Source organism: Rhizobium sp. AN80A, from assembly GCF_030053015.1.
In the GTDB taxonomy this organism is placed as follows: Bacteria; Pseudomonadota; Alphaproteobacteria; order Rhizobiales; family Rhizobiaceae; genus Rhizobium; species Rhizobium metallidurans.
Window position 1 is genome coordinate 228,616 of the sequence record NZ_JASJPX010000003.1, and the last position, 55,039, is coordinate 283,654.

General features: G+C 63.2%; 54 protein-coding genes and 3 pseudogenes (2 of these 57 running past the window's edge). 25 read left to right on the forward strand and 32 right to left on the reverse strand.

Annotated elements, in window-relative coordinates; translation table 11 throughout:
* Both P3R82_RS12690 and P3R82_RS12695 read right to left on the reverse strand, forming a co-directional pair.
* Positions 1-959 (reverse strand): annotated as a pseudogene (locus P3R82_RS12690) (alpha-hydroxy acid oxidase) (it extends 183 nt beyond the left edge of the window).
* A gap of 91 nt (positions 960-1,050) precedes the next feature.
* A complete protein-coding gene (locus P3R82_RS12695; protein WP_283194088.1) occupies positions 1,051-2,019 on the reverse strand; it encodes a quinone oxidoreductase in 969 nt (322 codons plus the stop codon).
* Positions 2,020-2,082: 63 nt separating this feature from the next.
* On the opposite strand from P3R82_RS12695, the gene P3R82_RS12700 reads away from it, so the two are divergent.
* Together P3R82_RS12700 and P3R82_RS12705 are read left to right on the forward strand one after the other, a co-directional pair.
* Positions 2,083-2,952 carry a LysR family transcriptional regulator gene (locus P3R82_RS12700; protein ID WP_283194089.1) on the forward strand — a complete coding sequence of 290 codons (870 nt, stop codon included), beginning with the start codon at positions 2,083-2,085 and terminating at the stop codon, positions 2,950-2,952.
* Positions 2,953-3,047: 95 nt separating this feature from the next.
* Positions 3,048-3,644: a dihydrofolate reductase family protein gene (locus P3R82_RS12705; RefSeq protein ID WP_283194090.1), complete on the forward strand. Its 597-nt coding sequence runs from the start codon at positions 3,048-3,050 to the stop codon at positions 3,642-3,644.
* On the opposite strand, the gene guaD is transcribed toward P3R82_RS12705, so the two are convergent.
* The 5 genes from guaD to P3R82_RS12730 form a co-directional block, all read right to left on the reverse strand.
* Entirely contained in the window at positions 3,641-4,948 is a 1,308-nt protein-coding gene (gene guaD, locus P3R82_RS12710; RefSeq protein WP_283194091.1) for a guanine deaminase, read from the reverse strand. The genes P3R82_RS12705 and guaD overlap by 4 nt on opposite strands.
* Before the next feature lie 43 nt (positions 4,949-4,991).
* The gene (locus tag P3R82_RS12715) at positions 4,992-5,483 is read right to left on the reverse strand and encodes a hypothetical protein (RefSeq protein WP_283194092.1); all 492 of its coding nucleotides are present in this window, start codon (positions 5,481-5,483) and stop codon (positions 4,992-4,994) included.
* A complete protein-coding gene (locus tag P3R82_RS12720) occupies positions 5,480-6,724 on the reverse strand; it encodes a urate hydroxylase PuuD (protein WP_283194093.1) in 1,245 nt (414 codons plus the stop codon). Before P3R82_RS12720 ends, P3R82_RS12715 begins: the two co-directional genes overlap by 4 nt.
* A 98-nt stretch (positions 6,725-6,822) precedes the next feature.
* Positions 6,823-7,461, reverse strand: a complete 639-nt coding sequence (locus tag P3R82_RS12725; RefSeq protein ID WP_283194094.1) for a hypothetical protein — start codon at positions 7,459-7,461, stop codon at positions 6,823-6,825.
* Positions 7,461-7,802: a type II toxin-antitoxin system prevent-host-death family antitoxin gene (locus P3R82_RS12730; RefSeq protein WP_283194095.1), complete on the reverse strand. Its 342-nt coding sequence runs from the start codon at positions 7,800-7,802 to the stop codon at positions 7,461-7,463. Before P3R82_RS12730 ends, P3R82_RS12725 begins: the two co-directional genes overlap by 1 nt.
* A 225-nt stretch (positions 7,803-8,027) precedes the next feature.
* Here P3R82_RS12730 and P3R82_RS12735 point away from each other — a divergent pair, with 225 nt between their 5' ends.
* Positions 8,028-8,375, forward strand: a complete 348-nt coding sequence (locus P3R82_RS12735; protein WP_283194096.1) for a hypothetical protein — start codon at positions 8,028-8,030, stop codon at positions 8,373-8,375.
* Here P3R82_RS12735 and P3R82_RS12740 read toward each other — a convergent pair.
* On the reverse strand, positions 8,369-9,274 hold the full coding sequence (locus P3R82_RS12740; protein ID WP_183902273.1) for a LysR substrate-binding domain-containing protein: 906 nt from the start codon (positions 9,272-9,274) through the stop codon (positions 8,369-8,371). The genes P3R82_RS12735 and P3R82_RS12740 overlap by 7 nt on opposite strands.
* A gap of 101 nt (positions 9,275-9,375) precedes the next feature.
* Between P3R82_RS12740 and P3R82_RS12745 the strand changes: the two genes are divergently transcribed.
* A complete protein-coding gene (locus tag P3R82_RS12745) occupies positions 9,376-9,603 on the forward strand; it encodes a hypothetical protein (protein ID WP_283194097.1) in 228 nt (75 codons plus the stop codon).
* On the opposite strand, the gene xdhC is transcribed toward P3R82_RS12745, so the two are convergent.
* The 4 genes from xdhC to P3R82_RS12765 form a co-directional block, all read right to left on the reverse strand.
* Positions 9,576-10,394, reverse strand: a complete 819-nt coding sequence (xdhC, locus tag P3R82_RS12750) for a xanthine dehydrogenase accessory protein XdhC (RefSeq protein WP_283194098.1) — start codon at positions 10,392-10,394, stop codon at positions 9,576-9,578. The genes P3R82_RS12745 and xdhC overlap by 28 nt on opposite strands.
* 308 nt (positions 10,395-10,702) lie before the next feature.
* Positions 10,703-13,042, reverse strand: coding sequence for a xanthine dehydrogenase molybdopterin binding subunit (gene xdhB, locus P3R82_RS12755; RefSeq protein WP_283194099.1), 2,340 nt, complete (start codon positions 13,040-13,042; stop codon positions 10,703-10,705).
* Positions 13,043-13,259: 217 nt separating this feature from the next.
* Positions 13,260-14,726: a xanthine dehydrogenase small subunit gene (gene xdhA, locus P3R82_RS12760; protein ID WP_283194100.1), complete on the reverse strand. Its 1,467-nt coding sequence runs from the start codon at positions 14,724-14,726 to the stop codon at positions 13,260-13,262.
* Positions 14,727-14,759: 33 nt separating this feature from the next.
* Positions 14,760-15,536, reverse strand: coding sequence for a 3-hydroxybutyrate dehydrogenase (locus P3R82_RS12765; protein WP_283194101.1), 777 nt, complete (start codon positions 15,534-15,536; stop codon positions 14,760-14,762).
* Positions 15,537-15,810: 274 nt separating this feature from the next.
* On the opposite strand from P3R82_RS12765, the gene glpK reads away from it, so the two are divergent.
* On the forward strand, positions 15,811-17,304 hold the full coding sequence (glpK, locus tag P3R82_RS12770; RefSeq protein ID WP_283194102.1) for a glycerol kinase GlpK: 1,494 nt from the start codon (positions 15,811-15,813) through the stop codon (positions 17,302-17,304).
* A gap of 77 nt (positions 17,305-17,381) precedes the next feature.
* Here glpK and P3R82_RS12775 read toward each other — a convergent pair whose 3' ends face one another.
* On the reverse strand, positions 17,382-17,807 hold the full coding sequence (locus tag P3R82_RS12775) for a type II toxin-antitoxin system VapC family toxin (RefSeq protein ID WP_283194103.1): 426 nt from the start codon (positions 17,805-17,807) through the stop codon (positions 17,382-17,384).
* On the reverse strand, positions 17,808-17,987 hold the full coding sequence (locus tag P3R82_RS12780) for a hypothetical protein (RefSeq protein ID WP_283194104.1): 180 nt from the start codon (positions 17,985-17,987) through the stop codon (positions 17,808-17,810).
* 170 nt (positions 17,988-18,157) lie between these two features.
* On the opposite strand from P3R82_RS12780, the gene P3R82_RS12785 reads away from it, so the two are divergent.
* The 3 genes from P3R82_RS12785 to P3R82_RS12795 all read left to right on the forward strand — a co-directional run bounded on the left by P3R82_RS12785 (position 18,158) and on the right by P3R82_RS12795 (position 20,373).
* Positions 18,158-18,532, forward strand: a complete 375-nt coding sequence (locus P3R82_RS12785; RefSeq protein ID WP_018897284.1) for a YciI family protein — start codon at positions 18,158-18,160, stop codon at positions 18,530-18,532.
* A complete protein-coding gene (locus P3R82_RS12790) occupies positions 18,529-19,788 on the forward strand; it encodes an RNA polymerase sigma factor (protein WP_283194105.1) in 1,260 nt (419 codons plus the stop codon). The genes P3R82_RS12785 and P3R82_RS12790 overlap by 4 nt, the downstream gene beginning before the upstream one ends.
* A 117-nt stretch (positions 19,789-19,905) precedes the next feature.
* Entirely contained in the window at positions 19,906-20,373 is a 468-nt protein-coding gene (locus P3R82_RS12795) for an SRPBCC family protein (RefSeq protein ID WP_283194106.1), read from the forward strand.
* 264 nt (positions 20,374-20,637) lie between these two features.
* Here the strand turns inward: P3R82_RS12795 and P3R82_RS12800 are convergent, their stop codons facing one another.
* Positions 20,638-21,015 carry a hypothetical protein gene (locus P3R82_RS12800; protein WP_283194107.1) on the reverse strand — a complete coding sequence of 126 codons (378 nt, stop codon included), beginning with the start codon at positions 21,013-21,015 and terminating at the stop codon, positions 20,638-20,640.
* A 175-nt stretch (positions 21,016-21,190) separates the two neighbouring features.
* On the opposite strand from P3R82_RS12800, the gene P3R82_RS12805 reads away from it, so the two are divergent.
* Entirely contained in the window at positions 21,191-22,252 is a 1,062-nt protein-coding gene (locus P3R82_RS12805; RefSeq protein ID WP_283194108.1) for an LLM class flavin-dependent oxidoreductase, read from the forward strand.
* A 113-nt stretch (positions 22,253-22,365) separates the two neighbouring features.
* Complete coding sequence (gene map, locus P3R82_RS12810; protein WP_283194109.1) at positions 22,366-23,124, forward strand: type I methionyl aminopeptidase; 759 nt, start codon at positions 22,366-22,368, stop codon at positions 23,122-23,124.
* 100 nt (positions 23,125-23,224) lie between these two features.
* Here map and P3R82_RS12815 read toward each other — a convergent pair whose 3' ends face one another.
* Complete coding sequence (locus P3R82_RS12815) at positions 23,225-23,806, reverse strand: PadR family transcriptional regulator (protein ID WP_283194110.1); 582 nt, start codon at positions 23,804-23,806, stop codon at positions 23,225-23,227.
* Between the two features lie 151 nt (positions 23,807-23,957).
* Between P3R82_RS12815 and P3R82_RS12820 the strand changes: the two genes are divergently transcribed.
* Both P3R82_RS12820 and sbmA read left to right on the forward strand, forming a co-directional pair.
* Positions 23,958-25,154: a YbfB/YjiJ family MFS transporter gene (locus tag P3R82_RS12820; RefSeq protein WP_283194111.1), complete on the forward strand. Its 1,197-nt coding sequence runs from the start codon at positions 23,958-23,960 to the stop codon at positions 25,152-25,154.
* Between the two features lie 123 nt (positions 25,155-25,277).
* Positions 25,278-26,550 (forward strand): annotated as a pseudogene (sbmA, locus tag P3R82_RS12825) (peptide antibiotic transporter SbmA).
* A gap of 915 nt (positions 26,551-27,465) precedes the next feature.
* On the opposite strand, the gene P3R82_RS12830 reads toward sbmA, so the two are convergent.
* Positions 27,466-28,512 carry a polysaccharide deacetylase gene (locus P3R82_RS12830; protein ID WP_283194112.1) on the reverse strand — a complete coding sequence of 349 codons (1,047 nt, stop codon included), beginning with the start codon at positions 28,510-28,512 and terminating at the stop codon, positions 27,466-27,468.
* Positions 28,513-28,835: 323 nt separating this feature from the next.
* Between P3R82_RS12830 and P3R82_RS12835 the strand changes: the two genes are divergently transcribed.
* The 3 genes and pseudogenes from P3R82_RS12835 (at position 28,836) to der (ending at position 31,661) form a co-directional block, all read left to right on the forward strand.
* Complete coding sequence (locus P3R82_RS12835; RefSeq protein WP_183902380.1) at positions 28,836-29,420, forward strand: NnrU family protein; 585 nt, start codon at positions 28,836-28,838, stop codon at positions 29,418-29,420.
* Between the two features lie 103 nt (positions 29,421-29,523).
* Positions 29,524-30,207, forward strand: a complete 684-nt coding sequence (locus P3R82_RS12840) for a tetratricopeptide repeat protein (protein ID WP_183902379.1) — start codon at positions 29,524-29,526, stop codon at positions 30,205-30,207.
* Between the two features lie 15 nt (positions 30,208-30,222).
* Positions 30,223-31,661 (forward strand): annotated as a pseudogene (gene der, locus P3R82_RS12845) (ribosome biogenesis GTPase Der).
* Positions 31,662-31,724: 63 nt separating this feature from the next.
* On the opposite strand, the gene P3R82_RS12850 reads toward der, so the two are convergent.
* A complete protein-coding gene (locus tag P3R82_RS12850; protein WP_183902377.1) occupies positions 31,725-31,958 on the reverse strand; it encodes a hypothetical protein in 234 nt (77 codons plus the stop codon).
* Between the two features lie 278 nt (positions 31,959-32,236).
* On the opposite strand from P3R82_RS12850, the gene P3R82_RS12855 reads away from it, so the two are divergent.
* Positions 32,237-33,493 carry an MFS transporter gene (locus P3R82_RS12855; protein ID WP_283194113.1) on the forward strand — a complete coding sequence of 419 codons (1,257 nt, stop codon included), beginning with the start codon at positions 32,237-32,239 and terminating at the stop codon, positions 33,491-33,493.
* 6 nt (positions 33,494-33,499) lie between these two features.
* Here the strand turns inward: P3R82_RS12855 and P3R82_RS12860 are convergent, their stop codons facing one another.
* Entirely contained in the window at positions 33,500-34,669 is a 1,170-nt protein-coding gene (locus P3R82_RS12860; RefSeq protein ID WP_283194114.1) for a glycosyltransferase family 1 protein, read from the reverse strand.
* 214 nt (positions 34,670-34,883) lie between these two features.
* Here P3R82_RS12860 and P3R82_RS12865 point away from each other — a divergent pair, with 214 nt between their 5' ends.
* Positions 34,884-35,768 carry a hypothetical protein gene (locus P3R82_RS12865; protein WP_283194115.1) on the forward strand — a complete coding sequence of 295 codons (885 nt, stop codon included), beginning with the start codon at positions 34,884-34,886 and terminating at the stop codon, positions 35,766-35,768.
* 9 nt (positions 35,769-35,777) lie between these two features.
* Positions 35,778-36,068, forward strand: a complete 291-nt coding sequence (locus P3R82_RS12870) for a hypothetical protein (protein ID WP_283194116.1) — start codon at positions 35,778-35,780, stop codon at positions 36,066-36,068.
* Positions 36,069-36,075: 7 nt separating this feature from the next.
* Here P3R82_RS12870 and P3R82_RS12875 read toward each other — a convergent pair whose 3' ends face one another.
* Entirely contained in the window at positions 36,076-36,987 is a 912-nt protein-coding gene (locus P3R82_RS12875) for a sugar kinase (RefSeq protein WP_283194117.1), read from the reverse strand.
* A gap of 215 nt (positions 36,988-37,202) precedes the next feature.
* Here P3R82_RS12875 and P3R82_RS12880 point away from each other — a divergent pair, with 215 nt between their 5' ends.
* The 3 genes from P3R82_RS12880 to P3R82_RS12890 are packed head-to-tail and all read left to right on the forward strand — an operon-like array spanning position 37,203 to position 39,579.
* Positions 37,203-38,852 carry an alpha-glucosidase family protein gene (locus P3R82_RS12880; protein ID WP_283194118.1) on the forward strand — a complete coding sequence of 550 codons (1,650 nt, stop codon included), beginning with the start codon at positions 37,203-37,205 and terminating at the stop codon, positions 38,850-38,852.
* 50 nt (positions 38,853-38,902) lie between these two features.
* Complete coding sequence (locus P3R82_RS12885; RefSeq protein WP_283194119.1) at positions 38,903-39,328, forward strand: putative toxin-antitoxin system toxin component, PIN family; 426 nt, start codon at positions 38,903-38,905, stop codon at positions 39,326-39,328.
* Positions 39,325-39,579, forward strand: a complete 255-nt coding sequence (locus P3R82_RS12890; protein ID WP_283194120.1) for a toxin-antitoxin system HicB family antitoxin — start codon at positions 39,325-39,327, stop codon at positions 39,577-39,579. Before P3R82_RS12885 ends, P3R82_RS12890 begins: the two co-directional genes overlap by 4 nt.
* A 41-nt stretch (positions 39,580-39,620) precedes the next feature.
* On the opposite strand, the gene P3R82_RS12895 is transcribed toward P3R82_RS12890, so the two are convergent.
* The 3 genes from P3R82_RS12895 to P3R82_RS12905 form a co-directional block, all read right to left on the reverse strand.
* The gene (locus P3R82_RS12895) at positions 39,621-39,821 is read right to left on the reverse strand and encodes a hypothetical protein (protein WP_283194121.1); all 201 of its coding nucleotides are present in this window, start codon (positions 39,819-39,821) and stop codon (positions 39,621-39,623) included.
* A 58-nt stretch (positions 39,822-39,879) separates the two neighbouring features.
* Positions 39,880-41,577 (reverse strand): adenine deaminase, encoded by a 1,698-nt coding sequence (gene ade / locus P3R82_RS12900; protein WP_283194122.1) that lies wholly within the window; start codon positions 41,575-41,577, stop codon positions 39,880-39,882.
* Positions 41,578-41,711: 134 nt separating this feature from the next.
* The gene (locus P3R82_RS12905) at positions 41,712-42,185 is read right to left on the reverse strand and encodes a MarR family transcriptional regulator (protein ID WP_283194123.1); all 474 of its coding nucleotides are present in this window, start codon (positions 42,183-42,185) and stop codon (positions 41,712-41,714) included.
* A 312-nt stretch (positions 42,186-42,497) separates the two neighbouring features.
* Between P3R82_RS12905 and P3R82_RS12910 the strand changes: the two genes are divergently transcribed.
* Positions 42,498-43,331, forward strand: a complete 834-nt coding sequence (locus P3R82_RS12910) for an alpha/beta hydrolase (protein ID WP_283196334.1) — start codon at positions 42,498-42,500, stop codon at positions 43,329-43,331.
* Positions 43,332-43,433: 102 nt separating this feature from the next.
* On the opposite strand, the gene P3R82_RS12915 is transcribed toward P3R82_RS12910, so the two are convergent.
* The 7 genes from P3R82_RS12915 to P3R82_RS12945 form a co-directional block, all read right to left on the reverse strand.
* The gene (locus P3R82_RS12915) at positions 43,434-44,537 is read right to left on the reverse strand and encodes a branched-chain amino acid ABC transporter substrate-binding protein (protein WP_283194124.1); all 1,104 of its coding nucleotides are present in this window, start codon (positions 44,535-44,537) and stop codon (positions 43,434-43,436) included.
* A gap of 296 nt (positions 44,538-44,833) precedes the next feature.
* Positions 44,834-45,895 carry an alpha/beta fold hydrolase gene (locus tag P3R82_RS12920; protein ID WP_283194125.1) on the reverse strand — a complete coding sequence of 354 codons (1,062 nt, stop codon included), beginning with the start codon at positions 45,893-45,895 and terminating at the stop codon, positions 44,834-44,836.
* 233 nt (positions 45,896-46,128) lie between these two features.
* The gene (locus P3R82_RS12925) at positions 46,129-46,446 is read right to left on the reverse strand and encodes a metalloregulator ArsR/SmtB family transcription factor (protein ID WP_018897310.1); all 318 of its coding nucleotides are present in this window, start codon (positions 46,444-46,446) and stop codon (positions 46,129-46,131) included.
* 93 nt (positions 46,447-46,539) lie between these two features.
* Positions 46,540-47,295: a pyridoxamine 5'-phosphate oxidase family protein gene (locus tag P3R82_RS12930; RefSeq protein WP_283194126.1), complete on the reverse strand. Its 756-nt coding sequence runs from the start codon at positions 47,293-47,295 to the stop codon at positions 46,540-46,542.
* Positions 47,296-47,326: 31 nt separating this feature from the next.
* Complete coding sequence (choV, locus tag P3R82_RS12935; protein WP_283194127.1) at positions 47,327-48,379, reverse strand: choline ABC transporter ATP-binding protein; 1,053 nt, start codon at positions 48,377-48,379, stop codon at positions 47,327-47,329.
* On the reverse strand, positions 48,376-49,221 hold the full coding sequence (choW, locus tag P3R82_RS12940; RefSeq protein ID WP_283194128.1) for a choline ABC transporter permease subunit: 846 nt from the start codon (positions 49,219-49,221) through the stop codon (positions 48,376-48,378). Before choW ends, choV begins: the two co-directional genes overlap by 4 nt.
* An 80-nt stretch (positions 49,222-49,301) precedes the next feature.
* Positions 49,302-50,258 carry a choline ABC transporter substrate-binding protein gene (locus tag P3R82_RS12945; RefSeq protein ID WP_183899385.1) on the reverse strand — a complete coding sequence of 319 codons (957 nt, stop codon included), beginning with the start codon at positions 50,256-50,258 and terminating at the stop codon, positions 49,302-49,304.
* Positions 50,259-50,493: 235 nt separating this feature from the next.
* On the opposite strand from P3R82_RS12945, the gene P3R82_RS12950 reads away from it, so the two are divergent.
* From P3R82_RS12950 to P3R82_RS12960, 3 genes are all read left to right on the forward strand, one after another.
* Complete coding sequence (locus P3R82_RS12950) at positions 50,494-51,096, forward strand: thymidine kinase (protein ID WP_283194129.1); 603 nt, start codon at positions 50,494-50,496, stop codon at positions 51,094-51,096.
* 70 nt (positions 51,097-51,166) lie between these two features.
* Entirely contained in the window at positions 51,167-52,240 is a 1,074-nt protein-coding gene (locus P3R82_RS12955; protein ID WP_283194130.1) for a hypothetical protein, read from the forward strand.
* A 124-nt stretch (positions 52,241-52,364) separates the two neighbouring features.
* A complete protein-coding gene (locus tag P3R82_RS12960) occupies positions 52,365-53,495 on the forward strand; it encodes a DUF2333 family protein (protein ID WP_283194131.1) in 1,131 nt (376 codons plus the stop codon).
* 37 nt (positions 53,496-53,532) lie between these two features.
* On the opposite strand, the gene P3R82_RS12965 is transcribed toward P3R82_RS12960, so the two are convergent.
* A complete protein-coding gene (locus P3R82_RS12965) occupies positions 53,533-54,252 on the reverse strand; it encodes a LuxR family transcriptional regulator (RefSeq protein ID WP_283194132.1) in 720 nt (239 codons plus the stop codon).
* A 276-nt stretch (positions 54,253-54,528) separates the two neighbouring features.
* Positions 54,529-55,039: the 3' portion of a TIGR00645 family protein gene (locus P3R82_RS12970; RefSeq protein ID WP_283194133.1), read on the reverse strand. Its footprint extends 2 nt past the window's final position; only the last 511 of its 513 coding nucleotides appear in the window; the start codon is cut by the window's right edge — 1 of its three bases falls inside, at position 55,039; its stop codon occupies positions 54,529-54,531.

Below are 55,039 nucleotides of genomic sequence, written 5' to 3' on the forward strand. Positions count from 1 at the left end.
CACGGCCTTCAGCACGTCCTGGCCGGAGCGGATACCGCCGTCGAGGTGCACTTCGATCCTGTCGCCGACGGCGTCGACGATCGAGGGAAGCACGCTGATCGAGGAGGGGGCGCCGTCGAGCTGGCGGCCGCCGTGGTTGGAGACGATGATGGCGTCGGCGCCGGTCTCGGCGGCCGCCTTCGCGTCCTCGACGTCGCAGATGCCCTTGATGATCAGCGGGCCGCCCCACTGCTCCTTGATCCATGAAACATCGGCCCAGGAAAGCTGCGGGTCGAACTGCTCCGCCGTCCAGGAAGACAGCGAGGAGAGGTCGGAGACGTTCTTGGCGTGGCCGACGATGTTGCCGAAGGAGCGGCGCTTGGTCTGCAACATGTCGAGGCACCAGAAGGGCCGCGTCGCCATCTGCCAGATGTGCTTGGGGGTGAACTTCGGCGGCGCGGAGAGGCCGTTGCGCAGGTCCTTGTGACGCTGCCCGAGGATCTGCAGGTCGGCGGTCAGGACCAGCGCGGAGCACCTGGCGGCCTTGGCGCGGTTGATCAGGTTCAGCACGAAGTCCTTGTCCCTCATGACATAAAGCTGGAACCAGAAGGGCTTGGTGGTAACCGAGGCGACGTCCTCGATCGAGCAGATGCTCATGGTCGACAGCGTGAAGGGAACGCCGGCCTCCTCGGCCGCCTGCGCCGCCAGCATCTCGCCGTCGGCGTGCTGCATGCCGGTAAGACCGGTCGGCGCAAGAGCGACGGGCATCGATACCTTCTGGCCCACCATCGTCGTCTCCAGCGTGCGGTTCGTCATGTCGACGAGCACGCGCTGGCGCAGGCCGATCTTGGCGAAATCGCTCTCGTTGGCCCGGTAGGTCTGTTCCGTCCAGGCGCCGGATCGGCGTAGTCGAAGAACATCTTGGGGACGCGGCGCTGGGCGAGAGATTTCAGATCGGCAATGGTGAGAGGTTTGGCCATGGATAAGACTTTCACATCTGAATAATGCAACGGCCATATCACATATAATTTACATCCGAAACGGTATCTTTCTCGCCCACGCGGAAGCCGGTTACGGGATGAGCAACAGGCTGCCGCTGCTCAGTCCGGCCTCCAGTTCGGTGTGGGCTGCGGCGGCATCGGAAAGGGCGAATTCGCGGGTGGGAAGCGTGAGAATGCCGAGCCTTATAGCCTCGATCGCCGCCGTGGCCGCCTCCAGGTAGAAGGCCGGATCGCCGCTCGCCGCCATGATGCTCGGGTGCGACAGAGACTTGTTCGGGCGCAGCGCCTCGATCGTCACCGGCGGTATCGGCCCCGCCGCCTGGCCGAAGCTCGCGGCCATGCCGAAGGGGCGGATGCAGTGGATGGTCTTCGCCAGCATCGCGCCGCCGATGCCGTCATAGCCGACATCGACGCCGCGCCCTGATGTCAGCGCCATGACGTCTGCGACCAGATCGGCATCGCGGCCGATCACCAGATGGTCGGCGCCGTTGGCGGTCGCGAGTGCCGCCTTCTCCGCGTTGCTGACGGTGCCGATCACGGTGGCGCCGAGGTGCTTGGCCCAGCGCACCAGAAGCGTGCCGAGGCCGCCGGCGGCGGCGTGCACCAGGATGGTGCTTTCAGGCGTGACTGTGTGGATGCGGTGGAGCAGCATATAGGCCGTCATGCCCTTGAGCATCATGGCGGCGGCATGGCTTGAACTGACATCATCGGGCAGACGGATGGCGCGGTGCGCCGGTAGCAGGCGGGTCGAGGCATAGGCGCCGACGGGTGCGCCCATATAGACGACGCGGTCGCCGGGAGAGACCGTCGTCACCTCGGAGCCGACCGCCTCGATCACGCCAGCACCTTCGGCGCCGATGACGGCGGGGTAGGCGGGCAACGGATAGAGGCCCTTGCGATGATAGATATCCAGGAAGTTCACGCCGATGGCGTCGTGTCGGATGCGGATCTCGTTCGGTCCCGGCGCCTGCGGTTCTCGCGGGGTAATCTTCAACTGTTCGATGCCGCCGGGGGCGGCGAGGGTGATTGCGATATCCATTGTCCGGTCTCCTGATTGCTTGCGGCCGAAGATGGAGGATGGTTGCGTGATTGAAAATTCCCTATGCTTTCACAGGCAATGGGAAAAAATGATCAATGCTGGACTGGGGAGGATCTGCGCCATCTGCTGGCGCTGTCGCAACTCGGAAGCTTGTCGGGTGCGGCGCGGGCGCTCGGGGTCGAGCACGCGACGGTATCGCGGCGGGTAGCGCATCTGGAGCGCGAGATCGGCGCGAAGCTGGTCGATCGGCGCGGGCGGCGAATCCTTTTGACGGCAGAGGGCGTGCGGGTTGCCGCGATCGCCGAGCGCATGAGCGCCGATGCCATGACGATCGGGCGGGGCGGTATCGGCGCCGATCAGACGCATGTCGGCGAGGTCCGCATCAGCGCGCCGCCGGCCTATGCGGGCGCGGTTCTGGCGCCGCCGCTGGTGCGGCTAAGACAGCGCCATCCCGGTATCCGCGTCACGCTCATCGGCGAAACGCGCTATGCCTCGCTCGGGCGGCGGGAAGCCGATATCGCCGTGCGGCTCAATCGGCCTGAGAGTGGCGACCTGACCGTCTCGAAGATCGGCGAGGTGGGTTTCCATGCCTATGCGGCATCAGGTTACGCCGAGACGGTCGATCAGCGTGACTGGACGTTCATCGGTTATGACGAGGGGATGGCGTCGTCACCGCAGGAGGAGCGGCTGGCGGAGATCGCCGCCGGTCGGCCGATCGCGATCCGCGCCTCGACGCTGGAGTTCCAGCTGGCGGCGGTCAAGGCCGGCGGCGGCGTGGCGCTGCTGCCCGATTTCATCGCGGAGGGCCAAGGGCTGGCGCGGCTTGATCTTGAGGGCGCCGATATCACGCGTGATTTGTGGCTTGTCGTCCATAGCGACATCAAGGATGTGCCGCTGGTGCGGGCGGTGATGGGTGCGTTGCGCGAGCGTTGATGGCGATCGTTGGCTGACGATGTATTTCCGGTTCGGCGGATGTCGGAATAGGTCGGGCCACCGCGTCCTTGAAGAGAACATAAAAGGAGGAAGCGATGCGAGAGTTGATCCTGGCCATGGCGATGACGCTCGACGGGTTTGTCAGCGGCCCCGAGGGGGAGACCGAGTGGATTTTCACCGGCGACGAGGAGGCGATCGCCTGGAAGGTCGAGAACGCCTCGAACGCCAGCCTGCACATCATGGGCAGCCGCACATTCGAAGGGATGGCGCGCTTCTGGCCGACATCGACCAACGTCTTCGCACCGGCGATGAATGAGATCCCCAAGGCGGTGTTCTCGAAAAAGGGCGCGGCGATCCTGCCGCGGGAGATCGAGGCAGCTGTAGCGGGCGAGCCGCAGCCCGGCGCCGACAGCTGGCGCAAGGCCTATGTAGCGAGCGGCGATCTGACCGAGGAAATCGCCAGATTGAAGGCTCAGGACGGCAAGCCGATCATCGCCCATGGCGGCGCCAGCTTCGCGCGCAGCCTCATCGCCCATGATCTTGTCGATCAGTACATGCTGATGGTCTATCCGCTGGCGCTCGGGCGCGGCCAGCCGATCTTTTCCGATCTCGCGCAGCCGAGGAAGCTGCAACTGATCAGCACGCGGGTGTTTCCCAAGGGCGCCATCGCGCAGGTCTATCGGCGCGGCTAAAGCGCACCCTTCGCCGCCGCGCCCGCGACATAGGTCTCGACGATGGCGCGGTCGTCGCCCATGGTCTGCAGCAGGAAGAGCTCTTCGGGAAGCGTTTTCACCACTTCCATCTTCAGCGCCATGGCTGGTGTCGCGGCGGCGTCGAGCACGACCACGTCGGCGTCTGTGCCTTTGTCGAGCGTGCCGATGTGGTCGGCGAGCGAGAGCGAGAGCGCGTTGCCAAGCGTCATCAGGTAGTAGCTTTCCAGCGGGTTCAGGCGTTCCGCGAGCAGTTGCTGGATCTTGTAGGCCTCGTCCATGGTGCGCAGCATCGAGTAGCTCGAGCCGCCGCCGATGTCGGTGGCGACGCCGATCCTGACCGGCTTGTCGCGGCGCATCAGCGCCTTCAGCGGGAAGAGGCCCGAGCCGAGGAAGAGGTTGGAGGTCGGGCAGTGGACGGCGATGGCGCCGGCTTCGCTCATCGCGTCCGCCTCGCGCTCAGACAGGTGGATGCAGTGGCCGAAGAGCGTCTTGTCCCCGAGCAGGCCGTAGCGGGCGTAGATGTCGGTGTAGTCGATCGCGTCGGGATAGAGCTCGCAGGTGAACTTGATCTCGTCGTGGTTCTCGGAGAGATGCGTCTGGATGTGCAGGTCGGGAAATTCGCGGGCGAGCGCCTGCGTCGCTTCCATCTGCTCAGGGGTCGAGGTGATGGCGAAGCGCGGGGTGATGGCGACGTGGTTGCGGCCCTTGCCGTGCCAGTCGGCGATGATCTCTCGGGTCTCGTCGTAGCCCATCTGGGGCGTGTCGAGCAGGCCCTGCGGGGCGTTGCGGTCCATCATCACCTTGCCGCCGACCATGCGCATGTTGCGCCTCATGGCTTCCGCGAAGAACGCGTCGGCGGAGGTCTTGTGGACGGAGCAGTAGGCGACCGCCGTCGTCGTGCCGTGGCGGATGAGCTCGTCGTAGAAATGCGTGGCGATACGTTGGGCATGTGCGCTTTCGACGAAGCGGCATTCCTCGGGAAAGGTGTAGGTGTTCAGCCACTCGAGAAGATTGGCGGCGTAGGAGGCGATCACCTGCATCTGCGGGAAGTGCAGGTGCATGTCGATGAACCCCGGCATGATCAGATGCGGGCGGTGATCGATCTCGACCACGCCTGCCTCGGCCTTCGCCTTGACCTCGGAATAGGGGCCGCTTTCGACGATCAGGCCCTTGTCCATCAACAGGCCGCCATCAGTCTCGTAGCGATAGCTTTCGCTGTCGGTCAGGCTCTGGGGTGTCCTGACGAAGGAGAGCAAGCGGCCGCGGAGGAGGGTCTGGGTCATGGGCGTTCGCCTCTATCGATTGCGTGTCGTGGTCAGAGTGGGCTCAGGGCGCCGGCTTGGCGGGGATGGCAGCCACCGACGCGGCGCAGCCGTATAATGTCCTTCCCTGAAATACCAGCTTTGCCGCGAGATCGTAACGCTTCGCGGATGCGCCGTCGACGCAGGCCTGCCTGGTCAGCGTCAGCGTGTAGCGCGAAGGCGCGTGGTTGATGGTCCATGTCGCGCTGTTTTCAGTCGTCGCCGTCGGACCGGGATTGACGGTGATGACGTCGTTCTTGCCAGCGCGGCTGAAGGTAATCTGATCCTCGCGGATGCGCAGCGCCCAGAAGGGGCCGGTGCCGAGCGCATTGACCTCGCCCCAGAGGCCGGCGGGGGCACCCGGCGGCTGATCGGCGGGGATATCTTTCGGCACGGTGCCCGTCGTCCTCACGTCCTCCTGTTTGGCGATGGCCTCCTCCGCCACGGCTTCCGTCCACGTCTGCCCCGGGAGGGCGAGAAGGCTGGCCAGAAGCAGGGGGCGGAGGCCTCTCGTCATTCGCGCTTGCCCTGGACAGCGCTCTCGAACCAGGCGACGAGGAGCTTGCGCTCGTCCGGCGTGATAGCGGTGACGTTGCCCGGCGGCATGGCGTGGCTGCGGCCGGCCTGGATGTAGATGTCGCGGGCCCGGGCGGCGATCTCGGCGTCGTTTTCGAGGATCACGTTCTTCGGCGGCCGCGCCAGCCCCTCATAGACGGGCGTGGCGGTATGGCACATGGAACAGCGGGTGCCGATCAGCTGCTTGACGGCGGGGAAGCGCGGATCGCCGGCGAATTGCTGGAAGGCCGGAGCGACCGGCCTGGCGGCCGCGTCCTTCTCGCCGGTCAGCACCTTGGGAACGGTGGAAAGCCACATGATCAGGATGAACAGGATGACGGTGGCAAGCCAGGTCCAGGTGGGGCGGCCCTTGCGCGCATGCGTGGTGTTGAACCAGTGGCGGATGGTGACGCCCATCAGGAAGACCAGCGCCGCGATCACCCAGTTATAGGCGGTGCCGAAGGCCAGCGGATAGTGGTTCGACAGCATGAAGAAGATGACGGGTAGGGTCAGGTAGTTGTTGTGCAGCGAGCGCTGCTTGGCGATGGCGCCATATTTCGCATCCGGCGTGCGGCCGGCGATCAAGTCGGCGACGACGATCTTCTGGTTGGGGATGATGATCATGAAGACGTTGGCCGACATGATGGTGGCGGTAAACGCACCAAGATGCAGGAAGGCGGCGCGGCCGGTGAAGAGCTGCGTATAGCCCCAGGCCATGAACACCAGGACGGCATAGAGCACCAGCATGAGGCCCCAGGTGTTCTTGCCGATCGGCGACTTGCAGAGCAGGTCGTAGACGAGCCAGCCGCCGGCCAGCGAGGCGAGCGAGATGGCGATGGCGACGGGCGCGCTGATATCGAGAACATCGCGATCGATCAGGAACAGATCGGCGCCGCCGTAATAGACGATGGCGAGCATCAGGAAGCCGGAAAGCCAGGTGAAATAGCTCTCGTATTTGAACCAGGTCAGGTGCTCGGGCATCTGCGCCGGCGCCACCAGATATTTCTGGATATGGTAGAAGCCGCCGCCATGCACCTGCCACTCCTCGCCATAGGCGCCGACGGGAAGATGCGGGCGCTTCACCAGGCCGAGATCGAGCGCGATGAAATAGAAGGACGAGCCGATCCAGGCAATCGCGGTGATGACGTGGAACCAGCGGGCGGCGAAGGCCAGCCATTCCCACGCTATGGCGTATTCATACATTCAGTTCCCCTGTGCTCTCTCCGATTCAGCAGTGTGCAGAATGTTGGGCCGGGAGAAAAGGGGGATTAGGAGACACCGCCACGTTGTCGGCGCGGAAATCATGGCTTTCTTACGTAGAGCGGGTCTTCGGGCAGCGGATCGGGCACTTTCGACTTTCCCTGCTCGTTCACGCCGGCTGCGATCTCGATGATCGTCCAGATATCGGTCGCGTTCTCAACACCGAACTCGGTTTCCAGCATGGCGATGAAAGATCTGGTCGAGAGGATGTCCAGATTGAGGTTTTCGGTCTGTCTCAGCGCCGCCCGCGCCCTGCGGTCATCGACCAGCAGGACGACGGCCTCGCTGTCTTCGACAACGGTTTCGGCGGCCGCGAGAACGTCGAGAAGGCTGTAGTCGCCGCGTCCCGTCCAGCTGGGTTTCAGGTCCGGAGTGCCGCCTCCCATGCGCCAGTTCGCCATGGCCTTTTCGTATTCGCGGCCGACGGCGGTCTCCATGACCTTGACCCGGTGGCGGTTGTCTCTAAACCACGCGGCGAGCAGCTTTCGCTGTTCGGTACGGGGGTCGTCGTCAGGATCGGGATCGCGCGTTGCCTCGATCGCTACCATATCCGTGATCCAGACCTCGATCCGCGGCACGAACAGGTAATCCAGCGCATCGCGGCCGGCCATCGACAGCAGGGAGAGGGGCGACGTATCGGGGATGAGCAGGCGAGGCGCGCGCGCGATGTCCCCGTCCATCAGCGCAGTCTCCATCGGCGCATCGCCTTGTCGATTTCTCGGGCGATCTCGTCGGCATGCTTTCCGTCAAGGGCGTCGCTCGCCGTCTGTTCGACGTAGCCGGGATCGCGTGTGTCGTAGCCCAGCGGGTCGGCGATCCGGCGATGCAGCGTCGGGCTGGATTTGCGCACCTCGTTCGGCACCGGCTCGCCGGCCGCCGTCTTCAGCCGAATGAACTCCTCCGCCGACATGACGACGGCGCGCGGCTGATCCCTGTTGGTTACCAGAACCGTTTCCACATCGGCCGTTCTCAAGACGTCGCCGAGATTTTTCTGCAGGTTGATCGAGCGAATGGTCTGCATCGGGGCGCTTTCGTTGTTTTACGTAAATTTACATAATATCGGGTTCGGGCGCAAATATTTCGCGGCGTCACAGGGGCGCGCGCGCCGCCGACCTTCGGCCTTCCCATCCCGCCAGGCCGCCCGCCATTGACATGCCGGGACTTGATTACAGTTTTATTCAAGGCCGCCGGGACGAGTGGAAACCGCATCGGCGCGGCGGCGCATTCATCGACGGAGAAGATGCCGATGCGCAGTATTCTTGTGGTTGTGATGATTGCCTTCGCGTCCTGTGTCCTGGTCTCGCGTGCCGTCGCCCATGACGCGCCTTCCGGGTGGAGCTACGAGCCCTATTGCTGCAACGGCGACAACGAGACGGGTGATTGCCAGATGATCCCGCCGAAGAGCGTCACGATCACGCCGAACGGCTATCGGGTGACGCTTCTGCCGGGTGACCATCGGCTCGTCACCCGCGCCCATGTGTTCCTGCTGCCGATGGGCCGCGCGATGAAATCGGGTGACGGCGAGTATCATCTCTGCCTGTTTCCCAACGAGGATACGCCGCGCTGCTTCTACGCGCCCGAAATGGGCTACTGAGCGCTTTCCCTGTCGCGGGCGATCTCCTCCAGGATCCAGTTGCGGAAGGCCTTGATCTTCGGGACGTTGCGGCGGTTTTCGGCATAGACCAGCCAGTAGCTGCGATGGTCGCGGCAGGTCATCTCGAAGGGCTGGTAGAGGCGCCCCTGGGCGATCTCGTCGCCGTAGAAGGCGGGCGTCAGGATGGCGACGCCCTGGCCGGCCATCGCCGCGCTCGCCTCGAAGCTCTGCGCGCCGTACTGGCTGCGCGGGCGCGATTCCAGCCCAAGATCGCTCAGGCCCGATGCCGTGAACCAGATCCGCCACCAGGGGTCGGTGGGGCTGATGATCGGCAGTTTCATCAGATCCTCGGGCTTGTGAATGCCGCCGACGCTCTCGGCGAGCTTCGGGCTCAGCATCGGGCTGAAATCCGCCTGGATGAGCTTGTCCGACATCAGCCCGCGCCAGTTGCCGGCGCCGGAGCGGATGGCGACATCGACGGGCTCGCGGGTGAAGTCGATCAGCGTATCCGAAGCCGACAGCCGCACGGCGATCGACGGATGCCTGAGCTGGAAGGCTCCCAGGCGCCGCGCCAGCCAGTGCGAGGCGAAGGTGGCGATGGTGTTGATCAGAAGCGTCGATTCGATCTCGCCGCGCGCCTCGGCCATCGCCTCGTTCAGGAGCACGAAGGCGTCCGACACTTTCGGCAGCACCCGTTCGCCGGTATCGGTGAGGCTGATCTGGCGCGGACGGCGCAAAAACAGCGGCTCGCCGATATTCTCTTCCAGCAGCTTCACCTGATAGCTGACCGCCGTCTGCGTCATGCCGAGCTCCTCGCCGGCCTTGGTGAAACTGCCGAGCCTCGCCACGGCCTCGAAGACGCGCAGCGCATTCAGCGGAACCTGCCTGGACAGCTTCATGGATAAGTTCTCTTTATGCATGCAGACGTTTGTTCGATTGGAATTTCAGCATTAATCGACGCAATCTGCAAGTCACGGGATCAAATTATCGAGGTGATGTCATGACTAGCGCAACGCGCGAACAGACCGTCGGACAGCTGGGCAAGCAAAGCTCCAGATCGACCCGCACGAGCGCTTTCGAGTGGCTGGCGGCTCTGTTGAGAGGGCTTGCCGTTCGTCTTGCGCGGCCGGACCGGCTGGATCTCGAGGGCATGCCGGATCGCGTCAAGCGCGACCTCGGCTTCATGGACGGCCGCGAGCCCTATCGCGAGGATGCGCGGGCGCCGTAGGCGGCAAGCGCGGTCAGGATTTCGGCCGTCGTCATGGCGGCGATCATCTCCGGCCGCTTGTCGCGCACGGCGTGGCCGCCGATCGGCAACGTCAGCCGCTCCATCCAGGCCTTGTCGCCACCGGCCTCGCGCTGCAGCCAGCTCGCGAAGGTGGCGCGCTTGGTGGCCGAGCCGATCATGCCGGTATAGGCGAGATCGGTGCGGGCGAGCGCCTCGCGGGCGATCAGGAAATCGAGCGCGTGATCATGGGTCAGAATGACGACGGCGGCGCCCTCGCGCATCTCCTGCACCAGCGCTTCGGGCATGGCGACGAGCCGGGCGGTGATGCCCTCGGGCAGATGCGCGAGTTCCTCTTCGCGGGTCTCGATCACGGTCACGTCGAGCGGCAGCGGCGACAGTGCGACGGCGAGCGCGCGGCCGACATGGCCGGCGCCGAACAGCCAGATCTCCGGCCGCCGCGCGGCCTCGTCGCTGCTACGCTCCTCAAGTTCGCGGATGACGGCATCCGTCACCTCGCGAAACCGCAACCGCGTGCGTCCGCCGCAGCACTGGCCGATCTCCGGCCCGAGCGGGATATCCATGGTTTCGCTGGCGTCGGCGCCCTGCAGAAGCTTGCGGGCGTTGGCGATCGCCATGAACTCGAACTGCCCGCCGCCGATCGTGCCCCAGATGGTGTCGGCCGAGACCAGCATGAAGGTGCCGGTTTCGCGCGGGGTGGAGCCCTGCGTGCCGGTGATGTCGATCAGGATGGTTTCGGGGTGGGTGGCGAGGAATTGGGGGAGGGTGGTCATGGTGGGATGACCGGGGGGATTGTGGGAGTGAGGCTGGTCGTGGTGGGGCCTTTATGGGCGGAGTTTATGAAGGTGAGGTTTATGGGTGTGATACCCCCCCTCTGCCCTGCCGGGCATCTCCCCCACAGGTGGGGAGATTGGCTGGGGGCGGCCGCTCGTTCCACGCTCAATTTTTGCGAAAGCCTCGCCACTTGCCGATCTCCCCCCTTGTGGGGGAGATGCCCGGCAGGGCAGAGGGGGGTGTGCCACACCCGCAAGGCCAGCAAATCCTGCGAGCCCCGCAAACCCACCAAACCCCGCATTCCCAGTCATGCCGCCTTCATCCGCTCGACCGCCATCAACACCCGTTCCGGCGTCGCCGGCGCGTCCAGCCTGGGGCAGACCTTGTAGTCCGCAACGCTCGCCACCGCCATCGACAGCGCTTCCAGCACCGAGATCGCCAGCATGAAGGGTGGTTCGCCGACGGCCTTGGAGCGGCCGATGGTGTGTTCGGCGTTTTCGGACCATTCGGCCAGCTTGACGTTGAAGATCTTCGGGCGATCCGAAGCCAGCGGGATCTTGTAGGTGGAGGGGGCGTGGGTGCGCAGGCGCCCCTTGGCGTCCCACCAGAGCTCTTCCGTCGTCAGCCAGCCCATGCCCTGCACGAAGGCGCCCTCGACCTGGCCGATGTCGATCGCAGGGTTCAGCGAGCGGCCGACATCGTGGAGGATGTCGGTGCGGTCGATCAGATATTCGCCGGTCAGCGTGTCGATCGAGACCTCGGTGCAGGAAGCGCCATAGGAGTAGTAATAGAAGGGCGTGCCCTTTCCGGCGGCGCGGTCCCAGTGGATCTTCGGTGTCTTGTAGAAGCCGGCGGCCGACAGCTGGACGCGGGCGAAATAGGCCTGCCTTATGAAATCGGGGAAGGGGATTTCCTGGTTGCCGACGCGCACCCGGTTCGGCAGGAAGGCGATCTCGGAGACCGGGACGTCCCATTTCTCGGCGGCGAAGGCGACGAGGCGTTCCTTGATCTGGCGGGCGGCGTCATAGGCGGCCATGCCGTTGAGATCGGTGCCGGAGGAGGCGGCCGTGGCGGATGTGTTGGGCACCTTGCCCGTGGTCGTCGCGGTGATCTTCACATGCTCGATATCGACCTGGAAGCTGTCGGCCAGAACCTGCGCCACCTTCGTATAAAGGCCCTGGCCCATCTCGGTGCCGCCGTGGTTCAGGTGGATCGAGCCGTCCTGGTAGACATGGACGAGGGCGCCGGCCTGGTTGAAGGCGGTCAGCGTGAAGGAAATGCCGAACTTCACCGGCGTCAGCGCGATGCCCTTTTTGATATAACGGCTGTCGCGGTTGAATTCGATGATCTCTCGGCGTCGCGCTTGGTAGTCGGCGCTCTCCTCGAGCTCGCCGACGATCCGCTCCAGAATGCTGTCCTCGACCTCCTGGTGATACGGCGTCAGCGTGCGGCCGGAGCCGGGCTTTCCGTAGAAATTCAGTTTTCTGATATCAAGCGGGTCCTTGCCGACGGCATAGGCGATTTCCTCGATGAAACGCTCGGCCCCCAGCATGCCCTGCGGTCCGCCGAAGCCGCGAAAGGCGGTGTTGGAGACGGTGTGGGTCTTGAGCGGCTTCGAGGTCAGGTGCACGTGCGGATAGAAATAGCTCGAGTCGGCATGAAACAGCGCGCGGTCGGTGACCGGGCCCGACAGGTCCGACGAGAAGCCGCAGCGGGCGGCATAGGTGGCGTCGACCGCGTGGATGCGGCCTTCCTCGTCGAAGCCGACTTCGTAATCGACCATGAAGTCGTGGCGTTTGCCAGTGGCCGCCATGTCCTCGTCGCGATCGGGCCGGAACTTGATTGATCGTTTCAGCTTCTTGGCGGCGATGGCGGCCAGCGCCGCGAACTGGTTGCCCTGCGTTTCCTTGCCGCCGAAGCCGCCGCCCATGCGGCGCACGTTCACCGTCACGGCGTTGGAGGGGATGTTGAGCACATGGCCGACGATGTGCTGGATTTCGCTCGGATGCTGGGTCGAGGACCACACGGCGACCTCGTCGTCCTCGCCGGGGATGGCCATGGCGATCTGGCCTTCGAGGTAGAAATGCTCCTGGCCGCCGATCCGCATCTGGCCCTTCAGCCGGCGGGCGGCGTTTGCCATCTCGCTCTTCGCCTCGCCGCGACTCAGTGTCATCGGGCTGGTGACCAGCGCGCCGCCGTTTTCCAGTGCGCCGTCGATGTCGCTCCAGTGGGCGAGGTCGCGATATTCGATCTTCGCCTTGCGAGCGGCGCGCCGAGCGATGTCGCGGGTCTCGGCGATCACCGCGAAGATCGGCTGCTGGTGGAATTCGACTTTTGTTTCGGCCAGCAGCGGTTCGTCGTGGCTGCCGTTGGAGCTGACGTCGTTGATCCCAGGTACGTCCTTGCCGGTGAAGACCCAGACGACACCCGGCGTGGCGGCGACCTCGGAAAGGTCCATGCCGACGATCTCGGCATGCGCCCGGTCCGACAGGCCGAGCGCGCCGTGGAGCAGGCCGGATGGTTCCAGAAGGTCGTCGATGTAGTCGGCCGTGCCGGTGACGTGCTTGTGGGCGCTGTCGTGGCGGCGCGAGGCGTGCATCGGGCCTGATATGACGAAGGTGGGGTCGGGGAAGGCAGACTTGTCCATCAGGGGTTGCCTCCTGTGGTGGGTGTTGATGTGGGGGTGGGGGTTGACGTTGTGCCGAGTGGCCCCCTCATCCGCCTGCCGGCACCTTCTCCCCGTTGGGGAGAAGAGACTCGGAGCCGGCCGCTCGCTCCATCTTCCCTTCGCCCCATAGGGGAGAAGGTGGCCCGAAGGGTCGGATGAGGGGGCTCCACGGCACAACGGTACATATCATACCCCATCACGCCACCTCCTCGAACCGCCGCAGCTCCGCAGGCGCACCCGTCGTCTCCAGATAAAACCGCGTCAGCAAGTTCTTCGCTGTCAGCTGCCGATACTCCGACGTGGCGCGCCAATCCGAAAGCGGCTGGAAGTCGGTGTCGAAGGCATCTCTTACCGCCTCGATCGTCTCCTCATTCCACGGCCGGCCGATCAGTTCGTTTTCGACGGCGCGGGCGCGCTTGGGCGTACCGGCCATGCCGCCGAAGGCTATCCTCACGTCGTTGACGTCGCCTTGCTCATCCAGCGTCAGATAGAAGGCGCCGAGCACGGCGGTGATGTCCTCGTCGCGGCGCTTGGTGATCTTGTAGACGGCAAAATGCGTGTCCTCGGCCGGGTAGGGCACGAAGAGGCTCTCGACAAACTCGCCGGGGCGGCGGTCCTGCTTGCCGTAGTCGATGAAATAATCCTCCAGCCGCAGCATGCGCGTGCCCTCCGTCGAGCGCAGCTTGACGGTGGCGCCGAGCGCGATCAGCGGTGGCGGGCTGTCGCCGATCGGCGAGCCGTTGGCGATGTTGCCGCCGATCGTGCCCATGTTGCGCACCTGCTCGCCGCCGATGCGGGTGATCAGCCGCCCAAGCGTCGGGACCTTGCCGGCGATGGTCTCGAAGGCGCGGGTATAGGTCACGCCGGCGCCGATGGTGATGCCGCCTTCACCTGACGTAATTGTCTGCAATTCCTGGAGATGGTTGATGAAGACCACCGGGTTCAGCGTCCGCATCTGCTTGGTCACCCAAAGCCCGACATCGGTCGAGCCGGCGACGATGGTCGCCTTCGGCTCGTCGGCCAGAATGCGCGCCAGCGCTTCCAGCGAGCCCGGCACCAACAGACGGTCCTCGCCCGAGGTGATCGAGATTGTGCCCGATCCCTGCATCGCCCACAATCTTGCGACGATGTCGGAGCGGGTGCGCTCCAGCGGGTCGAACAGCGCGCTCGGGCGCGTCCTCGCCACCTGCTCGGCGGCCTTGACGATCGGCTCGTAGCCGGTGCAGCGACAGAGATTGCCCTGCAGCGCCTTCTCGATCTCGGCGCGATCGGGATTGCTGTTTGCGAGCCACAAACCGTACATCGACATGACGAAGCCGGGGGTGCAGAAGCCGCATTGCGAGCCGTGACAGTCGACCATCGCCTGCTGCACCGGATGCAGCGTGCCGTCCTTCGCCGCCAGATGCTCGACGGTGACGACATGGGTGGCGTTCAGCGAGCCGATGAAGCGGATGCAGGCATTGACGGATTCATAGTGCAACTTGCCGTCGATCAGCCGCCCGACCAGAACCGTGCAGGCGCCGCAGTCGCCCTCGGCGCATCCTTCCTTCGTGCCCGTCAGCCGGCGCTTCAGCCGCAGGAAATCGAGAAGCGTCTCGGTAGGCTTGACGTCCTTCAGCGCGACGTCTTCGCCGTTCAGGATAAAGCGGATGCTGTCGTTCATGTCGTTCCCGGTTTTTCTCTTTATTTTAAATGGTTATGCCGCCGTCCAGCCCCCGTCAATCGAGATGTGGGTGCCCGTCACCTGGCGGGCCTCGTGGCTGGCGAGATAAAGCGCCAAAGCGCCGATCTCCTCGGCCTTGACGAATTCATGCGTCGGTTGCGCCTTCAGGATCACCTCGGTCTTGACCTGTTCCTCGGTCATCCCGCGGGCTTTCGCCGTGTCCGGGATCTGCTTTTCCACCAGCGGGGTCAGCACGTATCCCGGGCAAATGGCGTTGACGGTGACGCCCGTTTCGGCAAGCTCGAGCGCCGCCGTCTTCGTCAGGCCGAGTATACCATGCTTTGCCGCGACATAGGCGGATTTGAACGGCGAGGCGACAAGCGCATGCGCCGAGGCGATGTTGATGATGCGCCCGTGCTTCTTCTCCTTCATCAGCGGGATCGCCGCGCGCATCGTGTGAAACGCGCTGGAGAGGTTGATGGCGATGATCTGATCCCACTTGTCGATGGGGAAATCCTCGATCTTCTCGACATGCTGGACGCCGGCATTGTTGACCAGTACGTCGATGGTGCCGAACGTCCCCGATGCGGTGGCGATGAGATCGGCGATCTCCTGAGGCTTGGTCATATCGGCCGGATGGTGGATGACGCCGGCTTTCGAGAGTGATTCAAGCCGCGCCACTATCTCCTTGATTTCCTCCGGCTTTCCGAAGCCGTTGAGGACGATGTTGTCACCCTTGCCGGCGAATGCGGTGGCGATCGCGAGGCCGATGCCGCTGGTGGATCCGGTGACGACGACTGTTCTGGTCATGAAGTTCTCCGATTTGCCCTGCGACGCAGTGAACGGAGCCTAGTCCGGAATCGGTTGGGCTGGCAATTGGGTGCGGATGTCGCGGTGCGGCATTGTGGCCGGGAGAGCTATTCCCGTCCTGCGGATGGGACGTGCCCGGAATGCAACGGCGATGGCATCCTGCGGCCAGCAACACCCACAACCAACCGCCCAAACAAATTTCACTTTAATTTCTTTTCACATTCGTTTGCCTACATTATTCATTCCATTCGAAGCGGTTCATGGGAGGATGACAATGGCGGGGTATGTTCTGGCGATCGATCAGGGGACGACGTCGACGCGGGCGATCGTGTTCGATGGCGAGATGAGGATCGCCGGGGCGGGCCAGAAGGAATTCACGCAGATCTATCCGCAATCTGGCTGGGTCGAACACGATCCGGAGGAGATCTGGGGTTCCGTCGTCTCGACCATCAAGATGGCGATCCGCGAGGCGAAGATCAGCGCCAAGGACATCGCGGCCATCGGGATCACCAACCAGCGCGAGACAGTCGTCGTCTGGGAGCGCGAGAGCGGCAAGCCGATCCACAATGCCATCGTCTGGCAGGACCGGCGCACCGCCAGCTATTGCGACAAGCTGAAGAAGCAGGATCTGGAAAAGACCTTCACGAAGAAGACCGGGCTGCTGCTCGATCCCTATTTCTCCGGCACCAAGCTTTCCTGGATGCTGGCCAATGTGAAGGGAGCGAGGGCGCGCGCGGCCAAGGGTGAGCTCTGCTTCGGCACGATCGACACGTTCCTGATCTGGCGTCTCACCGGCGGCAAGAGCTTCGTGACCGACGCCACCAATGCGTCGCGGACGCTGATGTACAACATCGCCGAGAACGAATGGGACAAGGATCTCTTGGAGATCCTGCGCGTTCCCTCGGCCATGCTGCCGGAGGTCAAGGATTGCGCGGCCGATTTCGGCGTCACCGAGCCGGACATCTTCGGCGCCGCGATCCCGATCCTGGGCGTGGCCGGCGACCAGCATGCGGCGACGATCGGGCAGGCCTGCTTCGAGCCGGGCATGATGAAATCCACCTACGGCACCGGCTGCTTCGCCGTGCTCAATACCGGCGCCGACATGGTGCGCTCGAAAAACCGGCTTTTGACGACCATCGCCTACCGGCTGGACGGCGAGACGACCTATGCGCTTGAAGGTTCGATCTTCATCGCGGGTGCGGCCGTGCAGTGGCTGCGCGACGGGCTAGGGATCATCGACAGCGCGTCGAAGACCGGCGAACTCGCCGATGCCGCCGATCCCTCGCAGGAGGTCTATCTGGTCCCCGCCTTCACCGGGCTCGGCGCGCCGCACTGGGACGCGAACGCCCGCGGCGCGATCTTCGGCCTGACCCGCAACAGCGGCCCGAAGGAATTCGCGCGCGCGGCGCTCGAGGCCGTCTGCTACCAGTCGCGCGACCTGCTCGATGCCATGCACAAGGACTGGAAGGGCGGCGTCGACGAGACGGTGCTGCGCGTCGACGGCGGCATGGTGGCCTCCGACTGGACGATGCAGCGGCTGGCCGACATTCTCGACGCGCCCGTCGACCGCCCCGTGATCCTCGAGACCACAGCACTGGGCGCCGCCTGGCTCGCCGGCAGCCGTGCCGGCGTCTGGCCCGACAAGGCGGCCTTCGCCAAAAACTGGAAGCGCAACAACCGCTTCGAGCCTGCCATGGACGAAAAGACCCGGGCGGCGAAGCTGAAGGGTTGGCGGAGCGCGGTGAAGCGGACGTTGAGCGAGGGGTGAGGGCCAGAGAAGCTGGCAGCTATGGCTATGGCCACGACTTTTACTAAGGTCGGCACGCGTTGGCGCTGAACAGCAATTCAGCAGCCGACGACTTGAACATAGCCTGTTTCCGCTATCTGATCCAATGTTCCGTCTCGCGTGACAATCGGGACTTTCTTGTATCTGGCAGTTGCCATGATGTAGCAATCTCCGGGGTCTTTGTGACCGGTCTTCGCAATCATGTTGGCAGCTTCAAGGGCGATCGTTGGACCTATCGGCACCAGTTTGGACGAGGTCGCGTCGAGCGCGGCTTTGAACCATTCTTTTACGCTGAAGTTGCCGATATCGGGGGCATTCGTTTTCTTGTTGACCGCAATCGCCAACTCCCATGCCGTGATCGGCGAAACGAAAAGCTTACCCACTTCTTGAGCGCCAGCTATCGCTACCAATGCGTCCTCATGAAGTGTTTCCGGCTGTGTGACCAACCACAATAAAGCGTGCGTGTCGAGGACCGCTCCAGCCAACTAGCTGGCCTTCGGCTTGTCTTTAAGCACTTGTTTTGCAATCGGTTTGGTCAGGTCGAGGCCAGGCTTGATTGACAGCTCGCTTCCCTTGAGCGCACCGGCACCCTTCACGGTCACGAACTGTCCTGTTCGCGAGTTGCGAACCGTCACGCTTGTTGGTGATGCTTTTACCTGAGCCATGGAGATAACATGACTTCAAACCATGCTTAGTTCAAGCGAAGCATTCAGAAACAATCTCCGACAGCACGCCACAGTTCAACCTACTCATGTCTCCCACAGCCCAGTAATTTTTTGCTGCGTCCTGTCGGTAGCCGCGTTACTCCTTCGTCATTGAGGAAGAGGAGTACGAGATGCTGTATGCGATCCTTTGCTATGCCGATGAAGAGCGGGTTTTCTCCTGGACCAAGGAGGAAGAGGACGCCGTTATGGCGAAGCTTTATGCGGTTCAGGCGCCCTTGGCCGAAAGCGGCAAGCTCGGACCGGTCGGCCGGCTGATGCCGACGACGGCGGCGACCACCGTGCGCAAGGGCAAGGAGGAGCCGCTGGTGCTCGATGGTCCGTTCGCCGAGACCAAGGAGGCACTGCTCGGTTTCTACGTGGTCGACTTCGACACGCTGGAGGAGGCCGTTGCCTTTTCCAAGGAGCTTTCGTCGGTCAATCCCGGCTCCACATCCTATGAAATCAGGCCGTTCTACGTGTTTCGGCCGGGAGAGAGCGCGACATGACAGACATTGCCTGGATCGACGTGACGCTCGCTTCCGCCCGGCCTAAGGCGCTCGGCGCGCTGCTTCGATACTTCCGCGATCTCGATATCGCGGAAGAGGCCTTTCAGGAGGCCTGCCTGCGCGCTGTCAGAACCTGGCCGGACAAGGGGCCGCCGCGCGATCCGACGGCATGGTTGATCTTCGTCGGCCGCAACAGCGGCATCGATGCGGTGCGCAAGCGTTCGAAGACCCAGGCGCTGCCCGATGAGGAGCTGATCTCCGACACCGAGGATGCCGAGAGCGATATCGCCGAGCGGCTGGATACGTCCAACTATCGCGACGACATCCTGCGCCTGCTCTTCATCTGCTGCCATCCCGACCTGCCGGCGACGCAGCAGATCGCGCTGGCGCTGAGGATCGTCTCCGGTCTCTCGGTGCAGCAGATCGCCCGGGCCTTCCTGGTCGGCGAGAGCGCCATGGAGCAGCGGATCACGCGGGCCAAGGCGCGTGTCGCCAAGGCCGGCGTTCCCTTCGAGACGCCGGATGCGGCGGAGCGGGCTGAGCGGCTGTCGATCGTCTCGACGATGATCTATCTCGTCTTCAACGAGGGCTACAGCCAGGCGGATCCCAGGGCGGAAGCCTGCTCCTTTTCCGACGAGGCGATCCGGCTGGCGCGGCTTTTGCTGCGCATCTTCCCCGGCGAGCCGGAGCTGATGGGGCTATTGGCGCTGATGCTCTTGCAGATCTCACGTCGTCCGGCGCGCTTCAGCGCCGACAACGAGATCGTGCTGCTCGAGGATCAGGATCGGTCGCTCTGGAACCGCGAGTTGATCAACGAAGCGCTGGCTTTGCTCGACAAGGCGATCCGCCACCGGAAGCCCGGGAGCTACCAGTTCCAGGCGGCGATCGCGGCGCTGCATTCGCGCGCCAAGCGGGCTGACGATACCGACTGGGAGGAGATCGAGCTGCTCTACCGCGCGCTGGAGCGCATGCAGCCGTCGCCCGTCATCACGCTCAACCGGGCGGTGGCCGTCTCGAAGCTCAGGGGCGCCGGCGAGGCGCTGGCGCTGGTGGAAACGCTTCAGGAGAAGCTCGACGGCTATTTCTATTATCACGGCCTGCGCGGCGGGCTGTTGAAGCAGATCGGCCGCCCGCGCGAGGCGCGCGAGGCCTTCGATAGGGCTATCGCGCTGGCGCATTCGGCACCCGAGGCGGCGCATATCCGCCGGCAGATCGACAGCCTGACGATGGAACCGGCGTTGCCGGCGGTGAAATAATTCCGCGAAAAGCCTTGCGCCGCGTCGGATCGGCGACATCTCACACGTCCTCGTAACAGACCGATCAGGATGTAACGGACTGATCAAGAACGGCTTTCATTCAAACGGAGACGACCGATGACCGAGACCGCCACGCACGAGCTTATTCTCGTCCGCGAATTCGACGCGCCGCGCGAAAAGATCTTCAAGGCCTGGACCGATCCCGAGCTGATGAAGGAATGGTTCGTGCCGCGTCCCTGGACGATATCGGACGCCAAGCTCGACGTGCGCGCCGGCGGCGCCAGCCTGATCGTCATGCGCAGTCCCGAGGGGCAGGATTTTCCCAATCGCGGCGTCTATCTCGAGGTGATCGAAAACGAGAAGCTGGTCTTCACCGACGCCTATACCAGCGCCTGGGTGCCATCCGAAAAGCCGTTCATGACGGCGACCGTGCTGCTCGAGGATCTCGGCAACGGCCGCACGAAATACACGGCAACCGCCGTGCACTGGACCGCCGAGGACAAGAAGACCCACGAGGAAATGGGTTTCCACGAGGGCTGGGGCAAATGCGCCGACCAGCTCGCCGAGCTTCTGGCGCGCATGTGATTTGGAGATTGCCTCACCCTCATCCCGGCCTTGTGCCGGGATCCAGCGCGATCAAGTCCTTGATCGCAGAAGACTCTCTTCGCCGCGCGGACGCGCGTCGGCTGGATTCCTGTCACAAGGACAGGAATGAGGGAGGTCCTCTGTTCATGCCGCGTATGAGGTGGTTCGCAGGATGATTCCGTTCAGGCTTTGAAGTGCTTGAAATGAGAGTCGGATTTGGCGATGGGGGCGGGACGGGTATCGGCGGCGATCTCGGCTTGCGCGCTACGAAAGCCCAACCGACGGCGACGGCAATGCGAACCATAGTCCTCCGGGATCGGCCTCTCCAGCCCCGGCTTCCAGCCACTCGCGCACAATCGAATTGGCGATTTCCAGGTCAGACTCGCCGTAATGTGTTTGTAGAATCCAGTCGAACCTCGTTCCCCCGCCGCCTTTCACAGGCTTGGCACCTGAGGCAAGCAGCGCGAGCACACATTGTCTCACGAATTCACTAAGCGCCGCATCGTCCAGCTGAAAGCCTTCCCGTCCGGCTGGAACTATTTGCCATAAACCGACGGCATCGACCTCGAGTTCGCCTGACACCGTTTCGATATGTTCGGCAATCGTATGGCCATAGATCTTATGACGGGTGTCCAGCTTCATTGGTGATGTATCTCGATCCTGAGCGGAGATTGGGATCGCCGCTTCTACGACGCCAGCCGTCGGTCCGCCTAGCTCCCCCATCAACTTTATCGAACGATCCGTTCTAGAATTTGTCATTGCGCCCCACCTCGGCCATCCTTATCTGCAATCTAAAGATTTCAACGGGATGCACGCCATGGAACTCGGCCTTTATACCTTCGCAGACGTCAACCCCAATCCGTCGAGGAGCAAGGGGGTGGAAGGGGCCGAGCGGTTGAAGCATCTGATCGAGGAGATCGAGCTGGCCGATCAGGTGGGGCTCGATGTCTTCGGGCTGGGCGAGCATCACCGGCCGGATTACGCGGCGTCCGCGCCGGCCGTGGCGCTGGCGGCGGCGGCGGTGAAGACGAAGAGCATCCGGCTGACGAGCGCCGTCACAGTGCTTTCCTCCGACGATCCGGTGCGGGTGTTCCAGCAGTTCTCGACGCTCGATCTTCTTTCCAACGGACGCGCCGAGATCATGGCGGGGCGGGGGTCGTTCATCGAATCCTTCCCGCTGTTCGGCTATAATCTCGAGGATTACGACCAGCTGTTCGAGGAAAAGCTCGACCTTTTGCTGGCGCTTCGCGACAGCGAGGCGGTGACGTGGTCGGGCGAGATGCGGCCCGCGATCAACGGGCGCGGCGTTTATCCGAGGCCGTTTCAGGACCCGCTGCCGGTGTGGATCGCGGTCGGCGGCACGCCGCAGTCGGTGGCGCGCGCCGGTGCGCTCGGGCTGCCGGTGGCGCTTGCCATCATCGGCGGCGAACCGCATCGCTTCGCGCCGCTGTTTGACCTCTACCGCGAGGCCGCACGGCGGGCGGGGCAGGACCAGGCCAAGCTCAAGACATCGATCAACGTCCACGGCTTCGTCGCCGACACCACGGATGCGGCGGCCGATCAGTTCTACGGGCCGCAGGCGGAAGTGATGAACCGGATCGGCCGCGAGCGCGGCTGGGGGCCGACCAGCAGGCCGCATTTCGATGCCTCGCGCGGACCGAAGGGGGCGCTCTTCGTCGGCGATCCCGAGGTGGTGGCGGAGAAGATCATCGCGCATCACAAGCTGTTCAAGAACGACCGCTTCCTGTTGCAGATGGCGATCGGGCTGATGCCGCACGACCAGATCATGCGCGGGATCGAGCTCTACGGCACGAAAGTCGCGCCGATCGTCAGAAAGGCATTGACTGAGAGCGGCGAAGGGGCGAAAGCCAGCGCCTAAAGCAGGAGCTTCATGGCGTAAAGGATGAATTGGATTTCCCCCGGCGTCGTGTTCTGTTCCAGATTCGAGAGCCGGCCGACCGGCCGTAAACGCAGGGCCGGAAACGGAATTTCATGATTATCGAGACTGAAGACGAACTGCTGAAGCTCAAGGAGATCGGCCGCATCTGCGCCAACGCGATCCAGATCATGTCGGCCTCGCTGGAGCCTGGGATCACCACGCAGGAGCTCGACGATATCGGCCGCCGGGTGCTCGAAAATGCGGGCGCGCGCTCGGCGCCGGAGTTCTGCTACCAGTTTCCGGGCGCCACCTGCATCAGCGTCAACGAGGAGATCGCGCACGGCATTCCCGGTTCGCGCGTCATCCGCCCTGGTGATCTCGTCAATATCGACGTTTCGGCCGAGAAGGACGGCTTCTTCTCCGATACCGGCGCTTCCTTCGTTGTGCCGCCGTCGAAATCGAAGTTGGACAAGCTCTGCCGCGACGGCAAGCGGGCGCTGTGGGTGGGGCTCAACCAGGTGAAATCGGGCGAGCCGCTGGCCAAGATCGGCCAGGCGATCGGTGCATTCGCGGCCAAGAACCGCTATACGCTGGTGGCGAACCTCGCCAGCCACGGCGTCGGCCGCTCGCTGCACGAGGAGCCGGGCGAGCTTTCGACATGGCCGGACCCGTCCGAAAAGCGGATCATGACCGACGGGCTGGTCTTTACCGTCGAGCCCTTCCTGTCGCTCGGCGCCACATGGGCCGAGGGCGGCGACGACGCCTGGACGCTCTATGCCGATCCGCAGGCACCGACGGTGCAATACGAACACACCGTGGTCGCGACCCGCAACGGGCCGATGATCCTGACGCTGGCCGACGGCCAGACGTAAGGCCTTCGCGATCTGTCTTACGATATAACGGACCCATAATGCGAAACGCCCCGCCGCAAGAGCAGGGCGTTTTCGTTTGGCTTGATGACGCCGGTCGTGATTAGTCGTTCCTGGGCTGCTGCAGGATCTCGGCGGCGGCGCGCTCGAGAATGCCGGCGATGCGCTTGGCTTCGTCCTTCGACCATGGATAGCGCAGCTTCAGCGCCGACTTCAAAAGCATGCGGGCGGCGACAACTTCGCTCTTGTCCTCGGGGAAGGCTTCTTCCTCGCGTTCTCCTCCACGGCTTTCCGGACCTCGGCTTTCCGGATCGAAGATGCGGCGGACATGCGCCATCTTCTCGCCGATGCGTTCCAGCTTTCCAAGCGTCATGTCGATCATGGAACTGTTCTCCTCGACCTGTTTGCGGCCGCTTTCGGTGATGCGGTAGAGCTTCTTCGTGCCCTCCGCCTCGACCTCGGCGAGGCCGGTTTCCTCAAGATAGGTCAGCGCCGGATAGATGACGCCGGGGCTCGGGACATAGAAGCCGCCGGAGCGTTCTTCCAGAAGCTTGATCAGCTCGTAGCCGTGGCGCGGCTGTTCGGCCAAGAGCGCCAGGATCACCAGCTGCAGGTCGCCGGCCGCAAACTTCCGCCCCATGCGAAAGCCGCCGCCGCCCATCATTCCACCTCTAAAACCTCTCATCGATCACTCCTTATGATGTATCGTTGATTATGTCGTAAAACATATATCGTAAGATATGTCGTTTCAAGGGCGGGCCGAAAATTTCCGGAATTGATGGGTTCATCAGAAAATCTTGATTGCGGCTCGCATTGTGCGGCGCGATAAGCGAAGCATGTTGGCTCGCAATGAACTTCCCCACGCATCCCCGCATGCACCTTTGTTTCGCACGGCGCTGGCCGGGATGATCGCCATGGCGGCCGCCATGGGCTTCGGGCGCTTCTCCTATACGCCGATCCTGCCCGGCATGATGAGCGGCGTGCCGCTGTCGGCGGCCGATGCCGGCTTCATCGCGTCGGCCAATTTTGTCGGCTATCTCGTCGGCGCGGTCGCGGCCGCCTATGGCTGGGCGGCGGGGCGGGAGCGCAAGGTGGCGCTTTCAGCGCTTGCCGCCAACGCCATCCTCTTGGCCGCGATGGCGATGACCGGTTCGGTCATGCTCTTCGCCGTCATCCGCTTTCTCGCCGGTGTCGCCAGCGCGTTCGCGATGATCTTCACCTCCTCCATCGTGCTCAGCCACGGGGCGGCGGCCGGCAACGACCATGTGCAATCGGCGCATTTCGGCGGGCCGGGGGCGGGGATCGCGCTGTCGTCGGTGATGGTCTTCGTCATCGGTCTTGCCTCGCAAGGCGGTCCGGACGCCTGGCGGATCGACTGGATCGGCGGAGCGATCTATTCGGCGATCAGCCTCGCGCTCGTCTGGCTGCTTCTGCCCGCGGGGCCGGTCGCCGGCGGGCAGGCCGGCAAGGAGCCGCCGATCACATGGAGCCGGCCGATGCTGCTCGTGACACTCTCCTACGGGCTGTTCGGCTTCGGCTATGTCATCACCGCCACCTTCCTCGTCACCATCGCCCGGATGGCGGCGGCCGGCACGACCGTCGAATTCCTCTGCTGGTTCATCGCCGGGCTGACATCTGCCGTGGCGCTGTTCGCGTGGAAGCCGCTGGTGCGGCCGCTCGGGCTCGGCTGGGTCTATGTCGCCGCACTTCTGGTGCAGGTTGCCGGCGTGCTGGCAACCGTGATGCTGCCGCGCTCGGTGGCGCCCCTGATCGGCGGGGCGCTGTTCGGCTCGACCTTCCTGGCGATCACCGCCTACGGGCTGCAGATCGGCCGCAAGCTGGTACCGGCGAGCCCCCGCCGGGCCTTCGCGATGATGACGGCCGCCTTCGGCTTCGGCCAGATCGTCGGCCCGATCGTCGCCGGCGCGCTTGCCGAGCGCACCGGGAGCTTCGTCGCGCCGACCTACGTGGCGGCGGCGGCCATCGTCGTCTGCGCCGCCATGGTCATGCCAGTCGTCAAGAAGCTCTCCTAAGCGGTTACAATTGCGTAACAATGCCGTCAGGCCATTGCTCCTATGTTCGAACTGCCTTAATTTCCGGCGCAATCGCTCTTATAGAGCTTGCGAAGACACTCGTTCAGGAAAGCAATCCCTCCCGTGTTTCTATCCTACTTCCCGAAGCCGAAACTCTTCTTCACGTCGGCCGTCGCCTGGGCGCTCGTCGGCGTCCTCCTCTGGTATTTCGGAGGCTCGAGCCTCGGCGCCCTGATCGGGCTGCCGCCACTGGCGCCGGGGCAGGAGGCGCCGGTCGGTGTTTCCGTGTTCTGGTCGACGCCGTTCCTGTGGTTCTACGTCTACTACATCGTCTTCGTCGCCATCTTCGCCGGCTTCTGGTTCACCTACAGTCCGCATCGCTGGCAGATGTGGTCTGTGCTCGGCTCGGCGCTGATCATCTTCAACACCTATTTCTCGGTGCAGGTCAGCGTAGCCATCAATGCCTGGTATGGCCCGTTCTACGACATGATCCAGCGTGCGCTGGCGCGCCAGGAGCCGATCCCCACGGCCGCCGATCTCTATTGGGGCATGACGGGTTTTGCCGGTATCGCCTTTGTGGCGATCACCGTCGGCGTGCTCAACCTGTTCTTCGTCAGCCACTGGATCTTCCGCTGGCGCACGGCGATGAACGAATTCTACATGTCCTACTGGCCGAAGCTGCGCCACATCGAGGGCGCCTCGCAGCGTGTGCAGGAAGATACCATGCGCTTCTCGACCACGGTCGAGAGCCTCGGCGTCAACCTCGTCAGCTCGATCATGACGCTGATCGCCTTCCTGCCGGTGCTGTTCAAGTTCTCCACCACGGTCACGGAATTGCCGATCATCGGTACGGTGCCGCATGCGCTCGTCTGGGCGGCGATTTTCTGGTCGCTGTTCGGAACGGTGTTCCTGGCTGCCGTTGGCATCAAGCTGCCGGGGCTGGAGTTCCGCAATCAGCGCGTCGAGGCGGCCTATCGCAAGGAACTGGTCTACGGCGAGGACCATGACGACCGCGCCGATCCGATCACCGTGGCGCAACTCTTCGCCAATGTGCGCCGCAACTACTTCCGCCTCTATTTCCACTACATGTACTTCAACGTCGCCCGCATCTTCTATCTGCAGGCCGACAACCTGTTCGGCACCTTCGTTCTCGTGCCCTCGATCGTCGCCGGCAAGTTGACGCTCGGTGTGATGAGCCAGATCCAGAACGTCTTCGGCCAGGTACGGGAATCCTTCCAGTATCTCGTCAATTCCTGGACGACGATCGTCGAGCTGCTCTCCATCTACAAGCGCCTTCGCACCTTCGAGATCCGCCATCGACGGCGAGCCGCTTCCCGCGATCGACCAGCGCTACCTGGATCGCGAGGCGGCCGGGGTCGTGCACGCCGACGGCTAGTGGGGCGGGATTGGGTTTTGGAGACGCCGCGTGTCCTTGGATGCGCGGCGTTTTTTGTTTGTGGGGTGGGGGTGCTTGTGCGGTGGGCCCACTGTTTGCCTTGTGCCCGGGGTACCCCCCTCTGTCCTGCCGGACATCTCCCCCACAAGGGGGGAGATCGGCTCGTGGTGAGGTTTTCGCCAAACAATTGACGTGGAGCGAGTGGCCGCGCCCAGCCAATCTCCCCCCTTGTGGGGGAGATGCCCGGCAGGGCAGAGGGGGTATTCCGGGTGCGAAGCCAACCGTCACCCACTCACCACCCACGCCAAAACCGCGCGCGAAGCAAAGCCTCGCGACGGTCGGCGTCATGAAACGGGAAGGGCAGGCGGTTTGTTGTCGGTGGTATGGATGTCAGGCTGCCCGCCTGCCCGATCACCTCGGTTTCCGGTTCGCCCGACCCGACAGGAGCGTCTCTCGGATCGGTCTTGCCGGTGGATCATCGGCCCTGACGGCGTCTAATCCCCTTGGCAATCATCACCCCACGCCGGATTTCGAGTGGCTGAGCATCCGGTTCGCGACCCGGCTCCCAGTGCGGTGACGAGGAGGAGTATGGCGTGGCGGCGCGGGGCGGGGATGAGAAATGTGCGGTGCTTTCGATAGGGTGTTGAGCGGGTTGAGGGATTTGTTTCGTGGGGTGGGTGATCGTGCCCGTGGGGTCGGGTGGTGGTATGGGGCCGAGCCACGTGTCTCAAATACCTGGCCTGCCGGCATCTCCCCCACAAGCGGGGAGAACGTTGGGGGTGGCCGCTCGCGCCACGTTTGCTGTCTGGGCGAGTTATGACCGCAAGTCTTCTCCCCCTTGTGGGGGAGATGCCCGGCAGGGCAGAGAGGGTGTTACACGGTAAAGCGCTCACCAATCCGGCCGAGCCCCGCCACTCACAACCCCGAAGCCGGCGTCGTCTTCAGCTTGCCGCGCGCCTTGATCAGGGGAATCGCTTCCGAATAGCTGACGCAGTCGACGTCGTCTCGCCGGCAGACGTCGCTTACCAGGCGGTCGAGGGCCCGCCAGTAGGCGCCGCCGTTCATCTCGACGAAGTGGAAGCCGAGCTGCAGCGGGATGCGGTCGCCCGCATATTGCTTGTCGAAGGCGCGCTTGAAGGCGGCGTAGGCGCGGTCCTCGAACTGCTTGCTTTCGGCCTTGTCCTCCTCGCCCTTGGAATGGCGGACGAAGAGGTTGTAGTCCATGCCGATGATCGGCCGGTCGCGCGGGCCCTCGGGGATCAGCGGCAGCCCGAAGCGGATGATGCCGCCTTCCTCGACCGGCATGGTCGGTCCCTTGGTGACGAGGCTGGCGTCGTAGGTGAAGCCGGACTTCTTCTCGGCGGCGATCATGTCGGCGCCTTCCGTGGTCGAAAGATAGGGGGCGCGGAAACCCCTGATGCGATTGTCGACCAGGTCCCGCCAGCCCTGCGGCTCTTGCAGGCCGACGCCCTTCCAGGCGTTCCTCAGCGTGTCGCGGAAGTCGGTGTATTCCTGCGACCAGTTGGCCTCGCTCCACTTGCGGCCGTCGAAATGGCCGCAGCCGTGGCTGGAGATCTCGTTGCCCTCGAGGCTGGCGTTCCAGATGTTGTCAAGGCGCTGGCGGATTTCGTCGTCGCTCTGGGCAAAGCCGACATTGGAGCGGCCGGCCTTCTGGTACGGCGCCTGGTAGGCCTTCTTCATCTCCTTGTTCATCAGGAAGGTGCAGGAGAGGAAATAGGTGAAATGCGCGCCGTTCTTCATCGCCATCTCGCGGCTCCTTTGCCACAGCGCGTTGTCGTGGGCGCCGTCGAAGGAGATCATCACCAGCTGCTTCGGCTTGTCCGCCGGCTTGGCGTCCGCGTTGCCGACGGGCGCGGCGGGGGCCTCGACCGGAGCGGCATCGACGGCGGGAGGAGCGGTCTGGCCGGTCGGGGGCTGGGCGATCGGGGTTTGGCCAGTCACGGTTTGGGTTGGCGTGGTTTGGTCCGTTGCGGTTTGGGCTGCCGTGGCTTGGGTTGGCGCGGTTTGGGCTGTCGCGGGGGCGACGGCCGGAACGAGCATCGAGAGGGCAAGCGAAATCGAAAGGCAGGAACGTGATACGAGCATGGAGAGGCTGGAACGAGAGATACTGAAAGACATACCGGGAGAGATACTGAAAGACATGGGCACCGCGACAATTTGTTTCGGGCTTTTCTGGTACAGAATTGAGGCGAAGCTGCGGTGCCGCTGGCATTTTCCGATCGGTGAAGCTAAGCCTGTCTCATAGTCAAAACAGGAATTTAGCGATGCAGCTGCTAATATTGAGCCTCGTCCTCTTTATCGGCCTTCACCTGATCCGCGTGGTCGTGCCTGATCTCCGCCGCGCGATGATCGACAAGCTCGGCAAGCCGGTCTGGGGCGCCGTGCATGGTATCTTGAGCATCGTCACGCTCCTGTTCCTCGCCTACGCCTTCGATCAGGCGCGCGGCATGTACGGCACGCTCTACAATCCGCCGGTCTGGGTGGCGCATATCACGCTGACCTTGATGCTGATCGCGGTGATCTGTCTCGTGGCGGGCTTCCTGCCCGCCGGGCACATCAGGACCAAGCTCAAGTTTCCGCTGCTGGTGGCGATCAAGATCTGGGCGCTCTCGCATCTTCTGGCCAACGGCGAACCCGAGGCGATCGTGCTGTTCGGCGCCTTCCTCGCCTGGGCGGTGCTGCTGCGGATCTCGATGAAGCAGCGGCTGCGCAACGGCGAGATCAAGCTGCCGGTCTTCGTGTCGGCCAAGTACGATCTCTATGCCGTGATCATCGGCGTGGTGCTTTGGGCGGCCATTCTCTTCAAACTGCACGAACTGGTGATCGGCGTTTCACCGCTTGTGATGTAACGATTCTTACACATCCCCCTTACAACGGCTGCAAAATGGGGTAGAAGGCCCGACAATGTGCGTGCAACCCGCATGATTTTGCATATCCGGGCCGGAGACGAGAATGGCATTCAACGACGATAGCTTCATTCGTGAAGTCAATGAGGAACTGCGATCGGACCAGATGAAGGGTGCGTGGCATCGCTTCGGCCGCTACCTGATCGTGCTGGCCGTCCTCATCGTCCTCGGAACGGTCGGCTACAAGGTGTTCCAGTATTGGGACAGCAACCAGTCGTCGGGCACCGGCGACCAGTTCATCGCCGCCATGAAGCTTGCCGACGAGAACAAGAGCGACGAGGCGCTGACGGCGCTCGAAAAGCTCGAGAAGGAAGGCTATGGCGACTATCCGATCCTGGCGCGCCTGCGTGCCGCCTCGGTGATCGCGCAGAAGGGCGACGCCGCGGGCGCCGTGGCGGCCTTCGACGTGATCGGCAAGGACGCCAAGGCGCCGGTCGCCATCCGCAACGCCGCCAAGATCCGCGCCGCATGGCTGCTGATCGAAAACGGCACCTATGAACAGGTCTCGGCCCAGGTCGAGGAAATGGCCGTTCCGACCAACCCGTTCCGCCACTCCGCTCGCGAAGCGCTCGGCCTTGCCGCCTACAAGGCCGGCAACATGGTCCAGGCCCGCCAGTGGTACCAGGCGATCGCCGACGATGCGCAGACACCGCGCAATGTTGCCAATCGCGCCCAGATGATGCTTGATAACATCATTGCATCCGGCAAGGCGCCCGCCGCACAGGGCTGAGTTTAGGGTATTTCAATGAGCTTTACGGTCGCGATCGTCGGTCGCCCGAATGTCGGCAAGTCGACGCTTTTCAACCGGCTGGTCGGAAAGAAGCTGGCGCTTGTCGACGACACGCCCGGCGTCACCCGCGACCGCCGTCCCGGCGATGCGCGCCTGATGGGGCTGACCTTCACCATCATCGATACCGCCGGCCTCGAAAAGGCCGACGCCGAAAGCCTGCAGGGCCGCATGCGCGCCCAGACGGAAGCGGCGATCGACGAGGCCGATATCTCGCTCTTCTTGGTCGATGCCAAGTTCGGCCTGACGCCCGTCGACAAGGAACTGGCCGAGATGCTGCGCCGTCGCGGCAAGCCGGTCGTGCTCGTCGCCAACAAGTCGGAAGCCAAGGGCTCCGACGGCGGCTTCTACGACGCCTATACGCTGGGCCTCGGCGAGCCGGTGCCGATTTCGGCAGAACACGGGCAGGGCATGCTCGACCTGCGCGACGCGATCGTCGAAGCGGTCGGCGAGGATCGCGCCTATCCGCCGAAGGAAGACATCGCCGAGACCAACGTCAATCTTCCCCGCGAGATGGAAGAGGACGAGGACTACGAGCCCGAATATGACGACACCAAGCCGCTGCGCGTGGCGATCATCGGCCGCCCGAATGCCGGCAAGTCGACGCTGATCAACCGCTTCCTCGGCGAGGACCGCTTGCTTACCGGCCCCGAGGCCGGGATTACCCGCGACAGCATTTCCGTCGAGTGGGACTGGCACGGCCGCACCATCAAGATGTTCGATACCGCAGGCATGCGCCGCAAGGCGCGCGTCACCGAGAAGCTCGAGAAGCTGTCGGTCGCCGATTCTCTGCGCTCCATCCGCTTCGCCGAGACCGTGGTCATCGTCTTCGACGCCACCATTCCCTTCGAGAAGCAGGACCTGCAGCTGGTCGACCTCGTGGTTCGCGAGGGACGCGCCGCCGTTCTCGCCTTCAACAAGTGGGACCTGATCGACGAGCCGCAGGCGCTTCTGGCGGACCTGCGCGAAAAGACCGAGCGGCTGTTGCCGCAGGCGCGCGGCATCCGCGCCGTGCCGATCTCCGGCCAGACCGGGCGCGGCCTCGACAAGCTGATGCAGTCGATCATCGATACGGACATGACGTGGAACCGCCGCATCTCGACCGCCAAGCTCAACCGCTGGCTCGATCGATCACGACGCAGCATCCGCCGCCGGCCGTCTCCGGCCGCCGCCTGAAGCTGAAATACATGACCCAGGTCAAGGCCCGCCCGCCGGCCTTCATGATCTCGTGCACCCGCGCCGACGCGCTGCCGGAATCCTATACGCGCTATCTGGTCAACAGCCTGCGCACGGATTTCAACATGCCCGGCGTGCCGATCCGGATCATGTATCGCGAGAAGGACAATCCGTACGGATCGAAGAGCGGCGGACGTCGCAAGCCGCAGCCGGCCAAGTAACAGGTTGGGTGCGGCCCAGAGCCGCGCCCGCGATCTTCCCGACGGATAGTACGCCGTGCCGCGTCAGCCGGCGAAGTAATAAACCGGCTCGCGGGTCAATTCGCCGTTGCCGACATGGCCGTAGACGTCGTTTCCGAGTATCCAGTAAGTAATGGCCTGCGTTTCCAGGGAGAAGATATAGTCTCCCGAGATCCAGTGCTGCGCCTTGTTGCCTGAAATGGGGTAGAGATGCTCGCCGGCCTGATACATGACCGCCTTGTGCGACTTCGAATCATATAAATAACGTTCGTCGGCCATCTCGTTTCCTGATTCCATCGCGGAAGAATCTCACGCCGACCTGGCTTTGTCTAATAATCCTGATTTAATATATACGACTATTTTTGGGTCTTAGCGCCGCCTGGGCCTGGAGGACGGCTATCCGGCGGCGCGGGCAAAAAAGCGTGGCGCCGGTGTCGGGAAGGCCGGGGCGGGAACGTCTTTCAGACAACAGGGCCCGTGGGGCGCCCGCGGACGCGGTTCGATCGGGGTTGCGCGCCGCTTTGGCCAAGGCTTTCGATCAGGGAGGATGCACGATCATGAGCCATTCGCATCAGGGGTCCTATCGGTGGGTGATCGTGGCAGCGGGGGCGCTGATGACCTGCGTGGCGCTGGGGGCGATGTTTTCGCTGGCGATCTTCCAGGAGCCGATCGCGCTCGATACCGGCTGGTCGCATATCGGCATCGCCAGCGCGATGACGCTCAACTTCATCGTCATGGGGATCGGCGGCTTCGTCTGGGGTGCCGCCAGCGACCGGTTCGGGCCGCGCGCGGTGGTGCTTGTCGGGGCGGCACTGCTCGGGCTGGCGCTGGTGCTCTCCAGCCGGGCGGCGACGCTCCTGCAATTCCAGCTGAGCTACGGCATTCTCGTCGGCATCGCCGCCAGCACCTTCTTCGCGCCGATGATCGCGGCGACCACCGCATGGTTCGACGAGCATCGGGGGCTTGCCGTTTCGCTGGTCTCGGCCGGCATGGGCGTGGCGCCGATGACGATCTCGCCCTTCGCCCGCCTCCTGATCTCGGCCTATGACTGGCGCACCGCGATGCTGATCATCGGCATCGGCGCCTGGGTTCTGCTCCTGCCGGCCGCGCTGATGGTGCGGCGCGCGCCCGACGATGCCGAGGGAGAGACCGCCGCGTCGGCCAATGCCGCGACGGCGACTGGCGCATTGCCGGCGGAGCGGGGTGGCGTGCCCTTGTCGCGGGTGTTCCGTTCGCCGCAGTTCATCGTGCTCGGGCTCACCTTCTTCGCCTGCTGCGCCGCGCATTCGGGGCCGATCTTCCATATGGTGAGCTATGCGACGCTCTGCGGCGTGGCGCCGATGGCGGCGGTCAGCATCTACAGCGTCGAGGGGCTGGCGGGGCTCGGCGGCCGGCTCATCTACGGTACGCTTGCCGATCGCGTCGGCGTCAAGCCCGTCATCGTCGGCGGGTTGCTGATCCAGGCGGCGGCGCTGATGGGTTATCTCTTCGTCAGCAGGCTCGGGGAGTTCTACGCGCTGGCGGTGGTCTTCGGCAGCGCTTATGGCGGCGTCATGCCGCTCTACGCGGTCCTGGCGCGCGAATATTTCGGGCAGAAGATCATCGGCACGGTCTTCGGCGCCGCCACCATGCTTTCCAGCCTCGGCATGGCCTTCGGGCCGCTGATCGGCGGCTGGATCTTCGACAGCTTCGCCAACTATTCCTGGCTGTTCATCGGCTCGGCCCTAGTGGGGCTGGGCGCGGCCGCGATCGCGCTGGCGTTTCCGCCGCTGCCGGGCGGGCGGGGGCGTCAGGCGGCGGGGGTTGCGGAGTAGAAGGCGTCACACCATCGTCGCCGCATCGCCATCGCCGAGACGCTTGTTGCGCGGCAGCGACTTCGCGTATTGCCAGGCCTTCTTCCATTTCGGAGTGATCACCCCGTTGGCGGCGCGGATGTTGGTGATGAACTGCAGCGTCGCCGCTTCCCAGGAATATTGCACGGCGAGTTCGCGTGCCTTTTCCCGCGAGGAGGAGAGGGCGGACAGGCAGGCGGTGCCGAGATTGTAGTCGAGCGCGCCGACCTCACTGTCGTCGCCGATGATGTCGAACGGGCCGGTGACGGGGTAGGCGGCGACGGGGACGCCCGACGCCAAAGCCTCGAGAATGGTGTTGCCGAAGGTGTCGGTCAGCGACGGGAAGACGAAGACGTCGGCCTGGGCATAGATCGCCGCCAGCTCGGACCCGACCTTGAGGCCGGTGAAATGCACATCGGGATAGCGCTTCTCGAGTTCGGCGCGGGCCGGGCCATCGCCGACGACGACCTTGGAGCCGGGAAGATCGAGATCGAGAAAGGCCGGCAGGTTCTTTTCCAGGGCGACGCGGCCGACCGTCATGAAGATCGGGCGGGCGAGGCCGAATGGCTTGTCCTCGAGCGCCGCCGGATGGAACTGGTTGGCGTCGATGCCGCGAGTCCAGGGCATGAGGTTGCGGATGCCCTTCTCGGAGAGTTCGCGCGCCAGCGAAGGGGTCGCCACCATGCAGCCGGCGCCGGAATTGTGAAACCACTTGACGAAGGCGTAGAGCCAGCTCTTCGGGATGGGAAGGCGGGCGGCGACATATTCGGGAAAGCGCGTGTGGTAGCTGGTCGAGAACGGCATGCGGTTCTTCAGGCACCAGCGCCGCGCCGTCAGCCCCAGCGGACCCTCGGTGGCGATATGGACATAGGACGGCTTGTGCCTGGCGATTTCGCGCGCGACGCCGCGGTAGCTTGCGATCGACAGGCGGATCTCGGGATAGGTCGGGCAGGGAATGTTGCGGAACCCCTGTGGCGTCACCATCGCCACCTCGACGCCGATTTTCGCGAGCTCGCGGTTGGTGTTCTCGATCGAGCGGACGACGCCGTTGACCTGCGGATGCCAGGCGTCGGTGACGATGACCAGCCGCTCCGGCTTGCCCGTCGACAAGGCGGCCGCGTTATCGCCATCGGTGGCATTCGTCAGGCGTTGCAACATGATCCGACTTCCATCCGCGCCATCGGCGCAAAGCTCCGGGCGGGCGCCGGATAAGCGATTCCCGCACCGATATTGTCGCTGCTGTCGATGATGGAAATATTACAGGCGGGCGGGTGCAGCCGGATGCAACCGGGGCTGTGATCTTGGGTTGTGCGTGGTTTGTTGTTTGCAATTCTTGATGTGCTATCCCTAGCCGAGGTTGGGGGAACAATCCATGTTGAGACAATTGCGGGTGCTGGCATTGCTGGCGACGTCGATGCTTGTCGCCTGCGCGAGTGTCGATGCCAAGAAGATTGCGAAATTTGGAGAGGCGACAGCTGCGGTTGCGCAAATCGTTGCCGATGTTCCCGAGGTGGCTGACAAGGTTGCTGCTCAGGCCGCATTTGAAGATCAGGCGATGGCGTTTGAAAGCCGTGCACGTGCACCATCGTTCCCTCCCAATGTTCCAACGTCTGACCTCAAATTCAGGAAGGTGTGGGCGGTACGCACCGATCTGCTGAACGCGATCGCGGGTTACGGGGCGGCGCTTGCGGCGGCCGCAAGCGGCAAAAACGGCGAGAGTTTGGAAACCGCGCTTGGAAGTTTGAAGAAGGCGTTGAATACCGTTCCAACGCTGGCATCGAATAAACGGTTTCAAGGCGCAGCTTCGATTGCGGAAGGCGCTGCTACGAAACTTTTCCTTCACGTCTCGGATGCCCGACTGCGGCAGTACACAAGTGAGGCGCACCCACTGATCGTGCAGAGCGCTGCTCTTCTATCCGATAGCTTCGCACAGACTAGCGGCTACATCGACGCTGATTATCAGAACTGGTTGAACGATAAAGAGACAATGCTGGATGATGTCAGGAGAGACGCCAAGGGCAGTAACGCCGATCGCTACGCGATATATGCACAGTTCTCCAGAGACTCGCAGGCCATGGAGGAGACTCTTGCGCTGTTTCGACCTCGAAAGGCTCCGCGTTACGAGGAGCTCCTATCACAAATGGTTGCTGCGCATGCCGCGCTTCGACGACCGAATGCTGACCCCGCTATTGTCGAAGAATTTGTCGCGTCGGTTAAAGAAATGGCTCAGGCACTCAAACAGCTCGCTGGCAAATAGGAGGCAATGATGGTGATGACCCCATTGGATAACTGCCTTGAAGCGGTGCGCAAGCGAATCAAGCAGACAAAAGATCCTGATGCCAGGTCCGAACTGGTTGCGATCAGGAATGAGCTTACTGCACTGAAGAAGAAGAAAATCCTTGCTGAGCTTGATAAAGACTCAGAGAAATATCGAGCGCTTATCGAGAAACTCGATGCCATCAGCAAAGCGATTAAAGAGACTGCCGACGCGATCGAAGCGGCAAGCAAATCGGCGGCGCTACTTGTGCAAATCGCAGAACTTCTGACGGGCGTCTAACCCACCCTCAAACCCCAAGCTTATCCTTCGCCACCAGCGCCCCATGCTCGCTCACAACCCGGGCCGCGACCTTGGCGGCGAAGCGGGCGGATGCGGGGGCGTCCTTTGTTTCGAGATAGTGGGCGATGAAGGCGCCGTTGAAGCTGTCGCCGGCGCTGGTGGTGTCGACGACCTGCTCGACCCTCTCGGCGGGGACGAAGGTTTCCTCGCCGTCGAAATCGAGCGTGATGCCGTCGGCGCCGTTCTTGACGACGACGTCGCGGACGCCGAGCGCGCGGTAGCGGTGGATGGTGGCCTCGATCGAGACGTCGCCGAAGTGCAGGGCCTCGTCCTCGAAGCTCGGCAGCACCAGCGAGGCAGCGCGCGCGCCTTCGCTGATCGTCGCGTGCATCTCGTCATAGCCCGACCACAGGCGCGGGCGGATGTTGGGGTCGAAGGCGACGAGCTTGCCCGATGCCTTGGCGCGGCGGGCTTCCGACAGCAGCGTGTCGGCGTCGTCGCGCGACAGGATCGCCAGCGTGATGCCGGAGAAATAGACGACGTCGGCGCCTTCGATCGCCTGGCGCAGGAAGTCGGCATCGGCGGCGAGCTGGCGGGCGGCGGAGTTGTCGCGCCAGTAGCTGAAGGAGCGCTCGCCGTCCTTGAGGCTGATCATGTAGAGGCCGGGGGCCTTGCCCTTTATGCGGCGGATGCTCGTCGTGCCGATGCCGGCCTCGTTGAAGAAGGCCACCATCTCGTCGGACATGGCGTCGTCGCCAAGCGCGGTGCAGTAGTCCACCGACCAGCCCTCAGGAAGGCAGGCGCGGGCATACCATGCGGTGTTCAGCGTGTCGCCGGCAAAGCCCTTGCGCAGCAGCCCGGCGCCGGCCTGCGACAGCTCCACCATGCATTCCCCGATCGATAGAAAACGTCCGCCCACCGCTGGTCTCCCTGATGTTTCGTGTTCGCTGATACGCGTCGCGCGCGGTGCTGACAAGCATGGATCAGCCTTATATTGCCACACCCGCGTCGCGGGACACCGGTAGCGGACGGAAGCGCTTGTCCGCCATGCAAAAAAACGTGAGCGCGGTTGTCTTTTACTTTCGGCGCTTTAGTCTCGGCACGGATATCAATAAAAGCGAGGATCGGCGGCAAATGGTGGTTCGGACGGGCGGGAATGCGGACTGGTGGCGGGGTGCTGTTGTCTATCAGGTCTATCCGAGATCGTTTCAGGATACGAATGGCGACGGGCTCGGTGATCTCAAGGGGATCACGAGGCGTCTGCCCTATATCGCCAGCCTCGGCGTCGATGCGATCTGGCTCTCGCCCTTCTTCAAGTCGCCGATGGCCGACATGGGCTACGATGTTTCCGACTATTGCGACGTCGACCCTATCTTCGGCACGATCGCCGATTTCGACGAGATGATGGTTCAGGCGCATGCGCTGGGGCTGAAGGTGATCATCGACCAGGTGATTTCGCATACGGCGGATGTGCACCCCTGGTTCGTCGAAAGCCGCTCCAGCCGCGCCAACGACAAGGCCGACTGGTATGTCTGGGCCGACCCGAAGCCCGACGGCACGGCGCCGAACAACTGGCTGTCGATCTTCGGCGGGCCGGGCTGGGAGTGGGATGGCGTGCGCCGGCAATATTACCAGCACAATTTCCTCACCTCGCAGCCGGATCTCAACTTCCACAACGCCGACGTTCAGGACGCGCTTCTGAAGACGGTGAAATTCTGGCTCGACCGGGGCGTCGACGGCTTCCGGCTGGATACGGTCAACTATTATTTCTGCGACAAGCTCCTGCGCGACAACCCCGCGCACGAGCCCGATACCAGCGATGGCGGGCTGGATGCGCCCGACACCAACCCCTACGGCATGCAGAACCACCTCTACGACAAGACGCAGCCCGAGAACATCGGCTTCCTGCAGCGTTTCCGCGCGCTGCTCGACCGCTACGAGGGGCGCACGACCGTCGGCGAGGTGGGCGACGGGGCGCGCTCGCTGAAGACGGTGGCGGCCTACACATCAGGCGGCGACAAGCTGCACATGTGCTATACTTTCGATCTCCTGGGGCCGGAGTTCACCGCCGCCCATATCCGCGACTGCGTCGATGCCTTCCAGACAATGGTGGCGGACGGCTGGGTCTGCTGGGCTTTCTCCAACCACGACGTCAACCGCCATCTCAGCCGCTTCGCCAGGACGGTCGAGGAACGGCCCGTGGTCGCCAAGCTGGCTATCTCGGTGCTTGCGACGTTGCGTGGCTCGATCTGCCTCTACCAGGGCGAGGAGCTCGGCCTGCCGGAAGCCGATCTCGCCTTCGAGGACCTGCGCGACCCCTACGGCATCCGCTTCTGGCCGGCCTTCAAGGGCCGCGACGGGTGCCGCACGCCGATGCCCTGGGAAGCCGCGCGCGCGCATGCCGGCTTTACGACGGCGGAGAAGTCCTGGCTGCCGGTGCCCTATGAGCAGGCCGCGCTTTCCGTCGATGTGCAGGAGGGCGACGCCAACTCGGTGCTCACCCACTACCGCGACACGCTGGCCTTCCGCAAACAGCATCCGGCGCTGATCGACGGCGCGATGACCTTCCTCGACACGAACCAGGATCTGCTGGTGTTTACGCGCAGCAAGGAGGGCGAGACGCTGCTCTTCGTGTTCAACCTGACACGGGAGCCGGCGTCGTTCGGTTTGCCTGTGGGGATGGTGCTCGGCGAGCGGGTGGAGATGCCGGGGGCGGGGGGAACGGTTGACGGCGGCAAGGTGGTGCTCGGGGCGCTGGAAGGGTTTTGCGCGCGGGTGGTTTGAGGGGACATCGTCCGTTTGAAACATCCCATGGGATGTATTATAGTCGCTTCATGAAGCGTGTCGTCCTCGATACCAATGTACTGACAGCCGCGCTTCGGAGCCGAAACGGAGCGTCGTTCGCCGTTATGCAGATGGTGGCTCGTCGAACCCTCGTGCCTTTGGTGACGACGGCCCTGTTTCTGGAATACAGATCTGTTCTGAAGCGTCCGGAACAGCGTGCCGCTCATGGGTTTTCAACGCCAGATATCGACGCTGTGTTGGCCGAGTTCGCGGCGCTTGCCGAAGGGGTCGAGGTTCACTTTCGATGGCGTCCTCAGCTGAGTGACCCGAAGGACGAGTTTGTTCTAGAGGCTGCGGTCAACGCCAACGCGGATGCCTTGGTGACTCACAATCTCAAGGATTTTGACGCTTTAAAAGATCGATTTGCGCTTCGCGTCTTGCGGCCGGCGCAGTTGCTTCAGGAGATTGGATCATGAGTACGAACACCTATCCGCTCAAACTGCCGGCATCGGTCAAGGAAGCCGCCGCGCGTCTCGCGAAGGCTGACGGCGTGTCGCTCAACCAATGGATTGCTTCGGCTGTCGCGCAAAAGGTCGGCGCCGTCGAAACCGCGAATACATTCCTTGAACGCCGGGCGGGCGGGGCGAGTGGGGATGGCCTAGCGGATATGTTGGAGAAGGTGCGCGACGTCTCTCCTACCGATGGAGATGAATTGCGCGGCAAGTGACTGCGGAGATGACGTCACTCCCTCGGGAGTAGCGTGGTGGTTCAAAGCCGTCGGGTCTTGCCGGCGCGAAAATCACTGAGCGCCTTGTCAGCAAGCCCATCGAGCTTGCCGGCGGCGACGTCGCTTTCGATGCGGCGATCCCACTTTTCCGCCTGAAACGCCTCGAACCATGCCGAGAACGCTTCGAGATCCGGCGGGTCCCGTTCGCTTACGAATTTTTCGATCTGCTCAAGCTTGGTCATCGCGAGCTCCTATCGGTGTCGAAGCTATGCGCTCTGTTGTCGTTTGCCAACCCGCACCTCACCCGATCAGCCTGAACTGATCGACATCCACCATGCCCATGTCCGATATCTTCAGATGCGGGATGACGGGGAGCGGCAGGAAGGCGACCTGGAGGAAGGGTTCTTCGAGGGTCGTTCCAAGGGCGTAGGCTGCCTTTCGCAGGTCGTGCAGCGTGTCGCGGACGGTTTCGTAGGGTTCGAGGCTCATCAGGCCGGCAAGCGGCAGCGGGATTTCGCCGGTGACCTTGCCGTCCTCGACGACGACGAAGCCGCCCTTGATTTCGCCGAGCCGGTTGGCGGCGATGGCCATGTCGTCCTCGCTGACGCCGACGACGCAGATATTGTGGCTGTCATGGCCGACGGTGGAGGCGATCGCGCCCTTCTTCAGGCCGAAGCCCTGGACGAAGCCGTTGGCGTGGTTGCCGTTCTTGCCGTGGCGCTCGATGACGGCGACCTTGATGATGTCGTTATCCAGATCGACCGCCGTCTGGTTGCCCTTGACGGGGAGGCGGTAGCGGCGGTGCTCGGTGATGATCTTGCCAGGGATGACGCCGATGACGGGTGTTTCTCCATCGGCAACCGGCACGCCGAAGTGGGCGGCATTGACCGTTCGCGCCTTGACACTGTCGAGGCCGACGGGGGCGATGGGCTTGCGGGTTTCGAAGAGCTCCGGCGTCACCTTGCGGCCGGCGGAGAAGACCATCTCGGCCTTGCAGTTCTCCAGGCTGTCGAGGACGGCGAGGTCGGCGCGCCAGCCGGGGGCGACGAGGCCACGGTCGCGCAGGCCGAAGGCGCGGGCGGCGGAGATCGAGGCGGCGCGGTAGATGGCGAGCGGTTCGACGCCGTTCTTGATCGCGGTGCGGATCATGTAGTCGAGATGGCCCTGCTCGGCGATGTCGAGCGGGTTGCGGTCGTCGGTGCAGAGCGCCAGATGCGGCGACAGGCGCTCGGTGATGATTGATATCAGCGCGTGCAGATCCTTGGAGACGGAGCCTTCGCGGACCAGGATGTGCATGCCCTTGCGGATCTTTTCCAGCGCCTCTTCGGCGCTCGTGCATTCATGCTCGGTGCGGATGCCGGCTGAGAGATAGCCGTTGAGATCGCTGCCCGAGAGAAGCGGGGCGTGGCCGTCGATATGCGCTCCCTGAAAGGCCGCGAGCTTGGCCATGCAGACGGGATCCTTGTGGATCACGCCGGGGAAGTTCATGAACTCGGCAAGGCCGATGACCTTTTCGTGGTCGCGGAAGGGCAGGAGCTTTTCGATCGGCAGGTCGGCACCGGAGGTTTCCAGATGCGTGGCGGGAACGCATGAGGAGAGCTGGACGCGGATGTCCATGATGGTTTGCTCGGCAGACTCCAGGAAATAGCGGATGCCTTCGGCGCCGAGCACGTTGGCGATCTCGTGCGGGTCGCAGATCACGGTCGTGACGCCATAGGGAAGCACGCAGCGGTCGAACTCGTGCGGGGTGACGAGCGAGCTTTCGATGTGGAGATGCGTGTCGATGAAGCCGGGGACGACGATGCGGCCGGATATGTCGATCTCGGTCCTGCCGTTGTAATCGCCGCAGGTGCCGACGATGGTGTCGCCGCAGATGGCGATATCCGATTGCACCAGCTCGCCCGTCACCAGATCGAAGAACCGCCCGCCCTTGAGCACGATATCGGCCGGCTCGCGGCCGGTTCCCTGGTCGATGAGGCGTTCTAGTCGTTCGGTCATGGGGCTCTCTGGTCCGGTGTTGTGTTTGCTGCCAGTCTAGAGAGGCGGGCGCCGCATGGGAAGGCGCGGATCGGACTTGTCCATCGCCAAGCAGTCGCGGGGCCCGTCCCGTTCCGGCTGGATCAGGGCAGCGCCTATTCGGTCTGGCCGAGGGCGCCGATCAGGGTGTGGATCTGCGCGTTCAAGGCTGCGATCTCGGTCAGGGTCATGCCGGAACGGCTGAGCAGCGTGTCGCCGAGACATTTGCTGCGGGCCAGCATGTCGCGGCCGGCAGGCGTCAGGAAGACGTTTACCTGGCGCTCGTCCAGCGTCGAGCGGCGACGTTCGAGGAGGCCTGCCTGCTCCAGCCGCTTGACCGGCGGGGTGATGGTGCTGGACTCCAGCGACAGCCGGTCGGCGATCGCGCCGACCGTGGCGCCGTCCTGTTCGCCCAGCACGTTCAACACCAGATATTGCGGATAGGTGATGCCCATCTCGTCCATCATCGGCTTGTAGGTGCGGTTGATGGCGAGGCTCGCGGCATAGAGCGAGAAGCACAGCTGGTCGTCCAGCGGCGGCGTGGTGGTGCCGGGCGCGGGCTTAGGGGAGGTGTGTATCTGGTCGGTCATGCCGAGGCTCCATCTGTCTATATGGATACCACTAGCATAAAAATGATATCGCGATAATCTTTTTCGTAGACAGAAAAATTTGAAGTGCTATGAGTATGTATATCGCGATATCGATTATCGCGAAAACGAATGGAGATGAACATGACTGATGACATCGAAAATTCCGCGAGACGGCATGTTATGGTCGCCGGGCTCGGCCTCGTTGCGACGGCCGCCGCCGCCTCCTTTGCGAATTCGGCCGAGGCCGCGAGCCAGACGCATGCGGCCGCCGCCCAGAAAACTGCTCACCCGACCGGTAAGGACAAGAACGTCATGACTAGCAGCTACATCACGACCAAGGACGGCACGCAGATCTTCTACAAGGATTGGGGCACCGGTCAGCCGATCGTGTTTCATCACGGCTGGCCGCTCAGCGCCGACGACTGGGATGCGCAGATGCTGTACTTCCTCGGCAAGGGCTACCGGGTGATCGCCCATGACCGTCGCGGCCACGGCCGCTCCAGCCAGCCGGGCCACGGCAACGACATGGATACCTACGCGGCGGATGTGGCCGAGCTTGCCGAACATCTGGATCTGAAGAATGCCATCCATGTGGGCCACTCGACCGGTGGCGGCGAAGTCACACGGTATGTCGGCAACTACGAGAGCCGCGGCCGGATCGCCAAGGCGGTGCTGATCGGCGCGATCCCGCCGGTGATGCTGAAATCCGACAAGAACCCCGGTGGGCTGCCGCTCGAAGTGTTCGATGGCTTCCGCACCGCGCTTGCGGCCAACCGGGCGCAGTTCTATCGCGACATCCCCGAAGGCCCGTTCTACGGCTTCAACCGGCCGGGCGCCAAGGTCTCGCAGGGCGTGATCGACAACTGGTGGCGGCAGGGGATGATGGGCAGCGCCAAGGATCAGTATGATTGCATCTCGGTGTTTTCCGAAACCGATTTCACCGAAGACCTCAAGAAGATCAAGACGCCGGTTCTCGTCATGCACGGCGCCGACGACCAGATCGTGCCGATCGCCGATTCGGCGCTGCTTGCCGCCAAGCTTTTGAAGAACGGCACGCTGAAGACCTATGACGGCCTGCCGCACGGCATGGCAACCACGCATGCCGACATCATCAACGCCGATCTCCTGAAATTCTTCCAGGCCTGATCGAGGCCGGCTGCGGCGAAGGCTATTTTGAAAGATCCGCAAACGAAAAACGGGCGCCCGCGAGGGCGCCCGGTCTGTATTTGATCGCAGAGGCGAGCCGAATTACTCGGCGGAGACGATCTTGCCGGCTTCCCACTTGTAGAGGGAGAAGCTCTGCGAGGTCAGGTCGCCGGTCTCGCCGTAGGTGAGCTTGCCGATGGCGGTGGAGATCGGTTCGCCGGCCTTCAGAGCCTTGGCGACCGCTTCGGAATCCTCAGCGCTCTTCGCCTTCTCGATGCCGGCCTTGATGACTTCGACGGCGGCGTAGGCGTTCAGCGTGAAGGCTTCGGCCGGGATGCCCTTGGCCTTCAGCGCGTCGGCGGCGGCCTTGGAGTCGGCGCTCTTGGTGGCGTCGACGGCGTTGGTGAAGATGGTGCCGCCAGCGGCATCGGTGCCGATGTTCCAGAACTCGCTGTTCGACAGGCCGTCGCCGCCGATGATGACGGCGTTGACCGAGAGGTCACGCAGCTGGCGGGCGAGCAGGCCGCCTTCCGGATGGTAGCCGCCGAAATAGACGACGTCGGCCTTTTCGGCCTTCAGGCGGCTGGTGAGCGCGCTGAAATCCTTGTCGCCGGGTGTCAGCGCGTCATCGAAGACTTCCTTGACGCCACCGGCGTTCAGGGTTGCCTTGAACGAGTCAGCCAGACCCTTTCCATAGGCGCCCTTGTCGTTGATGATGGCGATGCGCTTGTCCTTGAAGTTCTTCAGGACGTAGTTGGCGGCGACTTCGGCCTGCTGGTCGTCGCGGCCGCAGGTGCGCAGAACGTTGGCGAGGCCACGCTTCGTCAGGTCAGGGGCGGTGGCGGTCGGGGTGACCATCAGCACGCCGTTTTCGGCGAAGACGTCGGAGGCCGGGATGGCGACGCCCGATGTGACCGGGCCGACGACGAAGCGGATGCCGTCGCCGACGAGCTGGTTGGCGGCCGAGACGCCCTGCTTGGGCTCGCCCGCGTCGTCGGCGAATTTCAGCACGACCTTCTCGCCGAGGATGCCGCCGGCCTTGTTGATTTCGTCAACGGCGGTCTGGGCGCCGTTCTTCACCTGGTCGCCATAAGCGGCGACGGGGCCGGTCAGCGGCGCGATCAGGCCGATGGTGATATCCGCATGCGCCAGCGGCGCGAAGGCGAGCGAGGCGACGAGGGTCGCCGTCAGGGTCTTCAGGGTCATTCCGTTTCTCCTTGGATGGGTTTCAAGCCCGCGACTGTCCTGCCGCTGCGATCAATCCAGGCCGTACAAACATCCGTTCAGGGATGCGCCAAGGACGACGGACTGCGCGCGGCAAACACGCCCATCCGGCCATGTTTGGCTCGAAGGACGCATTGCAAGTTTATTAGGAATTTCGCGTCGATTTAGCAAGAAGATAGAATGACGATGGCGAATTGTGACGGATTCGATATCCGAGAGGTCGAAAATCACGGCTTCTCGGGTGAAAAGCCGTGATTTGTGGAGAAGACAGCTCGGCGTCATCGATCGGCCAGCGCACTCCCGAGAAAGACCATTATTCTGTCACTCACGTCGCGATGGACCGCTTGTCGATCGGCGCCAGGCGCATCCCGGCAGACAATGCTCTCGCCAGGGGCCTCCTCTTCGATGAGCGCTGCCGCGCCCGGCTTGCAAAGCTGCATGAAACTGAAATGCAAGGCGCCCGGCACCAGGGCGAATTGCGTCGTGGTTGGCGGCAGGTGCTCGGCGAGATAGAAGGAGTCCTTATTGGTTGCGGCGATACTGGCTTTCTCCGCAGTCTCGGGATCGACGTTCTCGCCCGCGCCGAGGACAAGCACCGGAACCTTTACCGCAGCGAGGCTTTCCGACGTCAGGCCGCGTCCGGGGCCGAGGTCCAGCGTGACGATCGCCTTGATCCTGGCGTCGCCAAGATCCGCGCCAAGAGCTGCCATGGAGGACGCGTCGCGGCCGACGCCCAATGCCGTGAACGTCCTGCAGTAGACGGGGCCGAGCACGCGGGGGCAATCGTTCATGACCGCCCCGGCGTCAAACCGGCCGCCGGCGAGTTCCATCACGGTCCATCCGCCAAGCGAGTGGCCGATGGCGCCGATGCGGTCCGGCGATACCGAGCCCGCAAGGCCGGGGTTTGCCAGAAGCGTATCGATCACCCGACTGAGGTCGCGCGGCCGCTGCCAAATTTCGATAGTGTCGGGCGACCGCATGTCGAACGTGGTCGTACCGGGATGGTCGGGCGCCGCGACGACATAACCCTTGGCGGCAAGTTCGCCGGCAAGCCAGGCGAGGTTGCGCCAGTTGCCGCCATAGCCGTGAGAAAGCAGGATCAGCGGGCGCGGGCCGGGCGCGGGTTCGGCGTCGCGAATGACCGGGAGCCCGACGAAGGCCGGTGTCTCGCCGAGGTTTATAGGTTCGGCGGTGGACGTCGTGGGATACCAGAGGCTGATGGACAATGGCGGACGAGCGCCTGTCGCGGCGATGGTGGTCTGTCGGAAACCTGGTGCGGCGAAGGCCGGGAAGGCGGAAAAGCTGGCAAGCAGGATGAGTGCGATCAGTCGTGTGCGCATGCAATGATCTCCGATCGGAAAGGGCGCCCCATCCGTTTCAGGGAATTCGCTGCATGGAGACCGATAACGCGTTTCAGGTCCTGATTTTCAGGAGCCACCGGCACCCGTTCACCGGCCGGTGCTGCCGCGCGCAAAAAAGATCGGCAAACCTGAGGTCGCCGATCCGTCAATATGAAATGGTGATGAAAATGGTCAGTCGTTCCGCCTGGGAACGACCGGAAGGCTTCAAGCGATCAGGCGGCCGACTTGGCGCGGACCGGTTCTGCGTAGATCTGCGTCAGGGTCTCGAGAATGCGGATGACCTGATCGGAGGTGCTGGAGTAGTAGATCGTCTGTGCGTCGCGGCGGGTCTTGACCAGCTTCTGGGCGCGCAGCTTCGAGAGATGCTGCGACAGCGCCGACTGGCTGAGGCCGACTTCGGTGGCCAGCGCGCCGACGGGGATTTCGCCCTTGACCAGATTACAGAGGATCAGAAGTCTCTTGGGATTTGCCATGGCGGACAAAAGCGCGGCTGCAACATTCGCGTGAGCGGTCAAATCAATTGTGTCCATAATCATCTTCCCATGGAAACGGAATTCAAAAAAACGTCGGCCTGAAATCGCCGACGGTGAAAACTAGCAAGAGGCCTTCAAGATTGTATATAGCTAAATTTCAGGTATTGAGTATTTCATGTTAGATATATGTGAATAAAGTTGATCGCGGCTGTTCACGGGTGTGTCAAACTCGTGTCGCACCAGCAAATCGCCCGAAATCACATCAAAACCGGCGCAATCGACTCCACAAATCGCCCATTTGGCCCCCATGCGTGCTTTATGCGTGATCGCTGTTTTCCTTGCCAAATCGGGCTCCAGCGCTAGCAAATCTTGCACTACCTCATTGGCGCAAGCCGCCAGTTCCTCGTTGGCGTCCGAGCGGATCATCAGCTCTTCTCCACCCAGAACATAGGCCCGGCCGAAGCCGCCATTGAGGCTGGCGCTCTCGGGAATCAGGCGGAAAAACCGGAAATCCGCGAAATCGACATAGAGTTTCGCCTTCGAATGACGGGCCAGAAAGCGATCACGAATGCGTGTGTGGATGGCGCTGCCGCGCTCGACGGCCGCCGCGCGGCACTGCGTCGTCAGTCGGGCATGGGCGAGCGGGTCGCCCTTGCCGGGCTCGCCGGTCAAAAGTGAGGCACGGGGATCGGCGTCGAGCGCACGGGTATGCGCCGAGAGGCCGGAGACGAGGATGACGGGAACGCCGTCTATATCGGTGCCGAGAAGCACGCGGCTGGCGAAGGGGAAGCCGGTCTTCGGGTCGAGCACCGCGATGGCGGCGTAGCGGGCGGAGCGGAGAAGAGTGCGCGCCAGCCTGCGCGCCTCTTCGTCCGTTTCCCTGATGACGGAAGGCTGATCTTTCATGTCCACGTTCTGGCGGAAGCGGACAGCTCGATCAAGCCTGTTCTTTCTTCCTGTGCTGCGTCAGGCCGGCGACGACGTCCTGGGCGGAAATCGTGCCGATGATGGCGCCGTTCTCGACCACGCCGATGCTCCCCGGCTGGCGGGACAGCGCGTCGAGAATGTCGATCAGCGGGGTCTCCGCCTTGGCCGTGCCGCTGACGCTGGCGCCGGCCGCTGCATCGCCGAGGCCCGAATGCATGACGTCGCGGGCGGTCAGCATGCTGATCGGGTTCATGTGCTGGACGAAATCGGCGACATACTGGTCGGCCGGGTTCTTGACGATGTCCTGCGGCGTGCCGCACTGGATGATGCGCCCGCCCTCCATGATCGCGATGCGGTTGCCGATGCGGAAGGCCTCGTCGAGATCGTGGCTGACGAAGAGGATGGTCTTCTTCAGGCGGCGCTGGAACTCGAGCAGTTCATCCTGCAGGCGGGTGCGGATGAGCGGATCGAGCGCCGAGAACGGCTCGTCCATCAGAAGGATCGGCGCGCCGGTCGCAAAAGCGCGGGCAAGGCCGACGCGCTGCTGCATGCCGCCGGAGAGCTCGTTGACCTTGCGATCGGCCCACTTGGTCAGGTTGACCAGCTCGAGCTGTTCGGCGACGCGCTGCTTGCGCTCGCCCTCGGCCATGCCTGCCAGTTCGAGGCCGAAGCCGACATTGTCGGCGACGGTGCGCCAGGGGAGGAGCGCGAACTGCTGGAACACCATCGAGACGGTGTGCATGCGCAGGTCCCGCAGGCCCTTGGCGGAGGTCTTGTAGGGGTTGACCGGTCCCGACGCGGTGTTGACGGTGACCTCGCCGCGCACGACCGGGGCAAGCCCGTTGACGGCGCGCAAAAGCGTCGACTTGCCGGAGCCGGAAAGGCCCATGAGCACGAGGATCTCGCCTTCCTGGATCTCCAGCGAGGCATCGGCGACGCCGAGCACCAGCCCGGTTTCGGCGCCGATCTCGTCGCGGTTCTTGCCCTTGTCGGCCAGGGCGAGGGCTGCGTCCGGCTTGTCGCCGAAGACGATGCTGACATTATCGAAGCGAACCGCGGTCATGCGCCGTCTCCTTCACCCGCCGCGCGGAACATTCGGTCGAGAATGATCGCCAGGATGACGATGCAGAGACCTGCCTCGAAGCCCTTGGCGACGTTGACGGTGTTGAGCGCGCGCACCACGGGGACGCCGAGGCCGTCGGCGCCGACGAGAGCGGCGATGACGACCATCGACAGCGACAGCATGATGGTCTGCGTCAGGCCGGCCATGATCTGCGGCGTGGCGTAGGGAAGCTCGACCTTGCGCAGCACCTGCATCGGGGTCGCGCCGAAGGATTCGGCGGCCTCGACCAGCGAGGGCGGCGTCGAGATGATGCCGAGGCGGGTGAGGCGGATGGGCGCGGGGATGGCGAAGATCACCGTCGCGATCAGGCCAGGCACCATGCCGAGGCCGAAAAGGATAAGCGCCGGGATCAGATAGACGAATGTCGGAATGGTCTGCATCAGGTCGAGCACGGGCCGAAGCAGCGAATTGACCCAGGGACGGCGGGCGGCCGCGATGCCAAGGGGAATTCCGACGACCATGCTGACGAAGGTGGAGGCGAGCACCAGCGCCAGCGTCGCGGTCGTTTCCTTCCAGTAGCCCTGGTTCATGATGAACAGCAGCCCGAGACAGGTGAAGACGGCGACGACGACCGAACGCCTCAGCCAGTAGGCGATGGCGGTGATGCCGAGGATGACGATCAGCGGGTGCGGCGTCTGCAGCACGAAGAGCAGGCCGTTGATGACGCGGGACAGGACAAAGGCAAGCTGGTTGAAGAACCAGTCGGCATTCGTGGTGAGCCAATCCACGAAGGCTTTCGCCCAGGGACCAATGGGGATTTTAAAGTCGGTGATCCAGTTCAAGGGCGTGCCTATCCAGAAAGAACAACAACAGGGGCGAGGATAGCGAAAACGGGGCGGCCAGGGCCACCCCGCACTCGATATCAGAGGCCGAGGCTTTTCTTGACGGCGTCAACGCCGTCGCCGCTGCCGTCGAGCGTCTTGACGCCCTTGAGCCAGGGCTCGATCGCCGTCGGATTGGCTTTCAGCCATGCCGTGGCGGCCTTTTCGGGCTCGTCGCCGTCGTTCAGGATCTTGCCCATGATCTGGTTCTCCATCGGAAGCGAGAAGACCATGTTCTTCAAGAGCGTGCCGACGTTCGGGCATTCGGTGAGATAGCCGGCGCGCACGTTGGTGAACACCTTGGCGCCACCGAAGTCAGGACCGAAAACGTCGTCGCCACCCGTCAGATAGGTGAGCTGGAAGTTCTCGTTCATCGGATGCGGCGCCCAGCCGAGGAAGACGACCGGCTTGCCGGCCTTTTCGGCGCGGGCCACCTGCGCCAGCATGCCCTGCTCGGAGGATTCGACGACCTCCATGCCCTTCATGCCGAAGGTGTCCTTCTCGATCATGTTCATGACGAGACGGTTGCCGTCATTGCCTGGCTCGATGCCGTAGATCTTGCCTTCGAGATCGTCCTTGTAGGTGGCGATATCCTTGAAGTCCTTGATGCCGAGCTCGGCGCCCTTGGCGTTGGTCGCCAATGTGTATTTCGCGCCGGTCAGGTTCGGGCCGAAGGATTCGACCGACTTGTCGTCGATGAAGGGACGGACGTCCTTTTCCTGGGTCGGCATCCAGTTGCCGAGGAAGATGTCGATGTCCTTGTTCTTCAGCGACTGGTAGGTGACCGGTACGGAGAGAACCTTGACGTCGGGGCTGTAGCCGAGACCCTTGAGGATCACGGATGCGGTTGCCGTCGTCGCGGTGATGTCGGTCCAGCCCACATCCGACAAGCGGACGGTGGAGCAGCTGGCCGGGTCGGCGGAATAGGCGGCGGTTGCGACAGAGAGCGCGGCAACGGCCGTGGCGGTGATCAGTTTGAATGCGCTTGTCGTTTTCATTTATAGAACTCCCAGTCTTACGTTCCCAAGCCAATCATCAATAGCCGAGTTTTACAAGCGACCTCAGTGTGTTTGCGCCGCATTGCCGTATCCGATTGCGACGTCGGGCATTTAATGGATTGCTTGAATTTCGCCGGATTTGACGGGCGTTTCCGGCAATTTTCTGTGATTAACGGTGGCCGGGGGTTTTCTTGGCGGTGCCGAGCCACCAAGAAGCGGAGAGACGGAGAATGCAATGGCGAAGCTTTACTTCAACTATTCGACGATGAATGCCGGCAAATCGACGATGCTGCTGCAGGCCGCGTATAATTACGAGGAGCGCGGCATGCGCGTTCTCTTGCTGATCGCGGCGTTCGACGAACGGGCCGGCAAGGGCGTCATCGGCTCGCGGATCGGGCTCCAGGCGAACGCCGTCGCCTTCGAGCAGGACGCGGATCTGCTTGCGCTGATCGCCGAGCAGGGGGCTACGGGCGAACCCATCGCCTGCGTCTTCGTCGACGAAGCGCATTTCATGACGCGCGAGCATATCTGGCAGCTGGCGCGCGTCGTCGATCGGCTCGATATTCCGGTCATGGTCTACGGACTGCGTACGGATTTCCAGGGCAAGCTGTTTCCGGCCTCGCAGGAGCTGATGGCGATCTCCGACGAGATGCGCGAGGTGCGCACCATCTGCCATTGCGGCCGCAAGGCGACGATGGTCGTCAGGCTCGACGGCAACGGCGCGGTGGCACGGGAAGGGGCGCAGATCGAGGTTGGCGGCAACGAGAAATACGTGTCGCTCTGCCGCCGTCACTGGGACGACGCCATGAACGGCGAATGGGTCGCCGAGAGGGCCTGAGCAAGGCGCTGCTTCCATTTGAGACTGAACGGCTCTAGTTTGGCGGCATTCGATTCATCGGGGATATCGGGTGCGCAAGCCTGTCTCGTTCGACACCACATTTGATGCCGCCAGTGCGATTGCCGACGAATTGCCGGTGAAGATCAAGACATGCGCCGATTTCGTCGGCGAGTTCGCGCGGCACCCGACCGACATCGACGACGAACGCTTCCTTGTCGAAAACGAGCGCTTCCAGGGCTTTTCCGCCGACGCCAGGAACCTGGCGGAGCTGCTTGCCGAACTGGTGGCGACGCTGGATGCGATGACCGTCAAGGTGTCGTCCGATCTCGACAGTTTCCGGGGCCTGACGGCGACCGAGCGGTTCATCGGGCATTTCTCGCGCCAGCGCATGTGGCGGCGCCACAGCAGCCGCGTGCGGGCAGCGCCCGTGGTCGAGCGGCTGCGCGACCTGATGGTCAAGTCCGACAGCGTCGCCGGGCTGATCACGCGTCACCGCGCGGTCGTGGTCACCGCCCACAAGGAGGCCGAGGGCCGGCTGGTCGATATCGTCGAGCGCCGGCGCCGGCTGGTCGACGACATCGACATCGCCCGCATCCGCATCAAGGAGCTCAACGCCAAGGCGCTGACGACGCAGGGGCGGATCGGCGTCTACGGCAGCAAGGCCGAGTGGCAGCGGATGGAGGAGGAGCGCCAGGCGCTGAAGGCGCAGGCGGACGAAATCTCCACCCGCGAGCACGAGCTGCGCGACGAGAGCCAGCGGCGCGAGCGCTTCATCGGGATCTTCCAGCTGCTGGTCGACGGGCTCAACACCGAGATCGGCCAGTGCAACACGCTGATGCGCAAGCTGATGATCGATACGGAAGAGCGTCTTCTGATATATCAGGCCCAGGTCGATACCGATATTCCCGGCTCGAAGGTGAAGATCTCGTCGGAACTGTTTCCCAGCATTGCCGACGCCATCGTGCTGTTCGAACGCGACATGCTGCTGCCGCAGGAGATAGAGCATCGCAAGCGGACGGCGGACGCGCAGTTCGGCAAGAGATTTCCGCTTTACGCCCACCAAAATGAAGATGCGTCGGGCGCGCCGCTGATCGACACGACGAACATGTCGGGGAAGCTGCGCTTGCGGATGCCGCGTCTCTAGACGTGCCCGTCTTCAGGATCGGCGGAAGAAACAATAGTAACAGCAGGATGTTGCCGTTTGAGATGTGGATGCATATCTGAGAGCGGGTAAAACACGCGCTTTGGGCTGCAGAAGGGAATAGTCGATGCTTGACGGAATCTCCGGTTTTTTCAGATCGATCGGCCGGGCGATTGGTCGTTGGGCGCGGCTTTTCGTGGCCTGGGCGTTCTGGCCCTTCCTCGCGGCGCGGGGCTGGTATGTCGAGCGAAGCTGGCTGGTCCGGCTTCCCGTCATCGGTATCCTGGTGCTGCTCGTCCTGCTCTATGGCTATTTCATCGTGCAGACGCAATCGTGGACCGGCTTCAATCCGTCCTTCGTCGACCAGTACAAGCTCGCCGAGCGCAAGGTTCCCGCCGGCCAGGAAATCCCGGCCGCTGACGGCGCGAGCGCGCCGGCGACAAAGACCTGCCAGCGCGCGGCGATCGTCGATGTCGTCGCCGATCTCACCGATTTCAACGTCAACCAGAACGCATGGATCTCCTCCATGCTGCTCTATCGCCTCGGCTTCTTCGGGATCGACTGGGACAACACGCCGTTCCTCGACAACAAGGCCTCGTTCCAGCGCGGCGTGAACCAGGCGGTGCGTCGCACCTCCGTCGAGCTGGTCGATACGCTGGGGCGCGTGCGCGGCACGTCCGGCATCAACAGCGACCTGCAGGATGCGCGCGGCAAGCTGCAGTTCGACGAGTTCAGCTGGTATTTCGGGGTCAATCCGTTCGGCCCGAAGACGCCGACGCCGAGCTACTATCGCTCGGCGATCAACAGCCTTCGCAAGTTCAACACGGACCTGTCCAACTGCAACGCCGTGTTCGACACCCGCGCCGACAATCTCATCCAGTTCATCGACCGTATCGCCAACGATCTCGGCGCGACATCCGACATGCTGGCGGAGCGTTCGGCCAACTCCGCGAGCGGCTGGTTCGATACCCGCGCCGACGATCGCTTCTGGTTCGCCTATGGCCAGCTCTACGGCTACTACGCCATTCTGGCCGCCGCCCAATCGGACTTTTCGCGGGTGATCGCGGAGCGCAATCTCGGCGCGCTCTACGGCGTGACCAACGCCCAGTTCCAGGCGGCGCTGCGCATCCAGCCGGCGATCATTTCGAACGGCCGCGAGGACGGCTGGATCATGCCCAGCCATCTGGCGACGATGGGCTTCTATATTCTGAGAGTGCGCTCGAACCTGGTGGAGATGCGCGCGGTGCTCGGCCGATAAGGGCGAGCCTTGCCGCGCCGTCTCCGGTGGCGCGGCGTCAGTTGATCAGCTTGTAGCGGATCGCCTTGGCGACCAGCTGGGTGCGGTTGACGCAATCGAGCTTCTTGATGGCGCTGGTCATGTAGGCGTTGACCGTGTGGTCGGAGAGCGACAGGATCTGCCCGATCTCGATCGAGGTCTTGCCCTGCGACGTCCAGCGCACGACTTCGCGCTCGCGCGCCGACAAGGGCGGGTGGTCGCTGCTCTTGGCGGACTTGACGAGATTAAAGGCGTCCAGCAGGTGCAGCAGGATCATGCTCACTTCGTTGATCTCCGTCTGTCCAAGCGGCGCGCGCGTGCCCGACAGCCAGAACAGCAAACGGTGACCGTCCGCGGAATGCATGGGAACGGCGACGCCCGCCCGCATGTCGTGGGCGCTCTTCAGCTCCTCCAGTTCCGGCGGGAACATGTTGGAGCCATCGCGCAGGTTCCAGGAGCGGGGCAGGGCAGAGCCCGACATGCCGGTCGAAAACATTGGAAGCTGCATGAAGCGGGCGCGATCGAAGCCGCTGACGTAGGCGGCCGGAAGATTGGTTTCGATCAACAGCGACTTCAGAAGAAAACTTTCGGGCGTCGGTGCGTCCATCAGCGTCGCGTATTTGAAGCCGAAAGCTTCGGCGGTACGAAACATTGCCTGGGCGAATGCCGGTCTAGTTTTCACTGCTGTAATTTCAGCCGTCAATACTGACTGCCTCTCCGAGGTAGCTATGTAAGACATCAATCAATTCCCGCCCGCCTGCAACTTGAGCCATAAGATCGGCTATCTGATATATTTGCTAGCCAGAATTTGTGCGGCGCACTGCTATTAGATTAATGTGTTATAATTTAAACACTAAAAATCTTCCATCGGTTGTTATTAGCAAATATTAAAACAACTATATATGGTTTTCGCGCTGTCGGGCGCAGGAATTTTGTTCAATAGCAAATCACAAGGGTATTATCTGCCTTGCGCGATATGTCGCAGGCGGCAAGGCCGCCCGCGAATCAGTCGTCGTCAGACCTTCGAACTGTCCTTGCTTTTCCGCATCAACTGCTCGAGGAAACCGAGCATGACGGCGGAGACGACGAAGGCCATGTGCATGATGGTCAGCCACATGATCTTGCTGTCGGTGAACTGCTCCGAATTCAGGAAAACCTGCAGGAGATGGATCGACGAGATGGCGACGATCGACGAGGCGACCTTGATCTTGAGGCTGCCGGCATCGAGCTTGCCGATGAAGGATACGTCGGCCTCGCTTTCGTCGAAGCGGCTGACGAAATTCTCGTAGCCCGAGATCATCACCATAACGATCAGGCTGGCGACCAGCGCCGCGTCGATGAGGCCGAGCATGGCCAGGATCATTTCACCTTCGTCATAGGTAAAGACGTTGGAGGCGACCTTCAGGAACTTGTAGCCGAAGGACACGGCGTAGACCGCCAGCGAAAGCGCCAGGCCAAGATAGAAGACGACGAGAATCCAGCGGCTGGAAAGAATGATGCGCTCGACGATGAGCTCGAGTGATTTC

Bases quoted from the DNA above. Each gene is read 5' to 3' on its own strand.
- P3R82_RS12695 (WP_283194088.1), bottom strand. From the start codon at position 2,019: ATGGATATCGCAATCACCCTCGCCGCCCCCGGCGGCATCGAACAGTTG.
- P3R82_RS12700 (WP_283194089.1), top strand. From the start codon at position 2,083: ATGCTTTCACAGGCAATGGGAAAAAATGATCAATGCTGGACTGGGGAG.
- P3R82_RS12705 (WP_283194090.1), top strand. From the start codon at position 3,048: ATGCGAGAGTTGATCCTGGCCATGGCGATGACGCTCGACGGGTTTGTC.
- guaD (WP_283194091.1), bottom strand. From the start codon at position 4,948: ATGACCCAGACCCTCCTCCGCGGCCGCTTGCTCTCCTTCGTCAGGACA.
- P3R82_RS12715 (WP_283194092.1), bottom strand. From the start codon at position 5,483: ATGACGAGAGGCCTCCGCCCCCTGCTTCTGGCCAGCCTTCTCGCCCTC.
- P3R82_RS12720 (WP_283194093.1), bottom strand. From the start codon at position 6,724: ATGTATGAATACGCCATAGCGTGGGAATGGCTGGCCTTCGCCGCCCGC.
- P3R82_RS12725 (WP_283194094.1), bottom strand. From the start codon at position 7,461: ATGGACGGGGACATCGCGCGCGCGCCTCGCCTGCTCATCCCCGATACG.
- P3R82_RS12730 (WP_283194095.1), bottom strand. From the start codon at position 7,802: ATGCAGACCATTCGCTCGATCAACCTGCAGAAAAATCTCGGCGACGTC.
- P3R82_RS12735 (WP_283194096.1), top strand. From the start codon at position 8,028: ATGCGCAGTATTCTTGTGGTTGTGATGATTGCCTTCGCGTCCTGTGTC.
- P3R82_RS12740 (WP_183902273.1), bottom strand. From the start codon at position 9,274: ATGAAGCTGTCCAGGCAGGTTCCGCTGAATGCGCTGCGCGTCTTCGAG.
- P3R82_RS12745 (WP_283194097.1), top strand. From the start codon at position 9,376: ATGACTAGCGCAACGCGCGAACAGACCGTCGGACAGCTGGGCAAGCAA.
- xdhC (WP_283194098.1), bottom strand. From the start codon at position 10,394: ATGACCACCCTCCCCCAATTCCTCGCCACCCACCCCGAAACCATCCTG.
- xdhB (WP_283194099.1), bottom strand. From the start codon at position 13,042: ATGGACAAGTCTGCCTTCCCCGACCCCACCTTCGTCATATCAGGCCCG.
- xdhA (WP_283194100.1), bottom strand. From the start codon at position 14,726: ATGAACGACAGCATCCGCTTTATCCTGAACGGCGAAGACGTCGCGCTG.
- P3R82_RS12765 (WP_283194101.1), bottom strand. From the start codon at position 15,536: ATGACCAGAACAGTCGTCGTCACCGGATCCACCAGCGGCATCGGCCTC.
- glpK (WP_283194102.1), top strand. From the start codon at position 15,811: ATGGCGGGGTATGTTCTGGCGATCGATCAGGGGACGACGTCGACGCGG.
- P3R82_RS12780 (WP_283194104.1), bottom strand. From the start codon at position 17,987: ATGGCTCAGGTAAAAGCATCACCAACAAGCGTGACGGTTCGCAACTCG.
- P3R82_RS12785 (WP_018897284.1), top strand. From the start codon at position 18,158: ATGCTGTATGCGATCCTTTGCTATGCCGATGAAGAGCGGGTTTTCTCC.
- P3R82_RS12790 (WP_283194105.1), top strand. From the start codon at position 18,529: ATGACAGACATTGCCTGGATCGACGTGACGCTCGCTTCCGCCCGGCCT.
- P3R82_RS12795 (WP_283194106.1), top strand. From the start codon at position 19,906: ATGACCGAGACCGCCACGCACGAGCTTATTCTCGTCCGCGAATTCGAC.
- P3R82_RS12800 (WP_283194107.1), bottom strand. From the start codon at position 21,015: ATGAAGCTGGACACCCGTCATAAGATCTATGGCCATACGATTGCCGAA.
- P3R82_RS12805 (WP_283194108.1), top strand. From the start codon at position 21,191: ATGGAACTCGGCCTTTATACCTTCGCAGACGTCAACCCCAATCCGTCG.
- map (WP_283194109.1), top strand. From the start codon at position 22,366: ATGATTATCGAGACTGAAGACGAACTGCTGAAGCTCAAGGAGATCGGC.
- P3R82_RS12815 (WP_283194110.1), bottom strand. From the start codon at position 23,806: ATGAGAGGTTTTAGAGGTGGAATGATGGGCGGCGGCGGCTTTCGCATG.
- P3R82_RS12820 (WP_283194111.1), top strand. From the start codon at position 23,958: ATGTTGGCTCGCAATGAACTTCCCCACGCATCCCCGCATGCACCTTTG.
- P3R82_RS12835 (WP_183902380.1), top strand. From the start codon at position 28,836: ATGCAGCTGCTAATATTGAGCCTCGTCCTCTTTATCGGCCTTCACCTG.
- P3R82_RS12840 (WP_183902379.1), top strand. From the start codon at position 29,524: ATGGCATTCAACGACGATAGCTTCATTCGTGAAGTCAATGAGGAACTG.
- P3R82_RS12850 (WP_183902377.1), bottom strand. From the start codon at position 31,958: ATGGCCGACGAACGTTATTTATATGATTCGAAGTCGCACAAGGCGGTC.
- P3R82_RS12855 (WP_283194113.1), top strand. From the start codon at position 32,237: ATGAGCCATTCGCATCAGGGGTCCTATCGGTGGGTGATCGTGGCAGCG.
- P3R82_RS12860 (WP_283194114.1), bottom strand. From the start codon at position 34,669: ATGTTGCAACGCCTGACGAATGCCACCGATGGCGATAACGCGGCCGCC.
- P3R82_RS12865 (WP_283194115.1), top strand. From the start codon at position 34,884: ATGTTGAGACAATTGCGGGTGCTGGCATTGCTGGCGACGTCGATGCTT.
- P3R82_RS12870 (WP_283194116.1), top strand. From the start codon at position 35,778: ATGGTGATGACCCCATTGGATAACTGCCTTGAAGCGGTGCGCAAGCGA.
- P3R82_RS12880 (WP_283194118.1), top strand. From the start codon at position 37,203: ATGGTGGTTCGGACGGGCGGGAATGCGGACTGGTGGCGGGGTGCTGTT.
- P3R82_RS12885 (WP_283194119.1), top strand. From the start codon at position 38,903: ATGAAGCGTGTCGTCCTCGATACCAATGTACTGACAGCCGCGCTTCGG.
- P3R82_RS12890 (WP_283194120.1), top strand. From the start codon at position 39,325: ATGAGTACGAACACCTATCCGCTCAAACTGCCGGCATCGGTCAAGGAA.
- P3R82_RS12895 (WP_283194121.1), bottom strand. From the start codon at position 39,821: ATGACCAAGCTTGAGCAGATCGAAAAATTCGTAAGCGAACGGGACCCG.
- ade (WP_283194122.1), bottom strand. From the start codon at position 41,577: ATGACCGAACGACTAGAACGCCTCATCGACCAGGGAACCGGCCGCGAG.
- P3R82_RS12905 (WP_283194123.1), bottom strand. From the start codon at position 42,185: ATGACCGACCAGATACACACCTCCCCTAAGCCCGCGCCCGGCACCACC.
- P3R82_RS12910 (WP_283196334.1), top strand. From the start codon at position 42,498: ATGACTAGCAGCTACATCACGACCAAGGACGGCACGCAGATCTTCTAC.
- P3R82_RS12915 (WP_283194124.1), bottom strand. From the start codon at position 44,537: ATGACCCTGAAGACCCTGACGGCGACCCTCGTCGCCTCGCTCGCCTTC.
- P3R82_RS12920 (WP_283194125.1), bottom strand. From the start codon at position 45,895: ATGCGCACACGACTGATCGCACTCATCCTGCTTGCCAGCTTTTCCGCC.
- P3R82_RS12925 (WP_018897310.1), bottom strand. From the start codon at position 46,446: ATGGACACAATTGATTTGACCGCTCACGCGAATGTTGCAGCCGCGCTT.
- P3R82_RS12930 (WP_283194126.1), bottom strand. From the start codon at position 47,295: ATGAAAGATCAGCCTTCCGTCATCAGGGAAACGGACGAAGAGGCGCGC.
- choV (WP_283194127.1), bottom strand. From the start codon at position 48,379: ATGACCGCGGTTCGCTTCGATAATGTCAGCATCGTCTTCGGCGACAAG.
- P3R82_RS12945 (WP_183899385.1), bottom strand. From the start codon at position 50,258: ATGAAAACGACAAGCGCATTCAAACTGATCACCGCCACGGCCGTTGCC.
- P3R82_RS12950 (WP_283194129.1), top strand. From the start codon at position 50,494: ATGGCGAAGCTTTACTTCAACTATTCGACGATGAATGCCGGCAAATCG.
- P3R82_RS12960 (WP_283194131.1), top strand. From the start codon at position 52,365: ATGCTTGACGGAATCTCCGGTTTTTTCAGATCGATCGGCCGGGCGATT.
- P3R82_RS12965 (WP_283194132.1), bottom strand. From the start codon at position 54,252: ATGTCTTACATAGCTACCTCGGAGAGGCAGTCAGTATTGACGGCTGAA.